Genomic DNA, 57,671 nt, shown 5'->3' with positions numbered 1-57,671 from the left:
TGCCGCGAGAACGAATGCGCAAAGACTTGAGGATATCAAAACCGACCTTGATCTCTTCAACCGGATCGGCAGCCAGTGAGACACGCAATGTATCACCGATGCCCTCGGACAGCAGCATACCCAGGCCAACCGCAGACTTCACGGCCCCGGCACGCAGGCCACCGGCTTCGGTGATCCCCAGGTGAAGCGGCTGCTTAATTTGTGCCGCCAACTTACGGTAGGATTCAACGGCCAGGAAAACATCCGAAGCCTTGACGCTGACCTTGAACTGATCAAAGTTAAGACGGTCAAGTATGTCAACATGGCGCATCGCCGACTCAACCAAGGCTTCTGGCGTTGGTTCGCCATACTTCTGCTGAATGTCTTTCTCCAGCGAGCCACCATTAATCCCGATACGGATCGGAATATTTTTATCACGAGCACAATCAACCACGGAACGAATACGGTTCTCATTACCGATATTGCCCGGGTTGATCCGGAGACAATCGACACCATATTCCGCCACTTTCAGGGCGATACGGTAGTCAAAATGGATATCGGCGACCAGCGGGATATTAACCTGCTGTTTGATCTGCTTGAATGCTTCGGCAGCATCCATCGTAGGCACCGAGACACGGACGATGTCCGCACCAACGTTTTCCAGGGATTTGATCTGCGCAACAGTGGCTTCAACATCAGTCGTACGCGTGTTGGTCATCGACTGAACAGCTATTGGGGCGCCATCACCAATTGGGACATCCCCGACATAAATCCGGGTTGACTGACGACGTTTAATTGGAGATTCGTTATGCATTACATTTACTCTGTTTACTGCGGCAGCTTCAATCGGGCTACTTTACCAACCGGGTACTTGCTTAGATCCACCGGCTCACCTTTGTAGCTTATTTTAACAGCACCCGGCGCACCTAGCACCAGTTTAAATGGCGCTGGTCCATCTAAATTCAGCACATCACCCGACTTCTTGATGCCGGTATCGAGTCGCTTGCCGTTGGCATCACGGATATCAACCCAGCAATCGGCACTGAATGTCAGGATCAAATCTGACTCAACAACCGCCACTTCAGCATCTTCTGCTGTTGTCTCGGGCGTTTGAAGTGAAGCCAGGCTATCTGCGCTGTCGGTTTCTTCAACATTGTTCGCCTCGGGTTCGTTGCTGAAGCTATCATCAAAACTGGTTATCGGCTCTACGGATTCATTCACGACAACCGTGTCAACAGGCTCTATCGTCTCGATAACTGCCCCTTCTGCCGCGACACTAATATCGGCGGAAGACAGCTCGGCATTGCTGATTGCCGATGAGTTTGCACTGGCAAGGGATTCATCCAGCGGCTGCCCCTGTTGTTCGGCAAGGTTCAGTGCCTCTGTCTCTTGCTCCATCTGTAAGCTCTGCCACCACCAGATGCCGGTCAGACCGACAAAGATAATCGCCAGCGCCCAAGTCAGGCGCATGATACGGTTATCATGGGCTTCCCGTTTGGTGCGACGGGAAAAGCTCTGCATCTCATGGTCTTGGTGCTGAGCATGGCCGTGCTGATCAAGCTTGGCCAGCACGTCGGCTTCATCCAGTCCGACAAACTTGGCGTAGGAGCGAACATAGCCACGCGTGAACGTGGCAAGCTGTGACTGTTCAAAATTATTGTCTTCGATGTCATTGATCACCGAGAGGCGAAGCCTCAACCGGTTGGCAATATCCTTCTGTGAATAGCCAAGCTGTTCACGAGCCTGACGTAGCATATCCCCCGGACGAATGACTTCTTCTGTTGATAGATCTTCGTTCTGTTCAGTATTCATTGGCTAGATATTTTTGATATTGCTGTGAGTTTGGGTAGTGCTCTTTGAGCAGACTGGCATACTTCTCGACATAAGTTAAGCGTCCGGCCTCACTTTCAAGCTGAAGCAGCAGCAACAGGCTGTCTGCATTGTACCCATACCTCTTATTAAATTTAAAAAGCATGGCGCGCGCATCATTCAAATTGTGGGAGTCTATTTCAAGCTGCGCCAGCTGTAACATTGATTTCGGTTGAAAAGGCTCATAAGCCAGAGCCTTTTCAAAGTACCCTTTGGCTTGCAGTTTATCGCCGCCTTTAAGACTGCAAAAAGCGGCATTTTCATAACTGGCCGAAGTTTGGTAGTAATTAGGTTGTTCGATGGCTTTCTCAAAGACAGCGATAGCATCATCGTAACGCTGCTGACTACACAAGAATACACCATAGTTATTCAGTACATCGCCATTTTTCGGCGAATCACGCAATGCCTGCTTATACATTTTCTCAGCGGCAGCCGGTTCATCAACTTGCTGATAATAATAGGCCATTGCATTTTGTGCCCGATAATACCGCGGCGCGTAGTCAAGCGCCAGCTCAAGGTTATCACGAGCACGCTGCCATTGCCCAGATTCCAGATAGCTAAGGCCAAGAGAGATCCTGGCCTCAGACACTTCAATTTTATCTATCTCATTTCTATTGCCGGCTTCATCGACTGTGACACAGCCTATTAACAAGCTACACAATAGAGGGGACATCGTCCACCGTACCATATTTTCCCCAAGCTAACGTCCATGTTGCACCGATACGCGAGGCGAGCGAGTCGCCACCGGGTATCGGCCTTTGCAATTAGACTGCTTTTACAGGGATTTGTTCACCATTTTGTTGCTTGACTTTTGTTCGTTTCGTGCGGTCAATCACATCACCAACCAATTGTCCGCATGCCGCGTCGATATCATCACCGCGGGTTTTACGTACGGTCACGGTAAAGTCATACTCCATCAAGGTTTTCATGAAGCGATCAATGCGCGAGTTGCTTGGTTTCTTGTATGGCGAGCCCGGGTACGGGTTGAACGGGATCAGGTTAATTTTCGCCGGGGTGTCTTTCAGTGTGTCGGCCAGCTGGCGCGCGTGGTCCATATCGTCATTGACATGATCCAACAGCACATATTCAACGGTGACACGGCCACGGTTTGCATTCGTTGAATCAACATAGCGACGCACCGACTCAAGGAACGTCTCGATGTTCCAACGATCATTAACCGGCATGATTTCCGAGCGCAGCTCATCAGTCGGGGCGTGCAGCGAAATGGCCAGTGCCACATCAATGTTACCCGTCATCTGGTCAAGACCAGAAACAACACCGGAGGTCGATACTGTTACGCGACGCTTGGACAAACCAAAACCCAGGTCATCGAGCATGATTTCCAATGCCGGGATCAAGTTCTTCATATTCAGCAGCGGCTCGCCCATCCCCATCATAACGACGTTGGTAATTGGGCGACGACCGGTTTCCTTCTCGACCCCGATCTCTTTGGCTGCACGCCAAACCTGACCAATAATTTCTGACACACGCAGGTTACGGTTAAAGCCTTGCTGCGCCGTTGAACAGAATTTACATTCCAGGGCACAGCCTACCTGAGAAGAAACGCACAGCGTTGCACGGTCTTCATCCGGGATATAAACCGTTTCGACATCCTGATCACCCACACGCATCGCCCACTTGATCGTACCGTCAGACGAATGCTGGGCCTCAGAGACATAAGGCGCACGGATTTCGGCGACACGCTTTAGTTTTTCGCGCAGCTTCTTGTTGATATTTGTCATTTGATCGAAGTCGTCACAACCGAAATGGTAGATCCACTTCATGATCTGATCAGCACGGAATGGTTTTTCACCAAGCTCGTCGGCGAAATACTTACGCAGACCCTTGCGATCGAAATCCAGCAGATTAGTTTTGACTGTTGTCATCGGTTGTTGCCTCACTAAAAAATGACTGATTCTGCGCCTTGGCAACCTAAAGTAGGGAGGTTGCATGTAACAGGACAATTCAAGGCGCGAAATTGTACAGCCTTTACTGCTCAGTTTCCACTTGTTACCTATAGGGATATCTTAGCAGCCCAGCATTCTCCCAGCCGAAAAACACAAACGGGAAGCCTAGGCTTCCCGTTAATAATCTGTTTTGATTAAAATTTAACCACGCATATTAATCGCGAGGACAAATTTCATCCTCGGCAAAGAAATAAGCAATTTCACGCGCGGCGGATTCAGGGCTGTCTGAGCCGTGGACTGAGTTATGGCGCAGGCTGAGAGCAAAGTCAGAACGGATTGTCCCGCATGCAGCTTCATCCGGGTTGGTCTTACCCATTAGCTCACGGTAACGCACAATCGCATCTTCTCCTTCCAGTACCTGTACCAGCACAGGACCTGATGTCATAAATGCGACTAAATCATCAAAGAAAGGCTTGCCTTCATGCTCGGCATAAAAACCTTGCGCTTTTTCTGCATTGAGACGCACCATCTTGGCAGCAACAATTTTCAACCCGGCATTCTCAAAGCGCTGATAAATCGCCCCAATCAAGTTACGCTTTACCGCATCAGGCTTAACGATGGAAAACGTTCTTTCAATTGTCATTATTATTCTTCCTTTTGAATCTGTTCATCAATGTGACGTGAATCTTGGGGGGAGACACGAACAACTCCCCCTTCACAATACCGCTATAGCAGCAAGGCTGCAATGTTAGCAACCCCGAGACCGGTTGCTCCGGCCGCCCAGCGACTATCTGCGCTATCCCGGAAACACGCAGCCAGATCAAAATGGATCCAGCGGCTTGAATCGGTATCAACGAAACGTGACAGGAAGGCGGCAGCATTCGATGCCCCTCCCATACCGCCGCCCTTCTGTGCCCGGCTGTTGGCCGTATCGGCATAGTAAGATGGGCAGTTTGCCTGATGCCACTTTTCCAGCGGAAGTGGCCAGGCCGGTTCGCTAACTAGCTCTGACAACTGCTGCGCATGTTGCAACAAGTCCTTATCAAGACCGAACAAGGCATTGTAATCGGTTCCGACTGCCATCATCGCCGCACCGGTAAGTGTTGCGGCATCGATAATCAGCGGCGCCTTGGTCTCGCTGGCTGCTATCAACCCGTCGGCCAATACCAAACGTCCTTCAGCATCGGTATTGACCACTTCTACGGTCAGCCCATTCTTGTACGTTAACACATCCCCCAGCTTATAGGCGTTACCCGCGACCATGTTTTCTGCGCAACACAGGATCAACCTCACACGTTGGCGCAAACCTTGCTCAATCGCGTAACCGAGTGCCGCTGTGACGGTAGCTGCACCGCCCATATCGCACTTCATGGTCACCATGCCGGCACTCGATTTCAGGCTGTAACCGCCTGAGTCGAAAGTGATCCCCTTGCCCACCAGGCACGCTGCAACCGGCGCGTCAGGATCGCTTGTCGGGTTGAAATCCAGCGTCAGCATCACCGGCGGACGGCTGCTGGCACGACCGACGCTGTGCGTGCCAACCCAACCGTGATCCAATAGCTCATCGCCGACCAGCAGCTCATGGCTGATTTTGTCTCCGGCAATGGAAGTAAGAAACTCAACTGCATCCGCAGCCAATTTTTCCGGGTACATATCTTCCGGGGTCGCATTAACCACCTGGCGCACCCAGTCGCTACATTGGCGACGAGCATTGAGCAACTCAAGCTCGTCTTCGTCAATGGATGCCCACTTCAGCTCTACAGGCTTCATCGTGGCAGCAAAACCGCAATAGAAGGCCCATTGGCGCTCGTAGCTCCAGCCATCACCTTCAAGGCTTGCCTGAATAGCTCCCTGCGATTGCAGCTGGCGAGCAGCCTGCTGAATACGACGCAGCGGGTAGTCGCCGCTAAAGTGGATCACGGCACCGTCTTCTTGATACGACAGCAGCGCTTTCTCGCCCCACGCACCTGCGCTTGGCTCTGCCAAAAGTGAAATCCTTAACATAAACTCTCTTTCCGTTATAAGTAACAAATCACCGCCACGAGCTACGTGGCGATGATTTGCCAACAAGTTAATGTAACGACGCTATGGCTTATTCTTCGTCGCTGAGGATGTTTGCCAGGGTGCGTACGCCCATACCTGTGGCACCAGCCCCCCACTTGTCATTGGCCGTTTTGCGGTATGTACCGCTGGCATCAATATGCATCCAGCCGTTTTTGTAATCTTCTACGAAATACGACAGGAATGCGGCCGCGGTGCTTGCTCCCGGCAGAAAATCCCCCATCGACACATTCGACAAATCGGCAAAGTTCGACGGCATCATGGCACGATGATGATCGGCCAGCGGCAGCGGCCATAACCCTTCCAGCTCATCACTGGCTGCCATCAAGGCACGCTGTGCCAAATCGTGGTCAAAGCTGAACAATGCATGATAGTCGTTACCCAACGCATTTTTCGCCGACCCGGTCAGGGTCGCGCAGTCGATGATCACTTCAGGGTTCTGCGAGCTGGCGTAAATCAGACCGTCGGCCAGTACCAGTCGCCCTTCGGCATCGGTATTGAGGATCTCTACCGTTTTACCGTTCTTATAGGTAATGATATCGCCTAGCTTGAAGGCTCGGCCAGATACCATGTTCTCGGCACAGCACAGAATTAGCTTAATACGTTTTTGGGTGCCGCGGGCAATCGCCAGTGCCAAACCGCCGGTTGCCATGGCAGAGCCGCCCATATCGGCCTTCATTGCCGTCATGCCGCCAGATGGTTTCAGGCTGTAGCCGCCAGAGTCAAAAGTAATCCCTTTACCCACCAGGCAAGTGTGTACCGGCGCATCGGCATCACCTGTCGGATTATAGTCGAGGCGCAGCATCGCCGAAGAGCGCTCGGAGCCGCGGCCCACGGTATGGATACCGTTCCATCCCTCGTCGAGCAAATCATTGCCCTTGATGATTTTGTAGGTCACATGCTCCGGTGCCAGCGACTTAATAAATTCACCCGCACGTGCAGCCAGCTGCGAAGGGCGAACGATTTCAGCCGGCTGGTTGATAATTTCACGTACCCAGTTCGTCGCTGTCAGGCGAGCCTGAAGTTCTGCCTCTTCTTCCTCGCCCAGTCCGCTCCATACCACTTCGTTGCCCGACTTGGCATTGCGGTGCCCCTGAATAAATGCCCAGATACTCTCCAGATCCCACTCATCCCCTGCCAACGTTACCTGCTTGATGCCCTGAGCATCTAGCTTGCGTCCCGCGCGCTGAATCGCGGCTAACGGATTCTCCGCCGCCAGGTGAACCTTTGCCCCTTCGGCCTCAAAGGTCACTAGTGCATTTTTGCCCCACTTCTCATCGGCAACTTCCTGGGATAAGAAAACGAACATATTGGCAGACATGAATTACTCCTTGGGTTCTGCTACTCACCGCAACAGCCAGCCATTGCATTGTGAATACCAATTATAGGGTATAGCCGACTCCGAAAACCGACTTAGCCCCAGCTTCTATATTGTGATCAGGCAACAATTTAATGACATCGCTGTTACCACACCTAGAGAAGTTATGGGGGCATTGTCTTGTATTGCAAGGGAGTTCTCGGCTGAAAAATAACAAAGCAGGCAGTTAAGCCCGCTAACTCTTAAATTCATGGTTAATCATTTCGTGAAAAACCAATTATTCAGAAATTTCCGTTACTCTGCCTCGGCATATCGAAATAAACAAGATATTTACATCAAGAGTAAGAGCAAGATCGTGTTGCAGATACGGCACGTTGAATAATGAGCCGAGTAAGAAACAATATTAAAAAAGGCGGGAGTTATCGAATGGTCAGTTTGCTTCTTCGATCCAGCACATCTGCACTGCTTCGAGAATACGCTCGTTACAGTGCTCAGGATCGTCATCAAAATCTTCCAGCGCTAATATCCACTCCCTGAGATCGGTAAACCTGATGGTGGCCGGGTCAATATCCGGAAACTGTTCAGCTAGCTCAATGGCCAGCTCTTGCGAGTCAATCCATTTCAAACCCATCACATTCACCTTTTATCAACCAAGAAGGAATACTATATTGTAGCCTGTCTGCCCACTGATGAAGCATCAATGAACAGACAGACTGGCCGAGGCCTTAGTGGTTTTCCGACGCCAGATTCAGGGTGTATTTCGGAATTTCCACCACCAAGTCTTCGTCAGCCACCACCGCCTGGCAACCCAGGCGTGACTCTGGCTCAAGGCCCCAGGCCTTGTCCAGCATATCGTCTTCCAGCTCTTCACTCTCTTCCAGAGAGTCAAAACCTTCACGAATAATCACATGGCAAGTAGTGCAGGCACAGGATTTCTCACATGCGTGCTCAATGCCGATACCATTTTTCAGCGCAACATCCAAAACGGTTTGGCCGCTCTCTGCTTCTAGTACTGCGCCCTCCGGGCAAAGTTCTTCGTGGGGTAGTACAACAATTTTAGGCATGCCTAAACCTCATCAATCGAATGACCGGCCAGTGCCTGACGAATAGACTTGTCCATTCGGCGAGAGGCGAACTCCTGGCTAGCTTTATCTGTTTTCTTAATACCTTGTTCAATCGCATGCGGATCGGTGCCCTGACGCAATTGAACCAGCTCCATCATGACAGCTTCTAGCTCGTCACGCTCTTCTTTTGTCAGCAGGGTATCACCGTCTGCTGCCAGCGCTGTGATCAATCCTTCGAGAACGCGGTCCGCTTCAACCTGCTGCTCGGCAAGTGTGCGGGCATCTTTGTCTTCCTGCGCATGGGTCATCGACTCACGGATCATAGTGGCGATTTCATCATCCGTCAGACCGTATGACGGCTTCACCTGAATGGATGACTGAACTTCGCTGCTCTTTTCCATTGCCGTAACCGATAGCAAGCCATCAGCGTCAACCTGATAAGTCACACGAATATGCGCCGCACCCGCTGCCATGGCAGGAATACCACGCAGTGTAAAACGAGCCAGCGATCGGCAGTCACTCACCATTTCACGTTCACCCTGAACAATGTGCACTGACATTGCCGTCTGACCATCTTTGAAGGTAGTAAACTCCTGCGCGCGGGCAACAGGGATCGTGGTATTGCGAGGAATAATCTTCTCGACCATTCCGCCCATGGTTTCGATACCCAGTGACAGCGGAATAACATCGAGCAGCAACATATCGGAGTCCGGTTTGTTGCCTGCCAGAATATCCGCCTGGATAGAGGCACCAATCGCAACCACCTGATCCGGGTCAATCGAGGTCAACGGATCTTTGCCGAAATAGCTGCCGACCATTTCACGGACCAACGGAACGCGCGTCGAACCACCGACCATGACCGTTTCAATCACTTCGTCGATTTCAATCGATGCATCCTTGATTGCACGGCGACAAGCCATTAGGGTTTTCTTCACCAACGGCTGGATGAGCGCATTGAACTGCTCGCGGCTAACTGTTCCCTGCCAGTCCAATACGTCAATCTCGGCTTCAGCTGCATCGGTCAGGGCAATCTTGGCCGCCGTCGCTGCATCATGCAGAGCACGCGACTGCTGCGCAGAAAGCTGGCCGTCAAAACCGGCCTGATCGGCAATCCACTCAGCCAGCAGGTGGTCGAAATCATCGCCGCCCAGTGCCGAATCACCGCCTGTCGCCATCACTTCGAAAACACCTTTCGACAGGCGAAGGATAGAAATGTCAAACGTACCGCCGCCAAGGTCGTAGACCGCAATGACACCTTCCTGGCCAGAGTCCAAGCCATAGGCAATCGCAGCCGCTGTCGGCTCGTTAAGCAGGCGCAGAACGTTCAGGTTCGCCAGCTTGGCTGCGTCTTTGGTACCGGCACGCTGGGCATCATCAAAATAGGCAGGAACCGTGATCACCACCCCTTCCAGATCACCGCCCAGCGTCTCCTTGGCACGCTCACTGAGCGTCTTCAGGATCTCTGCCGAGACCTGGACCGGGTTCACCAGTCCGCTGCGAGTAACAAGCTGAGGCAGGCCATTATCGGTTGCCTGGTACTGGTAAGGTAGCTGCGGATAGCGTTGCTGAATATCAGCCAGAGAACGGCCCATCATACGTTTTACGGAGAAAATCGTATTTTCAGGATCCTGCTGAGCCAACGCCCTTGCTTCCTGGCCAATCAGTACTGCGTCGTCTTCGCCGTAATGCACCACCGACGGCAAAATAGCCCGGCCCTGCGCATCCTGTAACGTTTCCGGAACGCCGCTGCGAACCGCAGCCACGAGAGAATTTGTGGTACCCAGATCAATACCCACCGCCAGTTTGTGTTGGTGCGGTGCTGCACTTTGACCTGGTTCAGCAATCTGTAACAGTGCCATTATCGTTCCTGTGGAGTTAGTGCTGGAATCGGGAAAGGATCAGTCGAACAACGTTTCTTCAAGGCGCTCAACTTCGTTACGCAGCTTATCAATAAACTTCAGCTTGCGCACGGCATCCGCTGCTTGTTCCCAGCTTTCATTATTTAATAATTGCTCTAGATCCGCCAACTGCGACTTGTACATCGCCGACGCCTGCTGTTCAAAATCGAACAGCGCCGACTCAGGATCAGTGGCATCAGGGATTTCTTCCAGAGCTTCACGCAGTTCCATCTGCTGCATCAAAAATTCTGGGTCTTGCAATGTCTTGTTCTCGCCGCGAATATCCACATGCTTCTCAGAGAGCATATATTCTGCACGAGCAATAGGACTTTTCAGTGTTTGAAAGGCATCGTTAATTTGCGCAGCTTTTTGGACCGCCATTAAACGGTCTCGCTCAGAGGCGACTGCGAAATTGTCAGGGTGGAAACGACGTTGCAGTTCCCGGAACTGAGTTGAAAGAAGGCTACCATCCAGTTCAAACTGGAAAGGTAGCCCAAATAATTCGAAATGATTCATATAGCGTCTGATATCTATAGAGACCGAACCTGATAACTAAACAGCTATCAGGTTCAGTTGAAACAGCGATTAGACGTTGAAGCTCTCACCACAACCGCACTCGCTTGAAACGTTCGGGTTGTTGAACTGGAAGCCTTCATTTAGCCCTTCTTTGGCAAAATCCAGCTCGGTTCCGTCGAGATAAACAAGGCTCTTGGCATCAATAATGATTTTAACGCCCTTCTCTTCGAATACCGTATCCTCTTCATTCAGTTCATCAACGAACTCAAGGACATAAGCCATTCCTGAACACCCTGAAGTACGGACACCTAAACGCAGGCCAATGCCTTTGCCTCGGTTCTCTAGGAAAGTAGCTACGCGACTTGCCGCCGCTTCAGTAATAGTAATGGCCATACAACAACCCTCAGGAGATTAATTTTCTTCGTGTTTCTTCTTGTAATCGCTAACTGCGGCTTTGATTGCATCTTCAGCAAGAATCGAGCAGTGAACTTTTACCGGTGGCAGTTCAAGCTCTTCTGCGATCGCCGAGTTCTTGATTGAAGCCGCTTCGTCCAGGCTCTTTCCTTTCACCCACTCGGTGATCAGAGAGCTTGACGCTATCGCCGAACCACAACCGTATGTTTTAAACTTCGCATCTTCAATGATGCCTTCTTCAGTCACTTTGATCTGAAGTTTCATCACATCGCCACACGCTGGTGCACCCACCATGCCGCTACCGATGCTCTTGTCGTTTTTGTCAAATGAGCCCACGTTACGCGGGTTCTCGTAATGATCGATGACTTTTTCGCTATATGCCATGATATATCTCCTCGAATACGTTATGACCGCAAGATTAGTGGTGTGCCCACTCGACTGTGTTCAGGTCAATGCCTTCTTTATACATATCCCACAACGGAGACATTTCACGCAATTTCTCAACCGCACCGCGGATTTGCGAAACTGCATAGTCTACTTCTTCTTCCGTCGTGAATCGACCGAAAGAGAAACGAATTGAGCTGTGTGCCAGTTCATCGTCCAGACCCAGCGCACGCAATACATACGAAGGTTCCAGACTGGCAGAAGTACACGCCGAACCAGAAGACACCGCAAGATCTTTCAGTGCCATCAGCAGGGATTCACCTTCAACGAAAGCAAAGCTGATGTTCAGGTTGTTCGGCAGACGCTGCTCCATATCACCATTGATGGTCATCGCTTCGATGTCTTTGACACCTTCAAGCAGACGATTACGCAGCGCAAGCGCGTGCTGGTAATCTTTGTCCATATCTTCTTTGGCTACACGGAAAGCTTCGCCCATACCAACGATTTGGTGGGTCGCCAGAGTACCAGAACGGAAACCACGCTCATGACCGCCACCGTGCATTTGTGCCTCAAGGCGGATACGTGGCTTACGACGCACATACAGTGCACCGATACCCTTAGGGCCGTAAATTTTGTGCGCAGACAGCGAAATCAGGTCGACTTTCATTTCCTGAACGTCAATTGGCAGTTTGCCGGCAGACTGGGCGGCATCCACGTGAAAAATGACTTTCTTCTCACGACACAGCTCGCCGATAGCCGTGATGTCCTGAATAACACCAATTTCGTTATTCACGTGCATGATAGACACTAACACCGTGTCTTCGCGCATTGCATCACGCAGCTTTGCCAGATCAATCAGGCCGTTTTCCTCTGGCTCAAGGTAAGTGACTTCATAGCCTTCACGCTCAAGCTGACGACATGGGTCCAGAACTGCTTTGTGCTCTGTCTTGCAGGTAATTACGTGTTTACCTTTTTTACCATAGAAGTGCGCAGCACCCTTAATAGCCAGGTTGTCAGATTCAGTAGCACCTGAGGTAAAGACGATTTCACGCGGATCTGCATTGAGCAAATCAGCAATATTTTCACGTGCCGTATCGACTGCTTCCTCTGCCTGCCAACCGTAACGGTGAGAACGAGAAGCCGGGTTACCGAAGTTACCATCCATAGTCAGGCATTGCATCATCTTCTCGGCAACACGGGGATCTACTGGGCAAGTAGCGGAATAATCAAAATATATTGGCAGTTTCATCTTCTTCTCCGAAAACACGGACGTCTAGTCTCTAGGAGCGAACATCGACACCTATAGTGGCGCTGTCGTGTGTATTATTATTTACAAATGATGCTTTATGTCGACCATGATCCTGGCGATCAGAGATTTCCTGTACATCATTGTCTTTCATCAACTCGCCAAGAGTGATGTTGTTCAAAAAGCCGCTGATCCGGGAGCTCAGGTCGTGCCATAGAGTATGTGTCAAGCAGCGTACACCGCCCTGACAATCCCCTTTTCCGTGGCACTTGGTGGCATCAACCGATTCATCAACAGCTGCAATGACCATCCCTACTGCAATGCTGTCCGCATCTTCACCCAAGCGGTAACCGCCACCGGGGCCACGAACACTGGCAACCAGGCCAGCCTTGCGCAGGCGAGAGAAAAGCTGTTCCAAATAAGACAGTGAAATTCCCTGACGCTCTGAAATATCAGCCAGAGGAACAGGACCATCTTGAGAATGCAGAGCCACATCTAGCATGGCTGTTACTGCGTATCTTCCTTTTGATGTCAATCTCATAACACACCGCTACCCACTTATATGTATGGGAGGAGTGTCGCATACCTGACTAAAACGGTCAAGTATTTACCTGACTGTTTTAGTCAAGCTTTTAACCATAAGGTTTATACGTCTATTTGTCGCGACTTTCTAGCGATTTTTCGACTGAGGATAAGATACCTCGCAGGATATTCAACTCCTGCTGCTCAGGGCGAGCACGGGTAAATAGACGGCGCAGCTTCGCCATCACCATTCCCGGATGTTTCTTATTAATAAACTGGGTCTGCGTAGTGACTTTTTCAAGGTGCTCATAGAACATTTCCAGCTCTTTGGCGCGCGGATATTCTTCTACCTTGCTATCACCATCGTATTTTTGCTGCTCGAGGAACGCCATGCGGATCTCGTAGCTGACCGTCTGCACGGCCATCGCCAGATTCAGCGAACTGTAGTCCGGGTTAGCCGGAATATAGACATGACAATGACACTTTTGCAGCTCTTCATTGGTCAGTCCTGTCCGTTCACGACCGAACAAAATAGCGACATTGTGGCTGCTGGCCTCGGCAATCGACTTGATCCCACACTCACGTGGGTCGAGCTGTGGCCACTCCAGGGTACGAGAACGTGCGCTCGAACCAACAACCAGGCCGCAATCAGCAATCGCTTCATCCAGGGTCGGGACAATTTTCGCATTTTCGACAATATCAGCTGCACCGGCAGCCAGCGCATACGATTTTTCATCGATTTCACAAGCCGGATCGACCAACACCAAATTGGTCAGGCCCATCACTTTCATCGCTCGGGCAGCCGAACCGATATTACCCGGATGAGAGGTACCCACTAAAACAACACTGATTTTATCTAACATGAAAAAGCTATATCCGACGAATTCTTAAAGCGGGAGGATTTTAACACACCCTCTCCAAAAATGGAGAAAACATGTAAAAACATTATATCTATGACCAGTATTTTATTCCTTTTAGTGCTAACGCAGAAAGGAAAAACCGTTCCGGGCAAAAAATAACCACTTCCTTTTTGCCCTAGCTCTGATATACTCGCCGCCGCTTTTTAGTTCTTTAACATCCGTTGGGAAGATCCTATGCATCCGATGCTTAATATCGCCATTCGCGCTGCGCGAAAGGCTGGTGACCATGTCATTAAATCTCTAGAAAAACCTCAGTCAATTGAAGTTGCCAATAAAGGTAATGATGTTGTTACCAATATCGATCAAGAAGCAGAAGCTATCATCATCGATACTATCCTTAAGTCTTACCCTGATCACTGCATCATCGGTGCAGAGACTGGTAACAAAGAAGGTAGAGACAAAGAGTGTCAGTGGATCATCGACCCAGTGGATGGCACCAAAAACTTCGTTCGCGGTTTACCTCACTTCGCAATCTCTGTAGCACTACGCATGCGTGGTCGTACAGAAGTTGCAGCTGTTTACGACCCAGCTCGTAACGAACTATTCACCGCAACTCGCGGCTCTGGCGCTCAGCTTAACAGCCAGCGCGTTCGTGCTTCCCAGCCACGAGATCTAAGCGGTACAACACTGGCAACAGGCCTTCCTTTTGCAGCCAAGCAACACGCTGAAAGCTACATGAAGATCCAAAACGCGCTGTTCATCGAATGTGACGACATGCGCCAATGTGGTTCAACAGCACTGGATCTTTGCTACCTGGCAGCTGGCCGCGTTGACGGTGTATTCAAGCTAGGCCAGAAGCCTTGGGAACTGGCAGCAGGTGAACTAATCGCACGTGAAGCAGGTGCTATCTGTACTGACTTTACCGGTAATACTAACTACCTGACGTCTGGCAACATCGTTGCTGGTAACGCTCGCGTAGTGAAGCCAATGCTTGCCAAGATCCGTGAACACGGCAGCGATGCACTGACTAAGTAATTTTTGGTTACTGACCAAAAACAAGCCCCGCCAGCGACGCTGACGGGGCTTTTTCTTTATCTGGAGCTGAATGCTTTCATTTCATACAGTTAGATATACAGTATAACGAACTCTTTATGATACTCTGCACCTATTAAGAAAACTGTATTCTATTAGGTGACATTGATGCCCGCACTCAACGCACGCCCCCTGCTAATCAGCAGCCTATTGGCCTGTTCGCTACCCTTGCTGCTAACTGGCTGTGAAAAACATTATGACACGCTCGAAGCAATTCCCTTCGCCGACCAAAACTTCCGTGCCTGCGTACTGGAAACAGGCGAGAGCTACCCCGACGATATCACCGAGCTGGATTGTGAAGGCCTTAATATCCGATCGGCAGCCGAAGTGAAGTACTTCGAGAACCTTCGTAAACTGTCACTCGATGACAACCAGATCAATTCTCTGGATCTGTCTGATAATCCCGAGCTACGCTACCTCGACCTCAGCGATAACCAGCTCAACGCCCTGGACCTGTCAGAAAACCATGCCCTGCGTGAAATACGGCTAAGCGATAATGACATTGATACCCTCGTACTGCCTCAGTCCGAGCGACTGGAAAAGCTGTTCCTGAATGACAATGAACTCGACACATTGACTGTTTCCCAGCTTCCCAAGCTACGAGCACTGCTTGTTGCTGACAACGAACTGCAAACATTGGACTTATCGAACAATCCAGCGTTGACTGAACTCAATGTCAGAAACAACGCCCTGACCGCCCTGGATCTCTCCCACAATACAAAGCTCAACCAGCTGCTAGAGCAAGGGAATCCAATGAACGGTGGCAAGCAACGTCCGGTCAGTGAGTGGCAGGCCAAATAAGGATTCGCAGAGACTGAGACTGATCCGCAGATACAAAAACGGAGCCTTGCGGCTCCGTTTTTCATTCAGTGTTTTCACACAATACCCTACGGCATCGCGTCAAACTCTTCACCTTCTTTGTCTACCTGCGGTGGCATCAGGTGCTCACGGGTAATACCCAGTTTAAGCGCCAGCGCCGAAGCAACGTAGATAGAGGAATACGTACCGACAGTGATACCGATCAGCAACGCCGCGGCAAAACCGTGGATCATGCTACCGCCTTTCAGGAACAGGGCAATAACCACGAATAGCGTTGTTGCCGAGGTGATCAGGGTACGGCTCAGCGTCTGGGTAACCGAGCTGTTCATCACCTCGATTGGCCCGCCCTTACGCATCTTACGGAAGTTCTCACGGATACGGTCAAATACAACAATGGTATCGTTGAGCGAGTAACCGACAACCGTCAGCAAGGCCGCAACAATCGTCAGATCGATTTCAATCTGGGTGAAAGAGAAGATACCAATGGTGATGATAACGTCGTGTGCCAGTGCCATTACCGCACCTGCTGCCAGACGCCACTCAAACCGCATCGAGACATACAGCAGAATACAGATCAACGAAACAAGAATCGCCAGACCACCGGCTTCGGCCAACTCATCACCGACGTTCGGGCCAACAAACTCAATACGGCGCATCTCAACGCTCTGGCCAGTGCCGACTTTCAGAGCATCGATGATCTGGTTACCCAGCTTCTCACCCTTTGCATCTTCACGCGGCTGCAGGCGAACCATGACATCACGTGCCGTACCGAAGTTTTGCACAATCGCATCACCAAAACCGGCACTTTCCAGTGAATCTCGGATTTTGGCCAGATCAGCAGGCTGTTCGAAACCCACTTCGATCAGTGTACCGCCGGTAAAGTCGAGGCCCCAGTTCAGTTTCTGAGTGGTAACCGTCGCGATTGCCGCAACAATCATAAGAATCGACAGGACAAAAGTGCCTTTCGACCAGCGCATAAAGTCGATCACTTTATCCGCTTTCATTATTTGAAACATGTCAGCGTCTCCTTAGATCGACAGTTTATCGACGCGCTTACCGCCGTAAACAAGGTTGACCATCGCACGGGTTCCGACGATCGCCGTAAACATCGACGTCAGGATACCGATAGACAGGGTCACCGCGAAGCCTTTAATTGCACCTGTGCCCACTGCAAACAGAATGATTGCAGTGATCAGGGTGGTAATGTTGGCATCGGCAATCGTACTCAGTGCATTGGCATAACCTTGCTGAATGGCATGCTGAGGACTGCGGCCCTCACGAAGCTCTTCACGGATACGCTCAAAGATCAGAACGTTGGCATCGACAGCCATACCGACGGTCAGAACAATACCGGCAATACCCGGCAAGGTCATGGTTGCCCCCGGGATCATCGACATGACACCGATAATCATGATCAGGTTCATCACGAGGGCCATATTGGCAAACAGACCGAAACGACGGTAGTACACCAGCGTAAACAGCATAACGGCAACCATACCCCAGATCATTGCCTGAATACCCATATCGATATTCTGCTGACCCATTGACGGACCGATAGTACGCTCTTCGACAATTGAAATCGGCGCAATCAAGGCACCGGCACGCAGTAGCAATGCCAGGTTATGCGCTTCGGACTGAGAGTCGATACCGGTAATACGGAAGTTACGACCCAGTGCCGTCTGAATGGTCGCCTGGTTAATCACTTCTTCGTGTTTCTCAAGAATCACTTTGCCGTTAGGATCGCGATCACCGCTGTCTTTGTACTCGGTAAACACGGTTGCCATCAGCTTGCCCACATTATTACGCGAGAAAGCTGTCATCTTGCTGCCACCTTCGCTATCGAGCGAGATGTTAACCTGAGGACGGCCATATTCATCAGCACTTGAGCTTGCGTCAGTAATATGAGAACCGGATAGAATCACACGTTTTTTCAGCACTGCCGGACGTTGGTCACGGGTGTATTTCACCTCGCTGCCAGCCGGTACACGGCCAGATACAGCAGCAGCCACATCTGCAGTACTATCCACTTCGCGGAATTCCAGTGTTGCTGTCGCACCCAAAATTTCTTTCGCGCGCGCAGTATCCTGAACACCCGGTAGCTCGACAACGATGCGGTTTGCCCCCTGACGCTGTACCAGTGGCTCGGCAACACCCAGCTCGTTTACACGGTTACGTAGAATAGTGATGTTCTGGTCAACGGCGTAGTTGCGAATTTCCTGAAGGCGCGCCTCAGTAAACTGAGCCGAAAGCACAAAACGGCCATTGCTGTCGCTATCGGTGAACAACATATCCGGATGAAGCTTGGACAGCTCGATTTTAGCCTGAGCCAGCTGCTCTGCATTACGCAGGCGAACTTCAACCGAGGTATCGGTCTTACTGATAGCACGGTAACGAATTTTCGCTTCGCGCAGCTCAGTACGGAAGGTTTCTTCCTGCTGACCCAGCAACTTGTCCATTGCTGCATCCATATCGACTTCCATCAGGAAATGCACACCGCCGCGCAAGTCCAGACCCAGTTTCATTGGGGTGGCGCCGATGGATTCAAGCCAGTCAGGAGTAGATGCTGCAAGGTTTAGTGCGACGACGAAGTCATCACCAAGCTGTTCATTGAGAATATCGCGGGCACTGATCTGAGTATCAGTATCGTTAAAGCGGACAAGTACAGTACCGTTTTCGAAAGCGACAGATTTGTAAGAGAGTTGATTTTGATTTAAATCTTCGGTGACTGCATCCAGCGTTGACATATCTGCCGAGGCGCCACGCGCCCCGGAGATTTGAATTGCCGGATCTTCACCGTAAACATTGGGAAGTGCATATAGCAGTCCGATGAGCAGTGTAAACACCACCATCAGGTTCTTCCACAAGGGATAACGGTTTAACACTGCTGTGATCCTTCAGAGCAAAAAATTACAGAGATTTCATTGTGCCTTTTGGCAGAACTGCAGAAACGAAATCTTTTTTGATTGTTACTTCAGTTGTGTCATTCAGCGCAATAACAATGTAGTCGTTCTCGTCGGAGACCTTAGTGATTTTACCCACCAGACCACCATTGGTTAGCACTTCGTCACCTTTGCCCATGGAAGACATCAGGTTCTTATGCTCCTTAACGCGCTTCGCCTGCGGACGGTAAATCATGAAGTAAAAAATAACTGCGAACAGACCCAGCATAATGAATAGCTGCATACCGCCGCCCTGTGGTGCACCTTCAGCCGCGGCATGTGCCTGAGAAATGAAAAGACTCATTTATTAACGTCCTCGTTTATTGTTAAGCGTTTTTCAACGGTGGAACTTCACGGTCTCGACGCGCGTAGAACTCTTCTACAAAGGCATCGAAACGATCTTCTTCAATCGCCTTACGGATACTTGCCATCAAACGCTGGTAGTAACGTAAGTTGTGGATTGTGTTAAGGCGCGCACCCAGAATTTCATTACACTTATCCAGGTGATACAGATACGCCTTCGAGTAGTTGCGACAAGTGTAACAGTCACAGTGCGGATCGAGAGGGGTTGTATCTGTTTTATGTTTCGCATTGCGGATCTTGATCACACCACCGGTTACAAATAGGTGGCCATTACGGGCATTTCGGGTCGGCATCACGCAATCGAACATATCGATACCGCGACGAACACCCTCGACCAGGTCTTCCGGCTTGCCAACTCCCATCAGATAGCGAGGCTTGTCTTCCGGTAGTTGAGGACACGTATGCTCAAGCACACGGTGCATATCTTCTTTCGGCTCACCAACAGCCAGGCCGCCTACGGCATAACCATCAAAACCGATGTTAGTCAGGCCTTCAACAGAAACATCACGCAAGTCTTCATATACACTACCCTGTACGATACCGAATAGCGCATTTTTGTTACCAAGTTTGTCAAAATGGTTGCGGCTACGCTGTGCCCAGCGCAGAGACATCTCCATCGACTTCTTCGCTTCGTCGTGTGTCGCCGGGTACGGCGTACACTCATCGAAGATCATCACGATGTCGGAGCCCAGATCTTTCTGGATTTCCATCGACTTCTCGGCATCCATGAAAATCTTGTCGCCGTTCACCGGATTTCGGAAGTGAACACCTTCCTCGGTAATTTTACGGATATCGCCAAGGCTGAATACCTGGAAGCCGCCTGAATCAGTCAGGATCGGGCCCTGCCACTGCATGAAGTCATGCAGATCACCGTGCATTTTCATCACTTCCTGACCCGGACGCAGCCAAAGGTGGAAAGTATTACCCAGAATAATCTGAGCACCGGTATCCTGAACTTCCTCCGGTGTCATACCTTTTACCGTGCCGTACGTGCCGACAGGCATAAATGCTGGTGTTTCAACAGTACCGCGTTCAAACTGCAGGCGACCGCGACGAGCACGCCCCTGAGTTTTATCTAATTCAAATTTCACAAAGCCTCCAAAAGCCAGAGAAACAATCTGACATCAATTCCCATAGTGGGATTCAAGCACAATGGGCCATTTGCCTAATGCGCCTCTTTTGCATTTCTCGCCACGCCATAAAGCCTAGCGGAAGAAAAAATAGTGTCATGACAAATCACATCCGGATCTGCCGCGACATCATGTCTGTGCTATAGAGCCGACAAAGGCTGCGATTTTAACAAAAGCAGCCTTAAGAGACACTGACTTAACCAATTAAGTTCAGTTATTTATTCTTACGAGTGATAAACATCGAGTCACCGTAACTAAAGAAACGGTATTTATTTTCAACAGCCTGCAGGTAGGCATTCATCGTGTGCTCGTAACCGGCAAAGGCACTGACCAGCATAATCAGCGTCGATTCCGGCAGGTGGAAATTGGTAACCAGTACATCCACCAGCTGGAATTCATAACCAGGGAAAATGAATATGTCAGTATCACCGAAAAACGGTTTCAGCTCAGTACCGTTCTTTACTGCATCCTGCGCCGCACTTTCCAGCGAGCGTACAGACGTTGTGCCGATAGCGACGACACGGCCACCGTTAGCCTTGGTTTCGTTGATCGCCGCAACAACTTCTTCGGGTACCTCGACATATTCAGCATGCATATGGTGGTCATTAATATTATCCACCCTTACCGGCTGGAAGGTGCCCGCACCGACATGCAGGGTAACAAACGCAAAGTTTGCCCCTTTGGCCTTTATGGCCTCAAGAATTTCATCGTCAAAGTGCAGTCCGGCAGTCGGTGCCGCCACCGCACCAGGTTTGGCATTATAGACAGTCTGGTAGCGCTCTTTGTCTGCATCCTCATCCGGGCGGTCGATATAAGGTGGCAACGGCATATGGCCAACCTCTTCGAGAATTTCCAGCACGGTCTTGTCGCTGTCAAAACGAATTTCAAACAGCGCATCATGGCGAGCCACCATTTCTGCCTGGTATTCATCATTCTCACCCAGCAGCAGCTCGGTACCCGGCTTCGGCGACTTGGATGCTCGCACATGAGCCAAAATACGCTTGTCATCCAGCATGCGCTCGACGAGGACTTCCAATTTGCCACCTGATGCCTTACGGCCAAACAGTCGGGCCGGGATCACCCGGGTATTGTTGAATACCAGTAAATCACCAGGCTGAACCAAATCCAGTACATCTTTAAAGCCTTTGTGCTGCACCTCACCGGTATCACCGGTCAGCTGAAGCAAACGGCTGGCAGTACGCTCAGGTTGTGGATATCGAGCAATTAGCTCATCAGGAAGGTCAAAGTGGAAATCAGATACTTGCATCATTCGGGCCCTAAATTACAGCAGGCAGCTAGTATAGGCTGCCCGACTGCAATATCAAGCAAAGATGACCGCGTTCAAGAACGCAATCGTACGCTTCGCGCCTAAGCCGTGCTGAGCCGTCGTAAATACCCGACAAGCAGTAAGAACCACAATACGGCCCAACCCACACTTCCGCCGCCCCCGCTGTCTGCAGGTGCTGGAACTGTAATACCAGAACCGGCATTTGTATAATCACTGGTAAACGGGTTGACCTCAAACACCGGAGCCGCGAGACTCCGTACCGATATCCCGGCCTCACCTTCAATCCAGCTGATATAATCGGCCACTTCGGTATAAACACCAGGTACCGGACCGGCACAACCATTACCGAAGCTGACAAGCCCGACAAGGCGTAAACCAAAGTCACTGTCACTGGCTGATTGCGGGTCCTGCCATACCAAAGGCCCGCCCGAATCACCAAAACAGCTGTCTCGAGCCAAATCCGGCGATGTAGAGCCCGCACAAAGGAAGATGGGGTAATCACTGGTATTCATGTTAGCACCCCATTGAGCGTCGCAGGTTGTATCGGGAACACCGGATAACAGCGTCTGTCTTAACCGTGTCGCACCGGAGTTTGAATCCTGCGGATCAGTTGTTCCCCAGCCGGAGACAAGCAAGTTCGCTTCCCGTACATTGTTGGCGACCCAGCCGTTATCAAAAGCCGTATCAACCCTGTCCTGAGTATTTCTGTCTGCCACCTGAATGGGAATTGCCGAGCCGGGCAGCGGGCTTGCCAATTTCAGTAGCGCAATATCATTAGTAAAACGGGAAGAGTTATAGGAAGGATGAATAACGAACCCTGTCACCGAGGTCGCATTCGAGTTACTTGCGGAAAAAACACTGACAATACCACCCCATACCTTAATATTTTCAGGGGTAACGACTGACGGCCCATTTCGAAGGCAGTGAGCTGCAGTCAGCACTAAATCAGCACTGATCACCACACCGCCACAAACAAAGGTGCTCTCGCCTCCCTCCCCGTTAGGAAACGTCAGGTTCAAATATGCCTGCCAGGGAATTTCATTATCAGCAGACTCAATTCCGCCGATAATTTTGGCTGTCACCTTATTTTCATTGTCTTCGGCTTCAATGCCGACCGCCTGAAAAGGCAGCATTACAGTCCAACATAACAACAATCTTATCAATAGCATACGCATCAATTAATACCTATGTGGAATGTTGTTTAATGATTATATGACACAATTTGGTGTTTAACCCGAGAAACACATATATGAAACATCGCTATAACTTGTAAAATATTTGACTAGCGTCATAGGTAGTCAGGCAGGGATTAGCTACATTCAAAGAGCAAGCTAAGTAAAATCGGTAAGTTGACGAAAAATGGATGAATAACTAGTCGCTACGGAGGCTTATATGTTTACTGTCGCAGATATGATGACACCGCACCCGCATACCCTAACCTCTGCCCATACGTTGGCCGATGCAAAAAAACTCATGGAAGAAAAAGGAATTCATCACGTCCCCGTTACGGACAAAGACAACCGCCTGATAGGTCTTGTCAGCCAGCGTGATATTCTTTCTGCTCAGGAGTCGAGTCTTGAGCAAATTCATCAATCAAGCTTTATCTCTGCGCTTGATATTCCTCTCGAGCAATGTATGCACAGAGATCTAAGCAATGTTGAACCGCATGCCGGGCTAAAAGAAGCCGCTGTCTATATGCAAAAACATAAAATTGGCTGTTTACCGGTTTTGCACCAAAATAAACTGGTCGGGATCATCACTGATTCTGATTTTGTTGCTATTGCAATTAATTTGCTTGAGATACAGGAAGAAGTGGAGCCGACTGAACAAGGTGACGCCAACTTCTATTAGGATGGTATGAATTTTCTTGCGCATCTCCACCTTGCCGATCGCTGCTGCAGCCATATGGCGGGCAATTTATTGGCTGATTTTGTCCGCGGCGATCCCTATCTCCAGTATCCCCTGGCGGTAGCTGACGGCATCAAGCTTCACCGTTTTGTTGACAGTTACATCGACGCCATGCCTGAAGTGCTGCAATGCCGGCAGCTCTTCACCACAGATACAAGGCGCGTTAGCGGTATTGCCCTCGATATTGCCTGGGATCACTTTCTGGCCAAACACTGGCCGCTCTATCATCCCCTTGCACTACCGGATTTCGTCTCACAGGCCCGGCAGCAGGTTGAACAGTATCAGGATAACCTGCCCGATAGCTATCGACTGACCATGTCGCGTATGTGGCAGCAACAATGGTTGCTGCAGTACCGGGAGCAAGACACAATCACCACAGCGCTGGAACGAATGGCTCTCCGGCGCCCCAAACTACACCAGTTGGCGAATTGCCCAGTGCTGATAGACAGGCATTACAGCAGTCTTGAGCAGCAATTCCATGCCATTTACCCGCAAGTGATCCGGGCGACACACACTTACCGTTCGCAGCAATAGCCCCCACCAGATAAAAAAAAGGAGCGCCAAAGCGCTCCCGAGGTCATAACATAAGAAGAGGTCTTTCTATTGTTATGTGTCACATCAATCTCTGTAGCAGACGCTACGGATAACCCCAAAATAACAACGAGTTGCTAGGATAAAGCTAATTTAGAACTGATCTTCCTCTGTCGACCCTGTCAGAGCCGTCACGGAAGACTGGCCTCCCTGAATGGTATTGGTCATCTTATCGAAATAACCAGTACCAACCTCCTGCTGGTGAGCAACGAAGGTGTAGCCCTTCTCGGCCGCCTCGAACTCAGGACGCTGTACTTTCTCGACATAGTGGCGCATGCCTTCACCCTGGGCATAGTCGTGAGCCAGTTCGAACATGTTGAACCACATGTTATGGATGCCTGCCAGCGTAATAAACTGGTACTTGTAGCCCATATCAGCCAGTTCCTGCTGGAACTTAGCGATAGTTTCAGCGTCCAGGTTTTTCTCCCAGTTAAACGATGGCGAGCAGTTGTAGGCAAGCAACTGATCAGGGTATTGCTCATGAATCGCTTCGGCGAACTTGCGCGCCTCTTCGAGACAAGGCGTTGCCGTTTCACACCAGATCAAATCTGCATACGGTGCATAGGCCAGGCCACGGGCAATCGCCTGGTCAATACCGGCGCGAACCCGGTAAAAACCTTCAGCGGTACGCTCGCCTTCAATAAAGTCCTTGTCATACGGGTCGCAGTCAGAGGTCAGCAAGTCAGCCGCATTGGCATCAGTTCGGGCAATAACCAGCGTGGTCGTGCCTGCCACATCCGCCGCCAAGCGGGCAGCAACGAGTTTCTGTACCGCCTCCTGGGTAGGTACCAGCACCTTGCCACCCATATGACCACATTTCTTCACCGATGCCAGCTGGTCTTCGAAGTGCACCCCTGCGGCACCAGCATCAATCATATTGCGCATCAGCTCGTAGGCATTGAGAACGCCACCAAAACCGGCCTCGGCATCGGCAACAATCGGCAGGAAATAATCAATACCGTCTTCCGGGCTACCACCGTTCGACCACTGGATCTGGTCAGCACGGCGGAAGGAGTTGTTGATGCGTTTCACCACTGCTGGCACCGAGTCAACCGGATATAAAGACTGATCAGGGTACATAGTCGATGCGGTATTATTATCGGCAGCGACCTGCCACCCTGACAGATAAATGGCCTCTATACCGGCTTTCGCCTGCTGGACGGCCTGACCGCCGGTCAGCGCCCCCAGGCAATTTACATATCCTTTCTTCGCCGAGCCATTGACCAGATCCCAAAGCTTGTCAGCGCCGCGCTGAGCGATTGTGTTGGCCGGTGCAAAAGAACCACGCAGGTTAATCACCTCTTCGGCCGTATAGGTACGCTTGACGTTTTTCCAACGTGGATTCTCAGCCCAATCTTTTTCAATAGCTTCAATTTGTTGCTGGCGAGTCAATGTCATAATGATGTCCCTCGTTTCATTTGGCGATAATCCGTTTAACGTTTTCGTTATCGGTAGACTTCTTTTCTCAGGCTTATTCAGGCACTGCCAACAACACAACAAGCAGTTGCCCGTTTTTTACTGTCATTCTGCTACTTCAGATACTCATAACCTGGCAAGGTCAGGAAGTTCACGAGCTCGTCACTGGTCGTTAGCTGCGACATCAACATCGCCGCTTCCTGGTATTGCCCCTGATTGAACATGTCAGTGCCCAACTCCTGTTCGAGCACGACCATTTCTTCGCTTAGCATCTGTTCAAATAAGGAGTTGGTAACCACTTCCCCATTGCTCAATGCCTTGCCGTGCTTGATCCACTGCCAGATCGACGCCCGGGAGATTTCCGCTGTAGCAGCATCTTCCATCAGACCATAAATTGGCACGCAGCCGTTGCCGGAAATCCAGGCTTCAATGTATTGCACCGCAACTCGAATGTTATGACGCATGCCCTCGTCGGTCCGGTCCCCGTCACACGGTGCCAATAATTCCTCAGCAGTAATCGGCGCGTCATCTTCGCGACTGACATCCAGCTGGTTTTGCCTTGTGCCCAATGTGTCATCGAAAATGGCACGGGCCGTATCCGCCAGGCCGGGATGGGCAACCCAGGTGCCGTCATGGCCGTTGTTGGCTTCCAGTGCCTTGTCGGTCTGGATCTTGTTGAGCACCCATTCATTGCGCTCCGGATCTTTCGACGGGATAAAGGCGGCCATTCCTCCCATTGCAAACGCGCCTCGGCGGTGACAGGTACGGACCAGCAACCGGGAATATGCGTTCAGAAACGGTTTCTCCATCGTCACCACCTGGCGGTCCGGCAAAATCCGATCCGGGTGGTTTCGCAGTGTTTTGATGTAGCTAAAGATATAGTCCCAGCGCCCGCAGTTCAGACCGACAATATGATCTTTCAGGCTGTATAGGATCTCATCCATCTCAAATACCGCCGGCAGCGTTTCTATCAACACCGTGGCTTTTATCGTCCCTCGCGGCAAACCAAACTCATCTTCGGTAAAGCTAAATACATCGCTCCACCACGCTGCCTCCTGGTAGGCCTGCAGCTTGGGAAGATAAAAGTAAGGACCGCTGCCTTTTGCCAATAACTGCTTGTAGTTATGGTAAAAGTACAAGGCAAAATCAAATAAAGATCCGGGAATTGGCTCGCCCTGCCACAACAGGTGCTTCTCCGGCAGGTGCAGACCCCGGACCCGGCAAATCAAAACAGCCGGATCATCACGGAGCTGATACTCCTTCCCTGTTTTCGGATTGGTATAGGCAATCGTGCCGTTGACGGCATCGCGCAGGTTTCGCTGGCCTTCCAATACTTCATCCCAAGCCGGTGCAAACGAGTCTTCAAAGTCAGCCATGAACACTTTGACGTTGGCATTGAGAGCATTGATCACCATCTTGCGATCAACCGGCCCGGTAATTTCAACCCGGCGATCCTGGAGATCGTCCGGGATATTACGGATGGTCCAATTCCCAGCGCGAATATCAGCGGTATCTTCAAGAAAGTCCGGTAAGCCGCCGGCATCTATAGCCAGCTGACGACGCTCTCGGGCAGCCATCAGCTCCGGGATACGTGACGCAAAGCGCTGCACCAATCGCTCCACGAACTGAAAGGCATCTTCACTTAAAATCTCTTTCTGCTGCTCAGTTAATAGCGTTTGCAGAGATAGCTTTACTTCATGGTTAGGTGGCGTTTGTGTATCCGTCATTTTTCGCTCCCTTGCAGCTGTAACTTAATCACCACTTTTATCAGCAGTCAGTATCAGGGTTATTCTGACACCCGTTGTCTTAACGCTTTATTTACGTTGCCGCAACAAATTGGCAATTGCAAATAATCCTGTTTATGAGGCTAAAGAACATTGACCATCTAACCCATTAAAATCAACAACTTAATCAAAATAGAGCAATAACTCAAAACACTGAATTAAAACAATTTTCAGGGAAATACTCGGTTTTTATCAGGAAAGGCAAATCAGTAGCAAAATGTAACCAGTTACGTAATTTAATTACAAAACAGACCAATTCAAACCTCTGTGTAAAAAGGCGTTTCAAACATGGCAATGAGCTAAACGCAGGCTACTATCGATTAAATAACAACCAGTTATTCGACAGTGTGAAACCATTTTTATACATTGGTGGAATAGTTGCGTAATCAATCAATTTCATTTATTCGCAAAACGAAACAGAATAAACCTACAAAACGCCTTGTTTACAAAGGAAAAAAAGGGATTTAAATATATCGCTGGAAGTGCGGGATTTAGAACAAAGTGCTGACAGAACGAAAAATCTGCCAGCACATTGTCGGTAAGGCTACAAAAGCCCCTCAACAATCTCGGCAAGTCGATGGAAGGTACGACTGCGGCTCGAGGTAGGACGCCAGACAAGGCCGATTTCTCGGTAAGCCTCCTGGCCAGGCGGTTCAATGATCACCAGGTTCTGATTATCCAAAATCCCATGATCGATGGCCATCTGTGGAATGAAGGTCGTCCCCAATCCATTCGCAACCATTTGAACTAAGGTATGTAGGCTAGTGGCTGTAAACGGATTTATCTTCTCCTTACTGGTCAGCTTACAGGCAGAAACTGCGTGCTCAGTCAGGCAGTGCTCTTTCTCTAGCAAAAAGACCGACTCATCCGGTAAGTCCGCATAGCGTAACGGCACATTGACCTGCTCCGCCTGATTCTTGCTGATAACCATCTTGAAGGCATCACGCCCCACTGTCTGACTGTGCATTCCGTTGATTTCAACTGGCAGTGCCAATATCAGTACGTCCATCTCGCCATTGCGGAGGGCAGCCAGCAGGTTGGTGGTCGTATCTTCACGCAATAACAGGTTAAGGCTTGGGTGCAGGCGGTTCACTTCCTGGACAAGGTCACACAATAAGAAAGGAGCAATGGTGGGAATACAGCCGACCCGCAGCTGACCGTCCATACCGTCACCGGTACAATTTGACAGTTCCATCAAGTCCTGACTGCGGGCAAGCAGTTCCCGGCTTCGGATCACTACGTCTTCACCCATAGAGGTAAACACCAGAGACTTATTATCACGCTCGATAAGCTGGCAACCGATGAGTTCCTCGAGGTTCTGCACTCCCGAGCTCAATGTCGACTGACTGACAAAGCACTTCTTGGCAGCTTCGCCAAAGTGACGAGTTTCAAATAAAGTGACTAAGTAATGTAGCTGCTTGAGAGAAGGAAATTTATTCATCGTATTTTTCGATTACATCAATCTATTTATTCCGCTTTTTCCAATCTAACAGTTTCGTTATAGTTTGTCTCGTCCAAACACGGAGCCAACCAAGAAGGTCGGCAACAACCGAATATTTCAGGAGCACCATAATGGTACTAGTAGGTCGTCAAGCACCAGATTTTACTGCTGCAGCTGTTCTAGGTAACGGCGAAATCGTTGATAACTTCAACTTTGCAGAGTTTACTAAAGGTAAGAAAGCGGTAGTTTTCTTCTACCCACTAGACTTCACTTTCGTTTGCCCATCTGAGCTAATCGCTTTCGACAAGCGTTTCGAAGATTTCCAGGCAAAAGGCGTTGAAGTAATCGGTGTTTCTATCGATTCTCAGTTCTCTCACAATGCATGGCGTAACACTGCTGTTGAAGACGGCGGTATCGGTCAGGTTAAGTACCCTCTAATCGCTGATGTTAAGCACGAAATCTGCAAAGCGTACGATGTAGAGCACCCAGAAGCAGGCGTTGCTTTCCGCGGTTCTTTCCTAATCGACGAAGACGGTCTTGTACGTCACCAAGTAGTTAACGACCTACCACTAGGCCGTAACATCGATGAAATGCTACGCATGGTTGACGCACTAAACTTCCACCAGAAGAACGGTGAAGTTTGCCCTGCACAGTGGGAAGAAGGCAAAGCTGGTATGGATGCATCGCCAAAAGGCGTTGCTGACTACCTATCTGAGCACACTGCAGACCTAGGTAAGTAATTACCCATTAACACCATGCTCACGGTGTTAATTAGGCAACAAACGCAATAGCGTAAAGCCAAAGTCAGCCAATAGGCAAAAATAGAATGAGGCCCGGACACACCGGGCCCTTTTTATTTCTCTTATCTCTTATCTCTTATCTCTTATCTCTTATCTCTTATCTCTTATCTCTTATCTCTTCATATTGTTGATCTGATTAATCCTCCGGCAAGCAAATATCCACTACACTGCTTCCATCATCTACAGCCCTGATTAACCGTCATGAAAATTCAACACCTAGAAGTTTGTATCGATAATATCGAATCGCTGCATTACGCCCAGCAAGGCGGCGCAACACGTATCGAGCTCTGCTCGTCTCTTGCACTTGGTGGTCTAACTCCAAGTATCGGCTTTATGAAACAAGCAGCCAGGCACGCCTCTATTCCCGTCTATGCCATGATTCGGCCACGCCAGGGGGATTTTTTATTTTCGAGTGATGATATAGAAATCATGCTGGCTGATATTCATGCCGCCAAGCAAGCGGGTTTGCAAGGTGTCGTCGTCGGTGTGCTCGATGCCCACAGCCTGGTGGACGAAGACTGCTTGTGCAGTTTGATAAAAGAAGCCGGCGGGTTGGGAGTGACCTTCCACCGTGCTATTGACCAGTGCATTGACCCGATGACCGCCCTCGATAGCATCATGAGCGCAGGCTGCGAGCGAGTACTTACCTCCGGTTTACAAGCCAATGCCAGAGACGGCGCTGACATGATGGCTCAGATGGTCAACTACTGTGGCTCCAATCTCAGTATTATGGCGGGGGCCGGTATCACGTCAGGCAATGTTGCCGAGATTGTTCGAAAAAGTGGGGTAAAGGAAATACACCTATCAGGGAAAAATACCCGTCCAAGCCAGATGCTTCAATATGTGAATCAGGCACATATGGGCAGCAGCAGTGTCGATGACTTTACAATCCCCGTTACCTCCGCAGAAAAAATTGCGGCAGTCATTCGCTCTCTAAAAAAATAACTGCAATGTAAACAGCCTGCGCTAGGGCAGGCTGTTTGACTAACTTGTTATCCGCTTTAATTACCAACCAATAACATCTTTGGCAGGATGCGAAGTGTCAGGAGCAATCATAAATGACTTATTCTGTGAAAGTGCGCTTGCATCACATGTCTCATCTGCAATCTTGGTATCCGGGTCCAGTAGATATGCTGTCGTCTTTTGGTCAACACAGCTAATATTGCTGTAACTGAAACCATGGTCGACATAATTATCAACGGTTATCTTTGAGGCCGAAGCCCCAAAGCTCGCAACCATCTCCTCAGTCCAGGTGTATGGTGTTGCGGGATCATACAGGCCACCAATAATCAAAATCTGCTTTCCGCCCAGAGCTGGGGCCATGTCAGTAACTTGCGCAATAGGATCGCGCGGTGCCGACCAACCATTACAAAGTTTAGCCGTCTCAGTATAGGTCTTCCCCCCAAAGAGAGCAGACGCATTTTGATAGTCTACCTCGGATGCCAGCATTTCGTTTTCTGATAACGGCAGCCTTTCATCAGTACAGACCACGGCCTTAAACAAAGCGCCACCACGTAATGCATCGTTCCAATTTGAATAACCTGACTTTTTCGCATTGGCACGAACAACCGAAAGCTCCCCTTTTAGCTGAGCTAGATTGTCATTATCCAATAACTCTTTAAGCCCATTACGAATACCTGGCCATTCTTTCTTACGAGATGAATCACGAGCAACTGTATAATCCATCACATAAGCGCCATCACTCTTACTCAATGCTTTGCCATCATTGGCTGTATACGACTGGGCTGAAGAATACAGTACGCTGGCAATACCTTGATAACGAGTTTCCCGGTTAGGATAGGTTGCATAGTCTAAACGGAAAGCCGCCACTTTATCATACCCGGCAGTATTACCGACTCTTAGCTCAACATTATTCTCAGCCATCGGCGACATCGGTGAATCAAGTACAATTGCACGCACTCTTTCAGGGAAAGTGTACGCATACAGTGAACCAAGCCGAGTACCGTATGAATAACCCAGGAACGTCAGCTTTTCATCACCGAGCAGGTTCCGCAGCATATCCATATCTTTCACAACAGTGTTACTACCTAAAAATGGCGCAACTTGAGAATAAGTAGCAGAACAATCGCCCTGTTTATTGCTTTGCGCAACGGCACAGTCAGTTAACTCTTTGGCAAAAGCACTCTGACCGGTACCGCGAGGATCCATGCCAACAATATCAAAACGATCCAGGATTTCCTTTGGCAATTCCTTCTCGACCATGTACCCAGCCCCACCCACCGCCTCCGCACTCGGACCTCCGAAGTTAAGCAGCAACGCACCAATTCTGTTGGCAGGATCCAATGCTTTATGCACTCCATAGTAAATATCAACCTGCTCACCATTAGGATTGTTATAGTCTTTAGGCGCTTTCATGAAGCCACAAGCCATATTCGAAGGGCAGCTCTGTGTCGGATTATTATTCCTGGCAAACTGGTTATCACCTCCACCACCGCACCCTGCCAACAAAAGACTAACCAATAACCCTAGCGTTTTCCTGTACATCTTTATTCCTTTTTTATTTTTTCTTTTTTATCAACAAATTGAACATTTATTTTTTAGATGAGCATATGAGCATGATTGGCTATAAATATCAATAAAAGACCGCCCGAATATCTCGAGAGATAATATATCAATCCAAATATTCTTTCCTTTGATCACATTTCACGGAACAAGAAGCAAGCAAGCCAGTAACCGGGAACAAGTTCACTCGTCATCTTTTTAATTCAGCATTATTCTTAAGAAGTAAAACAATAAAGTCACCAGCAAACGGAGTGCAGAATGACCTCTGACAGAACTGTAAAAAAGCTCAAGAAGAAAGACTATGAAGATGAACTAAAACGCCTACAGGTTGAACTCGTTAAACTGCAAGAATGGATAAAGCACAGCGGGTTAAAGGTGGTGGTTCTTTTTGAAGGCCGAGATGCCGCTGGGAAAGGCGGCGTGATCAAACGGATCACCGAAAAGCTTAATCCTCGGGTTTGTCGCATTGTTGCCTTGCCGGCTCCGACCGAGAAAGAGAAAACCCAATGGTACTTTCAGCGCTATGTCGCTCATCTGCCTTCGGCCGGTGAAATGGTTCTGTTTGATCGAAGCTGGTATAACCGTGCCGGAGTCGAAAAAGTCATGGGCTTTTGCACCGACAATGAATACGAAGAGTTTCTCCGTTCATGCCCGGAGTTTGAGCGCATGCTACAGCGCTCAGGGATCATTTTGCTGAAATACTGGTTCTCGGTATCAGACGAAGAACAAGAGGCCCGCTTCCTTGAGCGTATACATACGCCAATAAAACGCTGGAAGTTCAGCCCGATGGATCTTGAATCCCGCGATCGCTGGGCAGAGTATTCAGCGGCCAAGGACCGTATGTTTGCCTATACCGATACCAAACAGTGTCCATGGTGGGTCGTTGATGCCGATGATAAGAAAAAAGCGCGCATCAACTGTATTTCCCATTTGCTGTCCCACATTCCCTATGAAGAGATCCACTACCCTCATATCGATCTCCCCGAGGTCAACAAAGAAGGGTATGTCAGGGCACCGGCAGACAGCCAGACTTTTGTCCCGAACCTGTTTAGTAAAGACTAAGCCAGACAACACTAGGCAACGTTATTTCAGAATGCTCTCAATCTCTTCCTGGCTGGTATGACGGATATCCTTGCCTTTGACGAAATAGATAATGTATTCGCAGATATTCTGGCATCGATCACCGACCCGTTCGATGGATCGGGCTGACCACATCACCTGCAGTACATTCGGGATTGAACGCGGATCTTCCATCATATAAGTCATTAACTGACGAATAATGGCTTCGTATTCGCGGTCAATCCGATCATCTTCCTGATAGACTTCAATGGCCGCCTTAACATCCATCCGAGCAAAAGCGTCCAGCACCTCGTGCAGCATTCTTACGGCATGCTGTCCCAGCGCTTCCAGTGATACCAACAAGTTATATTGCTTGTTGGTGAAGTTCTCCAATGCCACCTTGGCAATACTTTCTGCAACATCACCGATCCGCTCAAGATCGGTAATGGTCTTGATGATCGCAATCACCAGGCGTAGATCACTGGCTGTCGGCTGACGCTTGGCAATGATCCGGGTGCAGGCTTCATCAATCGCCACTTCCATCGCGTTGACCTTGTGATCATCTTTGATCACCCGCTTGGCCAGCTCGGCGTCCTGCTTGTGCATCGCCTTGAGTGCATCGGCCAGTTGCTGCTCGACCAAGCCACCCATTGCCAGCACATGGGTACGGATACTTTCCAGCTCCGCATTAAACTGGCCGGAAATATGACGGCCAAGACTTAAATTATCCAACATGATTTGGTTCCTTAACCGTATCGACCAGTGATGTAGTCTTCTGTTCGTTTCTCTTTGGGCGTGGTGAAAATATCATTGGTATTGGCATATTCCACCAGCTCGCCCATATGCATAAATGCCGTGTTATCCGACACCCGCGCGGCCTGCTGCATGTTATGGGTAACAATTATCACCGTGTACTTAGTCTTAAGCTCATTGATCAGCTCTTCGATGGTCAGGGTCGAGATCGGATCCAGAGCCGAGGTCGGCTCATCCAGCAACAAGACTTCCGGTTCAATCGCTATCGCCCGGGCTATCACCAGGCGCTGCTGCTGTCCTCCCGAGAGCCCAAAGGCATTCTCATGGAGGCGGTCTTTGACCTCATCCCACAATGCCGCACCACGCAGCGAGTTTTCGACAGCATCATCAAGCACACGGCGCTCTTTGATCCCCTGAAGGCGCAAGCCATAAATCACATTCTCATAGATGGATTTAGGAAACGGGTTCGGCCGCTGGAATACCATACCGACCCGACGGCGCAAAGATGCCACATCCACCTTGCTGTCATAGATGTTCTGCCCATGGAGCATGATTTTACCTTCGACGGTGCAGCCCTCGACCAGCTCGTTCATCCGGTTGATACAACGCAACAAGGTCGACTTACCGCAACCGGACGGACCGATAAACGAAGTAACCTGCCCCTTGGCTATCCGCATATTGATATTATACAGAGCCTGTTGCTTGCCATAATGCAGATCGAGCCCCTCAATCGACATGGCCGTTTTCTCTTCGGGTAACTTGGTTAAATCTTGAGGCTGAAACAGTCCCATGGTCGAGTTAATTGAAAACATGTAAGTTACTGTATCCCCATTATTGTTCCAAAGAGCGGTACTTTTCCCGTAAGTGGTTTCGAATACCAATCGCCGTCAGGTTTAGCCCTACAATCACCGTCACCAGTAAAAACGAAGTGGCATACACCAAGGGCCGGGCAGCTTCAACATTGGGACTTTGAAAGCCGACATCATAAATATGATAGCCAAGGTGCATAAACTTGCGATCCAGATGCAAATAGGGAAAAAGGTTATCAACCGGTAACGTCGGTGCCATTTTGACTACCCCGACCAACATCAAAGGGGCCACTTCACCCGCGGCTCTGGCGACCGCCAGAATCAGTCCTGTCATTATAGCCGGGCTCGCCATCGGTAACACGATTCGCCATAAGGTCTCAGCCTGGGTTGCGCCCAGCGCCAGCGAACCGTGACGCACCGAACTCGGGATCCTGGCCAGACCTTCCTCGGTCGAGACAATCACAACAGGCAGCGTCAGAATAGCCAGTGTTAAGGCCGACCATAAAATACCCGGTGTACCGAAAGTGGGAGCCGGCAGTTGATCAGAGAAAAAGATTTCGTCAATCGTTCCGCCGATCATATAAACAAAAAAGCCCAGACCAAATACGCCGTAGACAATAGACGGCACACCAGCCAGGTTGATAACGGCAACCCTGATTAGCTTGGTAAACCGGTTTTTCCCTGCGTACTCATGCAAATAGATGGCAGCCATTACTCCTAGCGGGGTGACGATGACACTCATCAACAGCACCATAAACACAGTGCCGAAAATTGCCGGGAACACCCCGCCCTCGGTATTGGCCTCTCGGGGATCCTCGCTGACAAATTTGCCAATCTGGCGCCCCCAGTGAGCCACTTTTTCTATTGTCGTTAAATTGTTCGGGTACCAGATATCCAGCACCTGTTCCAGGGGCAGTTTCACCATGGTACCGGCCATATCGCGCACCAGCAGCGCATCTTGGTCCAGCAGCTTGCGTAGTGCCAGCATGCGCTGCTCTATATCAGCATAGCGCTGTTCCAGCTGAAGCCGCTGATCCGTAATAACTGGCTGCTTACCCTGTCGACGCTCTTGCTGACGCAGCTGATCAAGCTGGTGGTTAATGGCCGCAACATCCGTTTTCAGTAGCGAGTCAATTTCACCACGAACCCGATCGGCATCCTTCAGCCCTTGCTCCAGTTCTGCAAGCGACTTGCTCTGGCCATCATCGATAAAACTAATCGGATAGCCATAAAACTTACCGTTTTTGATCCGGTCGATAACGGCAATATCATCGGCCAGCATCTTGCTAGTGATCTGCGTCTCAAGCAGGGTAATAAAATCGAGTTCAACCCTTTCACGGTTCCCGGTTTTGATCAGGTAGCGAAAGACCCGCTCCCCCTCGATTGCCGACACATCCACACCGGCTTCTGCCAGTTGGCGTACCGAGACCGACTTAGTCTCATAGATTTCACCGATAATGGCCTGCCTGTTGCCATTGATATCAACATCAAACTGGTACACAGGTGCCGGCCAGAAGTAGCTCAGCCCCTTCCAGCCTATCAATAGCAACAATCCCAGCACGGCAACCAGGCTCAGGCTAACTGCGCCAGCCGTCAGCCATATCCATGGAGAGCCCGATTTAAACCAATTACCCATCACTTTGCATTTTCATTTTATCTATCGGTTAGTTTTATCTGTCAGTTAGTGTGTGCTCACATTACAGCGAGCTGTACTTTTCTCTTAGTCGCTGACGAACCAGTTCTGCTATCGTATTGAAAATAAAGGTAAACACAAACAGCACAAACGCAGCCAGGAACAATACCCGGTAGTGCGAACTGCCTACCTCGGTCTCCGGCATCTCAATCGCAATGGTTGCCGACAACGTCCGCAAACCTTCCAGTATGTTCCAGTCCATGATCGGAGTATTGCCCGTTGCCATCAGGACAATCATGGTTTCACCAACCGCTCGACCAAGGCCCATCATAATGGCGGAAAAGATCCCCGGACTGGCCGTTAGTAACACAACACGGGTCAATGTCTGCCAATGTGTCGCGCCCAGCGCCAAGGAACCGCTGGTTAAATGCCCCGGTACTGAAAAAATCGCATCTTCGGCAATCGTAAAGATTGTCGGGATCACCGCAAAGCCCATCGCGATCCCGACGACAAGCGTATTGCGCTGGTCATAACCTATACCCCACTCGTTAGTCAGGTACATACGCATATCACCATCAAACAGCCATTGCTCGACATACGGGCTGACTTCCAGGCAGGCATAAACCAGCAGCACAATCACCGGCATCAGCAATATGATATGCAGTCCGTTTGGCAAGCGGTGACGCCACGGTCCCGGAAGCAGGGACCAGCCGATCCCGACCAGCATCATCATCAAGGGAAAGGCCACAATGATCATTGCAATGCCGGGCAGGTACTCTTCAACGATAGGGGCCAGCCAAATGCCGGCCAGAAAGCCCAGGATCACCGTCGGCAATGCCTCCATAATCTCGACCGTCGGCTTGATCACCCGGCGCATTTTGGAAGACATGAAATAAGCGGTATAAATTGCCCCGGCCAAAGCCATCGGAATGGCGAAAAACATCGCATAGACGGCGGCTTTAAGGGTACCGAATACGACTGGCACCAAACTGAGTTTCGGCTCGAACTCATCACTGGCGGATGTCGATTGCCAGACGTATTCAGGCTCGGGATAGCCTTCATACCAAATTTTCTCCCACAGGGATGAAAAACCGATTTCAGGGTGGCGGTTATCCACCTTGTATAGCTGCCAGCTATCACCGTTCACGGTCAGCAAACGGTCTGCCCGAGGAGAGATAGCAACCCAGTCGGGTACCTCAGCCAGCAACGGCTCGTTGTAGATATGCCCTTTGATTGTCGTGTAGTAAGCCGAGAGTTCGCCGCTTTGGTGTACCGCAAAAAAGCCTTTGCGGGCATACTCGGGAACAAGCTGCACCACCGGGCTCACAGGCAGTGCAAAATGCCGCGCCTTCACCAGTGTTCGCTTGCCCTCGCGAAGCACTTCGAACCACTGCGACACTGCATTGTCACTGGTTGTGATTAACAAGGAGTTCGCGCCCGACAATAGCGTCAGCTGCTGCGGTTTACCCTGAGCCGAACTGACATCGACGATATCGCGGATCGCCGAGTTGTCCCCGTCCAGCGCCACCACATACAAATTATTACCGCTCAGCGCATACAGCGTGCGGGCATCCGGTGTTACGGCCAGCGCACTGATGGTGTCAGGCAATCCATCAATCCCGAACGATATCACCTGCCAATCCGATGCCTGACCGGGCAGCGCATCCTGGTGGCTGAAAGTCATCACCCTGACCCGGTGATCAGCCGTTACTCCAGCCACGACGGCCTGCTCGGCGCGCACCGATACCGCCAGTTGGCTAATTGCGCGACCGTCAGGGTCCAGTTGCAGCGGACTCACTCCCAACGGGTAGGCAATATCCGGTGTCGTCTGCTTCATCTCCCCTGTAAACGAAATCCTGAAAGTGGGTTTAAATACCACCACTTCGCCAGAGCGGCCGCCATAGGCAAATACTTCTTCACTCGGCAGGGTACGGGCAAAGCTGACAGGGCTTGCCAAAAGCTGATGCTCACCCATAAGTTCACCGACATTCTTCGGAGCAAGGTTTATGAAGGTCAAATTGCCCTGCAGGGACATCCTATAGGCAATGTTGTTCTGCTCGTTGAGATAAATAGCGGCAGGGTTGTCTGAAAAATCTATGGAGAATGCCTGCTTCGATGTGACGTTGACCGAGGCAAATATCGGCATGATCACATACAGCAGGTAGAAGAAAATCAGGACTAGCGTAATAAGAACAGAAATACCACCAGCGGTTACCCCATAGCGTGCGAGCTTGTCTTTAACTCGGCGGCCAGGGCTGTCCCCACTCAAAAATGCGCTGGCGTCTGCCATTATTACCTCATAGGATTTATACGTTTATCAATAATATTTCTTTTAGATGACAATTATATGACAGCCAGTACGAGTGAGGCCAACACTCCTTTCGATTCCTTGGGCTAATCTATTAGAGTGACATAAAATTGCAATAAAAGGTCATTAGTCTTAATGATTTATGACTATTAACTGATTTCATTGGCCGTTCTCCCGTTGCTTCTGGACAGATATTGCACATGCTCACATAATGAACAAGCCTACTGCGAATAAGGAAGTCGTTATGAAGCACCTCGTTATTACTGTAATTGGTAAAGACCGACCAGGCCTGGTTGAGACCCTCTCAGACACGGTATACCAGAACCACGGTAACTGGCTGGCCAGCAGCCTTAGTAAACTTGCCGGGCAGTTTGCCGGTATTTTGCAGATTGAAGTCGCCGACCAATATATCCCTGTATTGAGTCAGAGCCTGTCGAAGCTGGATGGGTTGCAAATCCATATTGTCGAAGATGACAGCAAGGCCGTTCCGGTCACCACGCTGCACAATCTCACCGTCACCGGTAACGATCGTCTCGGCATCGTCAAAGAAGTCACCGCCAAGCTCAACCAGCTTGGGATCAATATCAATAAGCTCAAAACTGATACCCAAAGCGCACCTAACTGGGGTTACCCGATTTTCTCGGCAAATTTTCAGCTTGAGCTACCATCTGAGCTGGCCCTGGAGACTGTTCAGGATGAGCTGGAACAGCTGTCTGATGATCTCAATATTGATGTCGACGACAACTAAATCGGTAACAACTAACAAGAGGCATAACTTTTAGCCCATAGCTTATCTAATAGGAATACAATGAGTACGGAATCTCTCTATATCGAAAAAGAATTAAGCTGGCTATCATTTAACGAACGTGTACTTCAAGAGGCGGCAGACAAATCCGTGCCGCTGATTGAACGCGTCCGTTTTCTTGGAATCTTCTCCAGTAATACCGATGAATTTTATTCAGTTCGCTTTGCCGATGTAAAACGCCAGATACTGATCAGCCAGGAACAAGGCGGCGATGACAGTGCCAAACAGCTACTCAGCAAAATCCAGAGCCGTGTCCTGAAACTCAACCAGGACTTCGACAGCCTCTATAACGAGATTTTGCTGGAAATGGCACGGCGCCATATTTTCCTGGTCAATGAGCAACAGCTCGACGAGCATCAGCAGAACTGGCTTCGAAAATATTTCCGCAATGCAATTCTGCCCCATATCACGCCCATCCTTCTCACACCGGATATCGATCTGCTTGAATTTCTCAAAGACGAATATTCTTACCTGACCGTCGAAATGCAGCAGGGAGAAAAGAAGGGCCATGCCCTGATCGAGATTCCGACTGATCAGCTACCGCGCTTTATCCAGTTGCCCGAGGCGAAAGGGAAAAGACGCAAAACCCTTATCCTGCTTGATAACATTATTCGTTTTTGTCTCGACGATATCTTCAGCGGCTTCTTCGAATACGACAGCCTGGCCGCCTACTCGATGAAGATGACCCGGGACGCCGAATACGATCTCAGTCTGGAAGTGGAACACAGCTTGCTGGAACAGATGTCTGAAGGTCTGAACCAGCGCCTCACGGCCATGCCGGTTCGCTTCGTCTACCAGCGCGATATGCCAGGCGATATGATTGATGTCCTCTGCGGGCTGCTGAAAGTCTCCAGCTATGACAGTATTATTCCCGGCGGGCGGTACCATAACTTCAAGGACTTTATTGGCTTTCCCAATGTCGGTCGCAACTATCTGGAAAACAAGCCCCTGCCGCCGATCCAAAGCTACCACTTCTCCTCTGCCCGCAATGCCTTTGACGCCATCAAGGCACAGGACATTCTGCTGTACTATCCGTACCATACCTTTAACCACATGACCGAGCTGGTTCGCCAGGCAGCCTACGACCCCAAGGTCCGTGGTATTAAAATCAATATCTACCGGGTGGCCAAAAACTCCCGCATCATAGAGTCGATGATAGATGCCGCCAATAACGGCAAACGGATAACCGTCGTGGTCGAGCTGCAGGCCCGCTTTGACGAAGAAGCCAACATCATCTGGGCCCGCCGCCTGACCGAAGCCGGGGTCCACGTTGTCTTTGGTGTCCCGGGGCTGAAAATTCACTCCAAACTGTGCCTGATCACCCGGCGCGAAGGTGACAAGCTGGTTCGCTACGCCCATATCGGCACCGGTAACTTCCATGAAAATACAGCACGACTCTATACCGACTTCTCGCTGATGACCTGTGACGACGAAATTACCAATGAGGTGCGGCAGGTCTTCGGGTACATCGAAAACCCTTATCGCCCGGTTAAATTCCATCATTTAATCGTCTCGCCGCGTAACTCCCGCTCGCGACTGTATGATTTGATAGACAGGGAGATTGCCCATGCCAAGCAAAACTTGCCATCGGGTATTACACTTAAGGTGAACAATCTGGTCGATAAAGGTTTGATTAACATGCTTTATCAGGCCAGTAGTGCCGGTGTGAGCATTAAACTGATCATTCGCGGGATGTGCTCCCTGATCCCCGGCATCAAGGGGATCAGTGAAAATATTACGGCCATCAGTATTGTCGACCGTTTCCTCGAACACCCGCGTGTGGTGGTATTTGAGAACAACGGCGATCCGGACGTGATGATTTCATCGGCCGACTGGATGACCCGTAACATCGATAATCGAATAGAAGTCGGCTGTCCGATCCGGGATCCGGCACTGAAAATGAGAATCATCGATATCCTGAATATCCAGCTAACCGATACGGTCAAGGCACGGGTTATCGATAAAGAAATGAGCAACCAATATGTGCCCCGGGGTAACCGTCGCAAGATCCGTTCACAAATTGCGATCTATGATTACCTGAAGCACTCCGAAAAACAGCTCAGAAAAAAAGCTGAGAAAGCGATGGTTAATAATGATTGATAATCCACGTCCACGCGAGATAGCGGCTATCGATATTGGCTCTAACAGCTTCCACATGGTTGTTGCCCGAGTGATCGGGCAAAGCCTGCAAATTATCAGCCGCCATAAGCAGCGAGTTCAGCTAGCCTCCGGACTCGACGAACACCACAACCTCAACCAGGCCGCGATCCAACGCGGCCTCAACTGCCTGGCCATGTTTGCCGAGCGCCTGCAGGGTTTCGAGCCGGAAAATGTCCGTATTGCTGCCACCTATACCTTACGCCAGGCCCAAAATGTCCATGTGTTCCTCAAGCGAGCCGAAAGCATCATCCCCTATCCCATCGAGATCATCCCGGGTACCGAAGAGGCCCGCCTGATTTATCTCGGCGTCGCCCATACCCAGCCGGAAAAAGGCCGCAAGCTGGTGATTGATATCGGCGGCGGTAGTACCGAACTGGTGATCGGCGAAGATTTCGATACCCACCTGCTCTATAGCAAACATATGGGATGTGTCAGCTACAACCAGCACTACTTTGCCAAAGGGAAAATCAGTGCCAAGAACATGGCAACAGCGAAGCTGGCTGCCCAGCAGAAAATGGAAAGCATTGCCAACCAGTACCGCAACAAAGGCTGGCAGTACGCCGTTGGTTCATCCGGCACCATCAAGGCGATCCGGGAAGTCCTGATCGGTCAGGGCTACAATGACGGCATTATCACCGGCAAACGTCTCGGTCAGCTGACTGACAAAATACTCAGCGTCAAAAATGCCGACGAGTTAGATTTACCGGGGCTGAGCGATGATCGCAAACCGGTTTTTGCCGCCGGTGTTGCCATCCTTGATGCGGTTTTCAGTTCATTGAAAATAGACGAGATGCGTTTTTCCGATGGTGCGCTTCGTGAAGGGCTGCTGTATGAGATGGAAGACCGGTTTCGCCACAGCGATATCCGCACCCGTACTGCCGATGCGATGGCAGCCCAATATAACGTCGATATGGCTCAGGCCAAGCGGGTCAAGGACACCGCCGAATATCTCTATAACCAAATCGAGCCACAGCCAGGGCTGACCAAATCTGAGCTGCTGACACTGCTGGGCTGGGGTGCCTTGCTCCATGAGGCCGGGCTTAGCATCAGTTATCCCGGGTTCCATCGCCATTCCGCCTACCTGCTGCGCTTTAGTACCATGCCGGGATTTAACCTCGAGCAACAGACAGTGCTGGCGACCCTGGTTCGCTTTCAGCGCAAATCTCTCAAACTGGAAGAGATGCCTGAGCTCAGTATCTACAAACGTAAGCACCTCTACCCGCTGATCCGTACCTTGCGCCTTGCTGTGGCGCTTAACGGCCAGCGTAATGAGGAGCCGCTACCGGACATCATGGTCGAAGCCAACAAGGAAAGCTGGCAACTTACGCTACCAGAAGACTGGGAAGCCAGTAACAAGCTACTGGCTGCTGATTTACGGCAGGAACAAGAGTATTGGAGCAAAGCCGGCTGGCAGTTGGCCATTAGCTCTTAAGCTCTGGAACCCTTAAGCTTGGGTTAGTCTGGCTGAGCGCTGTCGCTCAACCCAAGCTGCGCCAAATCAGCCGAAACGATGGCAGCTGAAAGCGGGACATAGCCGTCTTTTTCAACCATATCCTGGCCAAAGCGCGAAAGGATGAACTTAATGAACTCGGCCTCCAATTGCGGCATTGGCTTGTTCGGGTGCTTGTTGACATAAATGTACAGGTAGCGCGCCAGCGGATAACTGCCGTTAAGCGAGTTTTCAATCGAGGCTTCAACGTAGTCTCCGCCCTCTTCCCTGGCAACAGGAATAGCCCGGATCCCCGTGGTTTTATACCCTATGCCCGAATAGCCAATAGAGTTCAGGGAGCTCGATACCGACTGCACAACTGATGCAGAGCCCGGCTGCTCGTTAACATTATTACGAAAATCCCCCTGGCACAGGGCACGCTGTTTAAAATAGCCATAGGTGCCCGATACCGAGTTGCGGCCAAATAGCTGAATATCACGATGAGACCAGTTTCCTGTCAGGCCCAACTGTCCCCAGCGGGTGATCGGCTCAGTGCCACCACAACGCAGCGTTCGTGAATAGATAGCGTCAAGCTGGTTAAAGCTGATCCCCTGCAACGGGTTATCTTCATGAACAAAAACAGCCAGCGCATCTATCGCCACCCTGACAGCCGTCGGCTTATAGCCGTACTCATGCTCAAACGCCTCGATTTCCTTGGCCTTCATCATCCGGCTCATCGGCCCGAGCTGAGCGGTCGCCTCGGTCAGTGCCGTCGGGGCCGTTGACGAACCTGCCGCCTGTACCTGTACATTCACATTCGGATACAGCCGCTTGAACTCTTCTGACCAATAGGTCATCAGGTTGGCAAACGTATCCGAGCCAACCGATGACAAAGTGCCGGAAACACCGCGGATCTTATGGTACTCAGCCAGTTCGTCATCGGCCGCAGTAACCGCCAGACTACCGACCAGGGCCAGCAGATATCCAAGTTTACGGTACAGGCTTGTCATAAGTTCAGGTATTCCCTCTCAAGGTAGTGACAACGTTAGAAACAGCAACGACAAAAGCGGCCCGAGGGCCGCTATCTTCAATACATTTTGCTCGCAGGGCTAGGCCGCTTCTGCCACTAACCTTTGCGGAAGTGTAAAGGAGAAGGTACTGCCTTCACCGACAACACTTTCAATTTCCAGCTGCGAATCATGATGGCTCAGGGCATGTTTGACAATTGCCAGCCCCAGGCCGCTACCGCCCGTCTCCCGCGAGCGGGCCTTGTCCACCCGGTAAAAACGCTCTGTCAGGCGGTGAATATGCTGCGGCTCAATACCCTCACCGCTATCAGTCACTTCCAGACGGGGTCCGGCAGAGGATAAATACCAACGCACCGATACTTTGGCATTTTTCGGAGTGTGTTTCACGGCGTTATAGACAAGATTAGAAATCGCGCTGCGCAGCTGGTCTTCATCGCCCAATACTTTCAATGATTTATCAATATCAAAACTAAACAGATGCTCATCGCCCCCGCTCAGGGAGATGGCTTCTTTTTCAAGAATATCAAGCATAGACGGCACATCGATGGTCTCTTCCAACTCAATATTCGGCGCCGCCTCGATTTTGGACAGGGTCAATAGCTGCTCGACAAGCGAGTTCATCCGAAGCAGTTGCTCTGTCATGACGCCGTGCGCCTTATCCCACATTGGGCCAGCCAACATTTCCGGATCTTTCGACATCTCGAGGTAACCCTGCAGCACCGTCATCGGTGTTCGCAGCTCATGGGAAACATTGGCGAAGAAGTTGCGGCGCATGCCCTCAAGCTGCTTGACCTGCGAAACATCCCGCACCACCATCAGGTACTCACCCTCGGTGTAATGCATGATCCTCAGCTCCAGCGTGCGGTCATAATTGAGCGGCGAGGTGATTTCCAGCGGGGTATCAAAAGACTGTTTCGCCAGGTAGCGAACAAAGTCCGGACTGCGTAGCAGGTTACTGATAGGCTGTCCGGCATCGTCCGGCCAGCGGAACCCCAACAGGTGCTGGGCCAGCTTGTTACACCAGACGATATTGCCTTCACTGCGAAAGACAACGACCGCATCGGGAAGCGACTCCGCCCCGTTGCGGAAGCGGCGGATCAGTGTTGCCAGCTCTTTACGACGGCGACGGTTACGTTGCTGCAGGCGGTAAATACCGTTGAACAAAGGCTCCCAGCTACCCGAGCCGGAAGGGGGGGTCAGGCTACGCTCTTTCCACAGCCAGTCGGACATTTTCAGCTGATTATGAAAATGCCAGATCAACTGGATCCAGGTCGCCACCAGCAAAAACCAGGGCATGTATCCAAAAACCAGACCCAAACCTACCCAGGGCAAGTAGAAAAACGCCAGTTCCCAGACCAGCTTTTTCCACGACAGCCGTTCAACCATCTACCACTCCATCTTAACGGAAGCTTTCGCTCGCTCCCGTGTATGTTTCAAGCTCAGTACTTATTGATTAACCACGACTTACAGACGGGTGGAGAACCGGTATCCCGCGCCACGCACCGTCTGTACCATTTTATCGTGTCCACCGGTTTCAAGGGCTTTTCGCAGACGACGAATGTGGACATCGACTGTACGGTCTTCAACGTACACATTGGTTCCCCACACATTGTTCAGCAACTGTTCGCGGCTGTAGACACGTTCCTGATGGGTCATAAAGAAATGCAGCATCTTAAACTCAGTCGGCCCCATATCCAGCGGCTCTTCGTTAGACGTCACGCGGTGAGAAACCGGATCCAGCTTCAGGCCATGTACATCAATCACATCATCCAGCGAAGTGGGGGAGACGCGGCGCATGACGGCCTTCAGGCGAGCCATCAGCTCTTTGGGTGAAAACGGCTTGGTGATATAGTCATCGGCGCCGACTTCAAGGCCACGGACCTTGTCTTCTTCTTCACCACGGGCCGTTAGCATGACCACCGGGATCTGACGTGTCATTTCATCACGCTTAAGGTGTTTGATCAGGTTGATTCCCGAGCCACCAGGCAACATCCAGTCCAGCAGCACTAGCTCTGGATAAGGTTCACAGATTTTTTCCAGCGCCGTATCATAGTCCTCGGCCTCGATGGCCTCATATCCCTTTTGTTCGAGAACGAAACACAACATCTCGCGGATTGGTGCTTCGTCTTCTACTACAAGAATCCGTCTTACCATAGTGATCTATACCTAGTCGTTGTTGTCTGTCGAGCGTCATTATGTGTTCTTATTATGACACTTTTGTGACCCGACACGATAAAAGCGTCGCCCTGTGTTTAACATTTATGAATGCAACGACTCTCTTATCGTGCCATATCGACACTTTCTATATCAGTGCCTTATCAATCTTCCGCCTAACCTCTGATAGCAATCTTGCTTCTGCCGCCCCCCTGTGCCTCGACGGCAACCTGCACCCCGATTCGTTCAACCAGGGTGCCGACATGAGAGATCACCCCAATTTGACGGCCATCCGCCTGAAGGGCATCAAGGCAGGCCAACGCCATTTCGAGGCTATCCGGATCCAGTGTACCGAAGCCCTCATCAATAAACAGCGATCCCAGTTGGCGGGTATCGGCAGCCAGTGATGCCAGCGCCAGTGCGAGGGCCAGAGATACCAGGAAGCTTTCACCGCCCGATAACGATTCTACGCTCCGGATCTCATCCCCCATATCATGGTCAATCACCTGCAGTGCCAGCGGGCTGCTCGGCACAGGCTGCAGCGCATAACGCGGGGCGAGATCCTGCAAATGCTCGTTTGCCAGGATCACCAACTGCTGCAGAGTCAGCCCTTGGGCCAAGGTACGGAATTTATTGCCGGTGGCCGAACCGATGAGCTCGCTCATCTGTAGCCACAGCTCGGTTTGCGCCTGTTGGGTCACCAACTGCCGGGTTAGCTCACCCGACTGCTGTTCGGCTCTTAGGCTTTGATCCAAACGCTGACGTTGCTGGTAGTACTGTTCATCGAGTTCAGTTTTTTGTTGGTTCCAGCCAGCAACCAACTGCGCTTGCTGTGCCATCCCCTCCGCCGAACCATACACCTCTACACCAAGTTCATTGAACCATTGATGTGAAAGTCCAGCCAGTTCCTGATGCTCAACAACCGCCAGCTCACGCTCCGCCAACACCGTTTGCGCCGATGCCAGTGCCTGTTCAATCTGTTTTAATGCTTCACGCTCACGTGTTAACCACGCTTCATCTTTGCTCAGATAATCTGTCAGCTGCTGTTCACTCAGCTCAAGCTTTTGCTGCCAATCCAACCAGCGCTGAACCAAGACTTTGTGTTCACCTTCAGCATCGACCTGCTGCTTCCTCACACTATCGAGCGCCGCCTCTGCTGCAGCCTTAGCCTCCGCGGATTTACGCTGGACCACATGTACTTCGTCCAGAGCCTCTTGCTGGGCAACCAAAGCCTGTTTTTGTTGCTGCTCTAACTGCTGTAAATTTTGCTCACCGACCAAGGCTACCCGACGCAGCCAGATCTGCTGAACCTCGCCTTTCAGCTGCTCGACTTTCCCAGTGAGTTCCGAACATTGCTTCTGGACGTTTTGCAATGTGGTTTCCAGTTCGGCGATTTGAGGTGCCAGCTCAGCTAACTGCCGCTCAGTATCCACCAGCGCCTGCTGATTTGCCGTAAACTGCCGAACCTCAATATCCAACTGCTGGAAAAACTGCTCTGAGCCAAGTTGCTTCAGCTGATCTAGCCATATTTCACTGCCATATTGCTCGCTTAAAGCACTCGCACGCGCCGTAAGAATGCCCTGCTGTACCTTGGCTTGGTCATCCAATGACTGCAACCGCTCCAGCCATTGGGCCGAGTTTTTGGCCAAGGCATGTTGCTGCTCTTTCAGTCCGGCTTCCTGCTGCTGAAGGTGTTGCAACTGCGTCAGTAACTGTCGGCCTTGCAGGATCTGTTGCTGACGCTGTTCACCGCTTTGCTGCAAGGCAGTTAACTCATGCATTGCCTGCTCGACATCCTGCTGCCATTGCACGAGCTGCCGGTTCAGGGTTTCGGCATCACTTTCCAGAGGCAGGCGATCAGACACATCCAGTGAACTCAGTACCGCTTCGTACTGGCGGTAAAGGTGTTCAACTTGGGTATCAAGCCGCTGTCGTTCATTTTTCATACCATCAATTCGCTGCTGATCTTTCAGGGCGACTTGTTGCAAATGGCCTCGCTCGGCTTGGCCATCCTGAAGCTGCTTGGCCAAGGCATCAAGACGCTGTTGCTGGACCTGCAATAACCCATCAACAACAGGGTTATCAGTGGCATACGGGTGGTCATGAGAACCGCACAACGGACAGGCATCGTTCGGTTGTAGCTCATTACGGTAATCTTCCAGGTTCATCACCGCACGACTTTGCTGCAGCGTGCGCTCAACTTCTTGGTGCTGTATCGTCAGTGTATCCAACTCAGGCGTGAGAACAGCCAAGCGTTGCTCCGCCAGCTTGATCCCCGTCTGTAGCTCATGCTGCTCTACATGTATCTTGTCAGCCTGCTGTAGCAATGATACCCACTCTTTGGTACCCGAGATGGCCTGTCGCAGTACATCCCGTCGCTGCTGCGTTTCCGCATACTGGCTACGTCCTTGGGTTTGCAATTGCTCAAGCGCAACCAAGTCAAATTGCTGGCTTTGCACCTCACAATCAGCCTTCTTGACTAGCAGGCTTGATAATTGTTCTTCGATATCAGCTTGTTGGCGCCCATGATCTTGCTGGGTAGCTTCAATATGTTGTTTTTCTTTGTTTAGTTTTGAGCGTTCACGGTGAGCTGAAAGGTACTGTTCAAGGTTATCTTTTACCGATGCATATTGCTCTGCTACCGCTTTGAATGCCTGGTTCTGTTCAAGAGTAATCGACAGCTGTTGCTGACGCTGCTGATGCATTAGCTGTTGTTGCTGAATCTGCTGAAGTTGCTGCTGCTGAGCCGAAGCAGACTCATTGCGATGCTGTAGCTCTTTTTCGTGCTCACTTAACTGCGCGCGCAAACCGTCAGCTTGCTGATCCCACTTCGCTGCCTCTTTTAATTTGGGCTCTAGCTGCTCCCACTGCTGCCGGATCTGGCTCAACGAACCCTGAACCGTTGTCGCTTGCAAATCAGCTTTGGCTAACTGCTGTTTCTCAGTCGATAACACCGTCTCGGCCTGAGTCAACGCCTGTGCCAGCTTGTCCAACTGTGATGTCATCTGTAGCAGCAACGAAAAGTCACGGTGCGCTGGCTGCACTTTTTCAATCAATGCTAATTGTTCATAGCGAGGGTGAGCGTCGGCTTCCTGCTGCTTGGCTTGTGACCATTTCACTTGTGCTTCCGCAACCCGCTCTGCAATCACTTTTTCTGTTTTCAGCGTTTGCTGATGCAGCTTGAATTCATTTAGCTGTGCCTCTAGCTGCTGCACCTGCTGTTTTTGTTGTTCGATTTGCGCAATCAGCTGTTGCTTGTCTTCATCCGACAACACGGCTATCTCACCCAGTTTTTCCTGTAACTGAGTCAATTTTTGTTTTTCATCTCTTGCCCGCTCATAGGCAGCAACAGATAGTCGACCATATACTTCGCCTCCCGTCATTCGCTCAAGTAAAGCGGCACGCTCATCGGCACCGGCTTTTAGGAACGCGGCAAATTCCCCCTGTGGCAGCATCACAGCACGACGGAACTGCTCAAAGGTCAAGCCGACCAGACGTTCAATTTCCGCTTGTAGCTCTTGCTTCTTGCCTGCAAACCGCTGGCCGGTTTCCAGGTTTTCCAGCCACTGTTCCGATGCCTGGATCCGCCCCTCGGCACGGCCCCGGGCACGGCGAACATGCCAGTGTGCGCGCCAGTGGCTACCGTCATTGGCGACGAAATCAACCTCGGCAAAGCCTTCAGCCTTACCGCGTGACAGAATACTGCGGACATCATTAGCCTTAATGCGGCTGGCATCGTCATCACGGCCAATCTCGGCATCATTTTTCTTGTTCGACTGCAATCGGGGAATGCGATCAAAGAGAGCCAGACATATGGCATCAAGCAAAGTGGACTTGCCGGCTCCCGTCTTGCCGGTGATGGCAAATAGCCCGGCGTCACCAAGACGCCCATGGGCAAAATCTATCTCGAATTTATGTTGTAAGCTGGCAAGGTTCTCGCCGCGTAGCGCTAGAATTTTCATCGTTATTATTATCCCACAACTCTATTCAGTTACCGTCTCGCTGTCTTCCAGCTGGCCAAGCAGGCTCTCAAAAGCTGCGGCCATCGCTTCATCCGGCTCGCCGTCATACTTTTTCCCCCAGCTCAAGGCAAACACCTGCTGCGGCGAAACATCTGACAGGCGGCGGTGGCGCAGATCATCCTGTCGCTCCTGCTGCTGGTAGTGCGGGGTGATTTTGGCCAGCCTAATCGCTTTTCCATCTAGTGCGGCGAGCACTTTTTCGCGCAATAATGCCCGAGGCTTATCAAGACGGACATGTACCTCGAGAAACGGCTGCTGCTCGCGAGGGAGATCATCGACCTCCAGAGCCTCAAGCTCTTCCAGCACCTGTTCCAGCGGTGCCGGAGAACGCGGTACCTTGAGCATGTCCACTGTGCGCGGAATCGTGATCGGCTCAATCCCGGCCACTTGGTCGCCATCTAGTTCTACGACCACGACCTGATGCTTGTAGTCCCGCTCAGACATCGACAAAGGCAATGGTGAGCCGCTATAGCGAACATGCTCTTGCTTGGCGACCTTCTGCGGTAAATGCAGATGTCCAAGGGCAACATAGCTAATATCATCGGCAAAAATCGACGCCGGCAGGGCATGCTGGTTTCCCCCCAGTACACGGCGCTCCGACATCTCGGATAACTTGCCGGAAGCCATAAAGGCATGACCCATTCCTATCAACGCCTGATTGGTACTTTTCAGCTCCCGGGCGGCCTGGGTCATTTCGGCATACAGGGTTTCAACGCCCTTGATCAGACGGTCATCCTCTTCGCTGAGATCATCCGACCTCAAATCCGCACTGCGCAAAAACGGCACCGCCAATACCCAGGCAGTCTGCTCTCCCGATTTATTGCTGATCGGCACCAACATCCGCTGGTGATCCAACTGACCGTCTTCACCACGGTGAATCCCACCCACCATGTGCAAGTCAAACGCTTTCAGCAGCTCATGCGGCGCATCAAGCTTGCTCGGCGAGTCATGGTTACCACCTATCATTACGACATTCAGCTGGGGCATAGTTTTTGCCAGTCGGGCCATAAAGCGATAGAGCATTCGCCAGGCACTTGCCGGCGGGTTTGCGGTATCAAAAATATCGCCCGCAACCAACAGCGCATCGATCTGCTGTTGCTCTAGCGTTTCAGCCAGCCAGTCCAGAAAAGCCTGATGTTCATAGTCACGGCTATAGCCATGTAGCTGATGGCCAAGGTGCCAGTCGGAGGTGTGGAGGATCTTCATTATTGGTGTATATGCCAGTCAGGAAAACTGGATTGATTGTATCGCAATTTTCACCTTGCCCCACCCAATCGCTGATAGAAAAATTGCGACAAAGACAGTGCAATGCAATAAGATTGTCAGCCAAATGCACAACCGAGGATTTGTAACTACCATGATGTGGTTTAAAAACATACTGACCTACCGTTTTACCCGAGAGATCGACCTCAACCCTGATCAGATTGAAAAACAACTGGAAGAGTTCCGCTTTACCCCTTGTGGTAGCCAAGATGTCCAAAAGTTTGGTTGGGTACACGCGCTGGGTAAGCATGGTGATATGTTTACACACGTAGTAGGCGACAACATCCTTGTCTGCGTACGTAAAGAAGAAAAAATGCTGCCTGCATCAGTCATCAAGGAATCCCTTAATGCCAAGGTTGAAATGCAGGAACAAGAGCAGGGTCGCAAGCTGAAGAAAAGCGAAAAAGACACCATCAAAGATGAAATCGTGATGGACTTACTGCCACGCGCATTCAGCCGTCACTCGCAAACCTATGCGTTGATCATGCCGAAAGAAGGCTTCATCATCGTTGACGCGGGTAGCTACAAAAAAGCGGAAGACTTATTGGCCCTACTACGTAAATCAATTGGTTCTCTGCCAGTTGTCCCTGTCACGCCAGAAAAGCCTGCTGAACTGACCATGACAGAATGGGTACGTTCAAACACCTCACCAGACGGCTTTACCATGGGTGAAGAAGCTGAACTTAAAGCCATTTTGGAAGACGGTGGCGTGATCCGCTGCAAACAGCAAGACTTAAGCTGTGATGAAATTCTGGCGCACATCGAAGCCGATAAGCTGGTCACTAAACTGGCCCTGAACTGGCAAGATCGTATCGACTTCGTCCTGGAAGCGGATCTTGGTATCAAGCGCCTGAAATTCTCTGATGAAATTAAAGATCAGAATGAAGATATTGACCGCGAAGAAGTCGCAGCACGTATCGATGCCGATTTATCATTGATGTGTGGTGAATTCTCGGCCTTCCTACCGAATGTTTTCGATGTACTGGGCGGACTGGAAGCAAAAGATTAAAAAACGAGATGGTATAGGCGAGTTCCGAGGGCCATTCTCTCGAAACTCGCCACTTCTTACTCGCTTCTCGATATTCATTCTCGCCTCTCGACACTTTAAACTCGCCTCTTTAATCCGTTTTCGTTGCCTTTGTGGTAGTGATCACAGTAAAATCCCGCCTCACATCCGTATCCCCTACTGATACGGCCTGATTTGGAATCAGACACTGGAATATAAGAGCTATGTTTAAACCTGAATTGTTATCGCCTGCCGGCAGCCTGAAAAACATGCGTTATGCATTCGCATATGGCGCAGATGCTGTCTATGCTGGCCAGCCTCGTTACAGCCTTCGTGTACGTAACAACGAGTTCAACCACGAAAACCTGAAAATCGGTATCGATGAAGCCCACGCACAAGGCAAAAAGCTTTACGTGGTCTGTAACATTCAGCCGCATAACTCTAAGCTTAAAACCTTCATTCGTGACCTGAAACCTATCGTCGACATGGGCCCTGATGCCCTGATCATGTCAGACCCAGGTCTTATCATGATGGTGCGCGAAAACTTCCCGGAAATGCCAATTCACCTGTCTGTACAGGCTAATGCCGTTAACTGGGCAACCGTAAAATTCTGGTCAACCCAAGGTGTTGAGCGCGTTATTCTGTCTCGTGAGCTTTCTCTGGAAGAAATCGAAGAAATCCGTGAGCATTGCCCGGAAACTGAGCTTGAAATCTTTGTTCACGGCGCGCTATGCATGGCTTACTCCGGCCGTTGCCTGCTATCTGGTTACATCAACAAGCGTGACCCGAACCAGGGTACTTGTACTAACGCTTGCCGCTGGGAGTACAAAACCGAAAAAGCGACCGAAAACGATGCGGGCCAGATTGTTGAAGTTCAAGATGCTGCTGCGGTACAGGTTCAGGAAGTTGATGAGCGTCCTGACAATACGCTTGGTCTGGGTAAACCGACAGACGAAGTCGTATTGCTGAGCGAAGCTCACCGCCCAGAAGAAAAAATGGCGGCTTTCGAAGACGAGCACGGCACTTACATCATGAACTCAAAAGATCTTCGCGCGGTGCAGCACGTTGAGCGTTTGACTAAGATGGGTGTTCACTCCCTGAAAATCGAAGGCCGTACCAAGTCGTTCTACTACTGTGCCCGTACGGCACAGGTGTACCGTAAAGCGATCGACGATGCCGTTGCTGGCAAAGAGTTTGACGAGAGCCTGTTGGGTACGCTGGAAAGCCTGGCGCACCGTGGTTACACCGAAGGCTTCCTACGTCGCCACACTCATGATACTTACCAAAACTATGACTACGGTTATTCTATCTCTGACTCCCAGCAGTTTGTTGGTGAGTTCACCGGTAAACGTCGCGGCGATCTGGCCGAAGTCGAAGTGAAGAACAAGTTCGTTGTCGGTGACAGTCTTGAAGTCATGACACCGAAAGGCAACGTGATCTTCAACCTTGAGATGATGGAAAACCGCAAGTCTGAGTCGATTGATGATGCGAAAGGCAACGGTCACTTCGTCTTTATCCCGGTACCTCAGGATATGGTTCTGGATTACGGTCTGCTAATGCGCAACCTCAATACCGGTGAGAATACCCGTAACCCTCACGCACCAAAAGACAGTAAGTAATCGTTATGGCACTACTTATTACCAGTAAGTGCATTAACTGCGATATGTGTGATCCCGAGTGCCCTAACGAGGCGATCACCATGGGCGCAGAGATCTACGAGATCGACCCAGATCGATGCACTGAATGTAAAGGGCACTACGACAAACCGACTTGCCAGTCAGTTTGCCCGATCACCAATTGCATTATTACCGATCCGGAGCATGTCGAGACAGATGACGAACTACTCGAAAAGTTTGTCACTCTACAAGGTCTTGCTTAATCACTCAGGTAAGCAATATAGAAAAAGCGCCATACGGCGCTTTTTTGTTTTCCAGAACCAACAATTATCTCAGAGCAGCTACTTTCGCAGCAGGGCCAGACATTGATCAGGTGGTTTAGGTGGCTGTTTTTTCTTCTTGGCTACCTTCTTCTTTTTTGCCTTGTCTGACTCTGGTTTAGGTTTCCAAGAAGCCAGCTCTGCACCACAACCATCACCGGCAGGTGGCGCTTTTTGCGGCTTACAGTTCGTGTCACCATCCGGGCAATGTAGCCGGACATGAAAATGGTAGTAATGTCCCCACCAGGGGCGCACTTTTCGCAACCAGCCTCGATCAGTCCATTCTCGTTTACAAAGTTGCTCCTTGATAACAGGATGGACGAATATTCGCGCAACCCGTTCATCGACGGCGGCCAGTTGCACCAGCATGGCCTGCTCTTGCCCCCAGTTTTTCTGGTTAATTTTATAATCCTTGATATGGACCATTGGCAGCGGCTGAACATCAATGAGCTGCTCTTCAGATAAAGGTCCGTCACTCAGCTTGAGCCAGATATCTGCATCCAGACCCGTTTGATGGCTCGCGTGACCAGAGGAAAAACGCCCACCACGTGGCATGGCGATATCACCCACCAGTAACTGGCCGAGTTCAAGCTGACGTGTTTTTTCCGAAAGATCATGAAGAAACTGAATCATGTCCTGATGGCCATAATAACGCCCGCGATGAGATCGCATGACCTGATAGCCATCTCCCTGCAACGGCAAGTTCTCACCACCTGCCAGGCAACCGTTATTATAGGTACCAATAGATTCCGACTTACCCGTACTAGGGGAGCTGATACTCTCCCACGGGCTAGCCACAACAGACTGAAGTGGCAACAACCACAGCAACAATAACCATGCAATTCTCAACGCGATACCCTTGAACTAGAAAAGGTGGAAAAAGTTAGCCTCATGCCATTAGAAAAGCATAGCAACCAATTTTCAGCCACGCCTAAACAACAAAGGCTGCAATAATGCAGCCTTTGGCAAAACAGCGTTTTACTCTGAAATTACTTCATCTGCTGATCAAGGTTCAGAATTGTTAGCGCGTTACTTACACTGGTTGCCAGTACATCCACAACCCCGGAACGCAGTGCGCCCAGCAAGGCCAACGCCTTACTGTTTTCAGCGGCAGTAACGACGACCGTCGGAATATGGCGCAGCTCTTCCATACTCAAGCCAATCACACGATCACTCATCATAGTGTCAGCTTTCTGCCCCTGACTATCAAAGAAGTCATAACCTGCAATATCGCCGACAACGCCCCGGCGAATACGGGCCTCAACAATCTCCTGTGGTGTAAACCAGCCCAGCTTAACCATATGACTGTTCTCGTTCATATCCCCCACCCCGACCAAAGCAACATCCGCCCGGCGGGCACGGTCTAGTGTTTCCTTAACCGTACCGTTTTTCATGAAAGCTTCTTTTACCTTGATGTCTTCAACATACGCTGGCGCATACAAGGTTTCACTGATGCCATCATACTTCTTGGCGAGTTGACGACAGATATGGTCGGCATTAATGGCATTTCCCGAGCGGTGAGTACCACCAATCCCACACACAAAACGACATTTGCGATGCGGTACAACCCCAACATGGTTAGCAATCGTGGCAATGTTTCTGCCCTGCCCCACCGTCACAACCATGTCATCAGTCAGGGTTGAAGCTAGATAACTAGAGACTAAACTCGCGACTTGCTGGCGCTGAGTTTCATCGTCCGGCTGATCCAAAGCAATCAGAGCACGCTTCAGGTTGAATCTTTCTATCAGCTGTTGCTCAAGCTTTTCGCTGAAAACCGGATGGTACTTAACGGTGATCTCAACCACCCCTTCATCACGGGCCCTTCGCAGTAAACGTCCGACCTTAGCACGAGACATCCCGAACTTTTTCGAGATCTCCTCCTGCGTCGCTCCGTCCTGATAGTAAGCAATGGCAATCTCCGTCAGCAGATCGCTATCAACATGTGTATTGTCATTGGTGGTTACTGTCATCACCTTTCCCTTCATGCTCTGCATGCTTTAACCATACAGGGATCTTACCCTGAACCCTTTCCCGGTGCGAGCTGCAACATGCTTTTTACCGTACAACTTTAAGTAACATAGCAAGCTAAAAGCTGATCATTTTTTATCGTCAACTTCCCAGCCAAAATAAAAGAGCTTAAGTCATTGATAAATATCACATAAAATCATGTACAGCTTTTAACCTATTATGCTCCATAAGCTCTATAACCTGTACAGCGTTATAGGGGATATCGTCTTGAAGGCTTGCTAGCACTTTTTAACCATCAAACATGACATGCAAACCAAGTGCTATGGCAACAGATATTGAAAGCATGGTAGGAAACTAGAATGATCTCGTAGAGTATTCTTGAGTGGCAGGCGCCTAGGAGTCTTGCGCACAAGCGGGGCTCATTCGCCCGCAGGGCGAACATATCTTAAAGACGTAAAAAAGCCCAAGCATTTCTGCTTGGGCTTAGTATAAGTGGCGGAACGGCCGGGCTTGCGCACAAGCGGGACTCATTCGACCGCAGGGCGAACATATTCGACAGATGTAAAAAAGCCCCGTCTTTCGACGAGGCTTCTTAATAAGTGGCGGAGCGGACGGGACTCGAACCCGCGACCCCCGGCGTGACAGGCCGGTATTCTAACCAACTGAACTACCGCTCCACACTATTCTGTGTGCCAAACAAAGTCTTACTCTTAAATGCTTTGTTTAGAATATCTTGTGTTATGCGATGCAGATTTTGAACTGAGAAGCGCAGTGTGCGTTAGCACATGAGCATCGCAAGTATCAAAAGATGCAAGCAATAACCAAGATAGGCAAATAAAGCCTGGCGATGTCCTACTCTCACATGGGGAGACCCCACACTACCATCGGCGCTATTACGTTTCACTGCTGAGTTCGGCATGGGATCAGGTGGGTCCATAATGCTATGGTCGCCAAGCAAATTCGTTTATCTTACGTCGCTGACGGAAGATACAATCTTGGAAAGTTAACTAGTTGTTCTCGCGCCTACATTCAAGCGTCTGTGGAGTCCGTAAAAACCCCTTGGGTGTTGTATGGTTAAGCCTCACGGGCAATTAGTACAGGTTAGCTCAACGCCTCACAGCGCTTACACACCCTGCCTATCTACGTCGTAGTCTCCAACAACCCTTCAGGATACTTAAAGTATCAGGGATGACTCATCTCAGGGCT

General features: G+C 50.4%; 50 protein-coding genes, 1 tRNA gene and 2 rRNA genes (1 of these 53 running past the window's edge). 13 read left to right on the top strand and 40 right to left on the bottom strand.

All coding sequences use genetic code 11. The features are described from left to right. The 16 genes from ispG to trmJ form a co-directional block, all read right to left on the bottom strand. Window positions 1–793 carry the 5' portion of a flavodoxin-dependent (E)-4-hydroxy-3-methylbut-2-enyl-diphosphate synthase gene (gene ispG, locus L4D19_RS12085; RefSeq protein WP_428452683.1) on the bottom strand. 323 nt of this gene lie to the left of the window's left edge, so the window shows 793 of its 1,116 coding nt (coding positions 1–793); its start codon is at window positions 791–793; its stop codon lies beyond the left edge, outside the window. Window positions 794–807: 14 nt separating this feature from the next. After that, on the bottom strand, window positions 808–1,791 hold the full coding sequence (gene rodZ / locus L4D19_RS12080; RefSeq protein WP_075763653.1) for a cytoskeleton protein RodZ: 984 nt from the start codon (window positions 1,789–1,791) through the stop codon (window positions 808–810). Beyond that, window positions 1,781–2,536 (bottom strand): type IV pilus biogenesis/stability protein PilW, encoded by a 756-nt coding sequence (gene pilW, locus L4D19_RS12075; RefSeq protein ID WP_075763652.1) that lies wholly within the window; start codon window positions 2,534–2,536, stop codon window positions 1,781–1,783. Before pilW ends, rodZ begins: the two co-directional genes overlap by 11 nt. Window positions 2,537–2,612: 76 nt before the next feature. Next, window positions 2,613–3,734: a dual-specificity RNA methyltransferase RlmN gene (gene rlmN / locus L4D19_RS12070; RefSeq protein WP_428452682.1), complete on the bottom strand. Its 1,122-nt coding sequence runs from the start codon at window positions 3,732–3,734 to the stop codon at window positions 2,613–2,615. Window positions 3,735–3,969: 235 nt separating this feature from the next. Then, entirely contained in the window at window positions 3,970–4,398 is a 429-nt protein-coding gene (ndk, locus tag L4D19_RS12065) for a nucleoside-diphosphate kinase (RefSeq protein ID WP_075763650.1), read from the bottom strand. 83 nt (window positions 4,399–4,481) lie between these two features. After that, the gene (gene pepB, locus L4D19_RS12060; protein ID WP_428452681.1) at window positions 4,482–5,759 is read right to left on the bottom strand and encodes an aminopeptidase PepB; all 1,278 of its coding nucleotides are present in this window, start codon (window positions 5,757–5,759) and stop codon (window positions 4,482–4,484) included. Window positions 5,760–5,847: 88 nt separating this feature from the next. Beyond that, window positions 5,848–7,137, bottom strand: a complete 1,290-nt coding sequence (gene pepB / locus L4D19_RS12055; RefSeq protein WP_428452680.1) for an aminopeptidase PepB — start codon at window positions 7,135–7,137, stop codon at window positions 5,848–5,850. Window positions 7,138–7,564: 427 nt separating this feature from the next. Then, window positions 7,565–7,765, bottom strand: coding sequence for a Fe-S cluster assembly protein IscX (gene iscX, locus L4D19_RS12050; RefSeq protein WP_075763647.1), 201 nt, complete (start codon window positions 7,763–7,765; stop codon window positions 7,565–7,567). 94 nt (window positions 7,766–7,859) lie between these two features. Further along, window positions 7,860–8,198: an ISC system 2Fe-2S type ferredoxin gene (gene fdx / locus L4D19_RS12045; protein WP_075763646.1), complete on the bottom strand. Its 339-nt coding sequence runs from the start codon at window positions 8,196–8,198 to the stop codon at window positions 7,860–7,862. Window positions 8,199–8,200: 2 nt separating this feature from the next. Continuing rightward, window positions 8,201–10,057, bottom strand: a complete 1,857-nt coding sequence (hscA, locus tag L4D19_RS12040; RefSeq protein ID WP_428452679.1) for a Fe-S protein assembly chaperone HscA — start codon at window positions 10,055–10,057, stop codon at window positions 8,201–8,203. A gap of 39 nt (window positions 10,058–10,096) precedes the next feature. Next, window positions 10,097–10,612 (bottom strand): co-chaperone HscB, encoded by a 516-nt coding sequence (hscB, locus tag L4D19_RS12035; RefSeq protein ID WP_075763644.1) that lies wholly within the window; start codon window positions 10,610–10,612, stop codon window positions 10,097–10,099. Between the two features lie 69 nt (window positions 10,613–10,681). Further along, on the bottom strand, window positions 10,682–11,005 hold the full coding sequence (gene iscA / locus L4D19_RS12030) for an iron-sulfur cluster assembly protein IscA (RefSeq protein ID WP_075763643.1): 324 nt from the start codon (window positions 11,003–11,005) through the stop codon (window positions 10,682–10,684). Window positions 11,006–11,023: 18 nt separating this feature from the next. After that, window positions 11,024–11,410: a Fe-S cluster assembly scaffold IscU gene (iscU, locus tag L4D19_RS12025; protein WP_075763642.1), complete on the bottom strand. Its 387-nt coding sequence runs from the start codon at window positions 11,408–11,410 to the stop codon at window positions 11,024–11,026. Between the two features lie 34 nt (window positions 11,411–11,444). Further along, window positions 11,445–12,659 carry an IscS subfamily cysteine desulfurase gene (locus L4D19_RS12020; RefSeq protein WP_428452678.1) on the bottom strand — a complete coding sequence of 405 codons (1,215 nt, stop codon included), beginning with the start codon at window positions 12,657–12,659 and terminating at the stop codon, window positions 11,445–11,447. A 31-nt stretch (window positions 12,660–12,690) separates the two neighbouring features. Further along, on the bottom strand, window positions 12,691–13,197 hold the full coding sequence (iscR, locus tag L4D19_RS12015) for a Fe-S cluster assembly transcriptional regulator IscR (RefSeq protein ID WP_075763640.1): 507 nt from the start codon (window positions 13,195–13,197) through the stop codon (window positions 12,691–12,693). Window positions 13,198–13,309: 112 nt separating this feature from the next. Further along, window positions 13,310–14,041 carry a tRNA (cytosine(32)/uridine(32)-2'-O)-methyltransferase TrmJ gene (gene trmJ / locus L4D19_RS12010; protein ID WP_428452677.1) on the bottom strand — a complete coding sequence of 244 codons (732 nt, stop codon included), beginning with the start codon at window positions 14,039–14,041 and terminating at the stop codon, window positions 13,310–13,312. Window positions 14,042–14,272: 231 nt separating this feature from the next. Here trmJ and suhB point away from each other — a divergent pair, with 231 nt between their 5' ends. Together suhB and L4D19_RS12000 are read left to right on the top strand one after the other, a co-directional pair. Continuing rightward, a complete protein-coding gene (suhB, locus tag L4D19_RS12005) occupies window positions 14,273–15,073 on the top strand; it encodes an inositol-1-monophosphatase (protein WP_428452676.1) in 801 nt (266 codons plus the stop codon). A gap of 165 nt (window positions 15,074–15,238) precedes the next feature. Continuing rightward, window positions 15,239–15,931: a leucine-rich repeat domain-containing protein gene (locus L4D19_RS12000; protein ID WP_428452675.1), complete on the top strand. Its 693-nt coding sequence runs from the start codon at window positions 15,239–15,241 to the stop codon at window positions 15,929–15,931. Window positions 15,932–16,017: 86 nt separating this feature from the next. Here the strand turns inward: L4D19_RS12000 and secF are convergent, their stop codons facing one another. The 6 genes from secF to L4D19_RS11970 form a co-directional block, all read right to left on the bottom strand. After that, window positions 16,018–16,965, bottom strand: a complete 948-nt coding sequence (gene secF / locus L4D19_RS11995; protein WP_428452674.1) for a protein translocase subunit SecF — start codon at window positions 16,963–16,965, stop codon at window positions 16,018–16,020. A gap of 12 nt (window positions 16,966–16,977) precedes the next feature. Continuing rightward, entirely contained in the window at window positions 16,978–18,831 is a 1,854-nt protein-coding gene (gene secD / locus L4D19_RS11990; protein WP_428452673.1) for a protein translocase subunit SecD, read from the bottom strand. A 25-nt stretch (window positions 18,832–18,856) separates the two neighbouring features. Further along, window positions 18,857–19,192 carry a preprotein translocase subunit YajC gene (gene yajC / locus L4D19_RS11985; RefSeq protein WP_075763634.1) on the bottom strand — a complete coding sequence of 112 codons (336 nt, stop codon included), beginning with the start codon at window positions 19,190–19,192 and terminating at the stop codon, window positions 18,857–18,859. 22 nt (window positions 19,193–19,214) lie between these two features. Beyond that, window positions 19,215–20,342 carry a tRNA guanosine(34) transglycosylase Tgt gene (tgt, locus tag L4D19_RS11980; protein ID WP_075763633.1) on the bottom strand — a complete coding sequence of 376 codons (1,128 nt, stop codon included), beginning with the start codon at window positions 20,340–20,342 and terminating at the stop codon, window positions 19,215–19,217. Window positions 20,343–20,595: 253 nt separating this feature from the next. Next, complete coding sequence (queA, locus tag L4D19_RS11975; protein WP_428452877.1) at window positions 20,596–21,648, bottom strand: tRNA preQ1(34) S-adenosylmethionine ribosyltransferase-isomerase QueA; 1,053 nt, start codon at window positions 21,646–21,648, stop codon at window positions 20,596–20,598. Between the two features lie 101 nt (window positions 21,649–21,749). Next, window positions 21,750–22,802, bottom strand: coding sequence for a trypsin-like serine protease (locus L4D19_RS11970; protein WP_428452672.1), 1,053 nt, complete (start codon window positions 22,800–22,802; stop codon window positions 21,750–21,752). Between the two features lie 259 nt (window positions 22,803–23,061). On the opposite strand from L4D19_RS11970, the gene L4D19_RS11965 reads away from it, so the two are divergent. Beyond that, window positions 23,062–23,520 (top strand): CBS domain-containing protein, encoded by a 459-nt coding sequence (locus tag L4D19_RS11965; protein ID WP_428452671.1) that lies wholly within the window; start codon window positions 23,062–23,064, stop codon window positions 23,518–23,520. A gap of 6 nt (window positions 23,521–23,526) precedes the next feature. Then, window positions 23,527–24,111, top strand: a complete 585-nt coding sequence (locus tag L4D19_RS11960) for an acyl carrier protein phosphodiesterase (protein WP_428452670.1) — start codon at window positions 23,527–23,529, stop codon at window positions 24,109–24,111. Window positions 24,112–24,261: 150 nt separating this feature from the next. On the opposite strand, the gene aceA is transcribed toward L4D19_RS11960, so the two are convergent. From aceA to L4D19_RS11945, 3 genes are all read right to left on the bottom strand, one after another. Beyond that, window positions 24,262–25,566 (bottom strand): isocitrate lyase, encoded by a 1,305-nt coding sequence (gene aceA, locus L4D19_RS11955; RefSeq protein WP_075763628.1) that lies wholly within the window; start codon window positions 25,564–25,566, stop codon window positions 24,262–24,264. Window positions 25,567–25,697: 131 nt separating this feature from the next. Continuing rightward, on the bottom strand, window positions 25,698–27,311 hold the full coding sequence (gene aceB / locus L4D19_RS11950) for a malate synthase A (protein ID WP_428452669.1): 1,614 nt from the start codon (window positions 27,309–27,311) through the stop codon (window positions 25,698–25,700). Window positions 27,312–27,912: 601 nt separating this feature from the next. Beyond that, on the bottom strand, window positions 27,913–28,809 hold the full coding sequence (locus tag L4D19_RS11945) for a hydrogen peroxide-inducible genes activator (RefSeq protein WP_075763626.1): 897 nt from the start codon (window positions 28,807–28,809) through the stop codon (window positions 27,913–27,915). Between the two features lie 131 nt (window positions 28,810–28,940). Here L4D19_RS11945 and L4D19_RS11940 point away from each other — a divergent pair, with 131 nt between their 5' ends. Beyond that, window positions 28,941–29,549 (top strand): peroxiredoxin C, encoded by a 609-nt coding sequence (locus L4D19_RS11940; RefSeq protein ID WP_075763625.1) that lies wholly within the window; start codon window positions 28,941–28,943, stop codon window positions 29,547–29,549. 261 nt (window positions 29,550–29,810) lie between these two features. After that, window positions 29,811–30,554, top strand: coding sequence for a copper homeostasis protein CutC (locus L4D19_RS11935; protein WP_428452668.1), 744 nt, complete (start codon window positions 29,811–29,813; stop codon window positions 30,552–30,554). Window positions 30,555–30,614: 60 nt separating this feature from the next. Here the strand turns inward: L4D19_RS11935 and L4D19_RS11930 are convergent, their stop codons facing one another. Next, the gene (locus L4D19_RS11930) at window positions 30,615–32,114 is read right to left on the bottom strand and encodes an alpha/beta hydrolase (RefSeq protein ID WP_428452667.1); all 1,500 of its coding nucleotides are present in this window, start codon (window positions 32,112–32,114) and stop codon (window positions 30,615–30,617) included. A gap of 276 nt (window positions 32,115–32,390) precedes the next feature. On the opposite strand from L4D19_RS11930, the gene ppk2 reads away from it, so the two are divergent. Continuing rightward, window positions 32,391–33,194 carry a polyphosphate kinase 2 gene (gene ppk2 / locus L4D19_RS11925; RefSeq protein WP_428452666.1) on the top strand — a complete coding sequence of 268 codons (804 nt, stop codon included), beginning with the start codon at window positions 32,391–32,393 and terminating at the stop codon, window positions 33,192–33,194. Window positions 33,195–33,215: 21 nt separating this feature from the next. Here ppk2 and phoU read toward each other — a convergent pair whose 3' ends face one another. The 4 genes from phoU to L4D19_RS11905 form a co-directional block, all read right to left on the bottom strand. Further along, the gene (gene phoU, locus L4D19_RS11920; protein ID WP_075763621.1) at window positions 33,216–33,926 is read right to left on the bottom strand and encodes a phosphate signaling complex protein PhoU; all 711 of its coding nucleotides are present in this window, start codon (window positions 33,924–33,926) and stop codon (window positions 33,216–33,218) included. Window positions 33,927–33,937: 11 nt separating this feature from the next. Continuing rightward, the gene (gene pstB, locus L4D19_RS11915; protein WP_075763620.1) at window positions 33,938–34,756 is read right to left on the bottom strand and encodes a phosphate ABC transporter ATP-binding protein PstB; all 819 of its coding nucleotides are present in this window, start codon (window positions 34,754–34,756) and stop codon (window positions 33,938–33,940) included. A 19-nt stretch (window positions 34,757–34,775) separates the two neighbouring features. Then, a complete protein-coding gene (gene pstA, locus L4D19_RS11910) occupies window positions 34,776–36,389 on the bottom strand; it encodes a phosphate ABC transporter permease PstA (RefSeq protein WP_428452665.1) in 1,614 nt (537 codons plus the stop codon). Between the two features lie 61 nt (window positions 36,390–36,450). Next, window positions 36,451–38,676: an ABC transporter permease subunit gene (locus L4D19_RS11905; RefSeq protein ID WP_428452664.1), complete on the bottom strand. Its 2,226-nt coding sequence runs from the start codon at window positions 38,674–38,676 to the stop codon at window positions 36,451–36,453. A gap of 262 nt (window positions 38,677–38,938) precedes the next feature. Here L4D19_RS11905 and L4D19_RS11900 point away from each other — a divergent pair, with 262 nt between their 5' ends. Genes L4D19_RS11900 through ppx form a run of 3 tightly spaced genes read left to right on the top strand, consistent with a single transcriptional unit; the run spans window position 38,939 to window position 43,091 of the window. After that, window positions 38,939–39,442: a glycine cleavage system transcriptional repressor gene (locus tag L4D19_RS11900; RefSeq protein ID WP_428452663.1), complete on the top strand. Its 504-nt coding sequence runs from the start codon at window positions 38,939–38,941 to the stop codon at window positions 39,440–39,442. A 60-nt stretch (window positions 39,443–39,502) separates the two neighbouring features. Next, window positions 39,503–41,599, top strand: coding sequence for a polyphosphate kinase 1 (gene ppk1, locus L4D19_RS11895; RefSeq protein ID WP_428452662.1), 2,097 nt, complete (start codon window positions 39,503–39,505; stop codon window positions 41,597–41,599). Next, complete coding sequence (gene ppx / locus L4D19_RS11890; protein ID WP_428452661.1) at window positions 41,592–43,091, top strand: exopolyphosphatase; 1,500 nt, start codon at window positions 41,592–41,594, stop codon at window positions 43,089–43,091. The genes ppk1 and ppx overlap by 8 nt, the downstream gene beginning before the upstream one ends. A 23-nt stretch (window positions 43,092–43,114) precedes the next feature. On the opposite strand, the gene L4D19_RS11885 is transcribed toward ppx, so the two are convergent. The 5 genes from L4D19_RS11885 to L4D19_RS11865 all read right to left on the bottom strand — a co-directional run bounded on the left by L4D19_RS11885 (window position 43,115) and on the right by L4D19_RS11865 (window position 51,498). Further along, entirely contained in the window at window positions 43,115–44,098 is a 984-nt protein-coding gene (locus L4D19_RS11885) for a PstS family phosphate ABC transporter substrate-binding protein (RefSeq protein ID WP_428452660.1), read from the bottom strand. Window positions 44,099–44,197: 99 nt separating this feature from the next. Then, entirely contained in the window at window positions 44,198–45,502 is a 1,305-nt protein-coding gene (phoR, locus tag L4D19_RS11880) for a phosphate regulon sensor histidine kinase PhoR (RefSeq protein ID WP_428452659.1), read from the bottom strand. Window positions 45,503–45,580: 78 nt separating this feature from the next. Beyond that, window positions 45,581–46,270 (bottom strand): phosphate regulon transcriptional regulator PhoB, encoded by a 690-nt coding sequence (phoB, locus tag L4D19_RS11875; protein ID WP_075763612.1) that lies wholly within the window; start codon window positions 46,268–46,270, stop codon window positions 45,581–45,583. A gap of 176 nt (window positions 46,271–46,446) precedes the next feature. After that, window positions 46,447–50,232, bottom strand: coding sequence for an AAA family ATPase (locus L4D19_RS11870; RefSeq protein WP_428452658.1), 3,786 nt, complete (start codon window positions 50,230–50,232; stop codon window positions 46,447–46,449). 21 nt (window positions 50,233–50,253) lie between these two features. Beyond that, complete coding sequence (locus L4D19_RS11865; protein WP_428452657.1) at window positions 50,254–51,498, bottom strand: exonuclease SbcCD subunit D C-terminal domain-containing protein; 1,245 nt, start codon at window positions 51,496–51,498, stop codon at window positions 50,254–50,256. A 154-nt stretch (window positions 51,499–51,652) separates the two neighbouring features. Here L4D19_RS11865 and rdgC point away from each other — a divergent pair, with 154 nt between their 5' ends. From rdgC to L4D19_RS11850, 3 genes are all read left to right on the top strand, one after another. Next, complete coding sequence (gene rdgC / locus L4D19_RS11860; RefSeq protein ID WP_175577522.1) at window positions 51,653–52,564, top strand: recombination-associated protein RdgC; 912 nt, start codon at window positions 51,653–51,655, stop codon at window positions 52,562–52,564. A gap of 221 nt (window positions 52,565–52,785) precedes the next feature. Beyond that, window positions 52,786–54,180: a prephenate-dependent tRNA uridine(34) hydroxylase TrhP gene (gene trhP / locus L4D19_RS11855; protein ID WP_428452656.1), complete on the top strand. Its 1,395-nt coding sequence runs from the start codon at window positions 52,786–52,788 to the stop codon at window positions 54,178–54,180. A 5-nt stretch (window positions 54,181–54,185) separates the two neighbouring features. After that, a complete protein-coding gene (locus L4D19_RS11850) occupies window positions 54,186–54,440 on the top strand; it encodes a YfhL family 4Fe-4S dicluster ferredoxin (RefSeq protein ID WP_075763607.1) in 255 nt (84 codons plus the stop codon). Between the two features lie 78 nt (window positions 54,441–54,518). On the opposite strand, the gene mepA is transcribed toward L4D19_RS11850, so the two are convergent. From mepA to L4D19_RS11825, 5 genes are all read right to left on the bottom strand, one after another. Next, a complete protein-coding gene (gene mepA / locus L4D19_RS11845) occupies window positions 54,519–55,346 on the bottom strand; it encodes a penicillin-insensitive murein endopeptidase (protein WP_428452655.1) in 828 nt (275 codons plus the stop codon). Window positions 55,347–55,486: 140 nt separating this feature from the next. After that, the gene (locus tag L4D19_RS11840; RefSeq protein ID WP_075763606.1) at window positions 55,487–56,467 is read right to left on the bottom strand and encodes a sugar-binding transcriptional regulator; all 981 of its coding nucleotides are present in this window, start codon (window positions 56,465–56,467) and stop codon (window positions 55,487–55,489) included. A gap of 598 nt (window positions 56,468–57,065) precedes the next feature. Continuing rightward, a tRNA-Asp gene (locus L4D19_RS11835) sits at window positions 57,066–57,142 on the bottom strand. A 162-nt stretch (window positions 57,143–57,304) separates the two neighbouring features. Then, a 5S ribosomal RNA gene (rrf, locus tag L4D19_RS11830) occupies window positions 57,305–57,420 on the bottom strand. A 115-nt stretch (window positions 57,421–57,535) separates the two neighbouring features. Further along, a 23S ribosomal RNA gene (locus L4D19_RS11825) occupies window positions 57,536–57,671 on the bottom strand; the annotation flags it as partial.

The organism is Photobacterium kasasachensis (assembly GCF_050336885.1).
GTDB classification, from domain to species: Bacteria; Pseudomonadota; Gammaproteobacteria; order Enterobacterales; family Vibrionaceae; genus Photobacterium; species Photobacterium kasasachensis.
The sequence above is the reverse complement of the archived record's forward strand: the minus strand, read 5'-3'. Positions and strand labels throughout refer to the sequence as shown.

Coding starts and splice junctions, on each gene's coding strand:
- L4D19_RS12020 (WP_428452678.1), bottom strand. CDS start 12,659: ATGAAACTGCCAATATATTTTGATTATTCCGCTACTTGCCCAGTAGAT.
- L4D19_RS11965 (WP_428452671.1), top strand. CDS start 23,062: ATGTTTACTGTCGCAGATATGATGACACCGCACCCGCATACCCTAACC.
- phoR (WP_428452659.1), bottom strand. CDS start 45,502: ATGGTTGAACGGCTGTCGTGGAAAAAGCTGGTCTGGGAACTGGCGTTT.
- phoU (WP_075763621.1), bottom strand. CDS start 33,926: ATGTTGGATAATTTAAGTCTTGGCCGTCATATTTCCGGCCAGTTTAAT.
- iscA (WP_075763643.1), bottom strand. CDS start 11,005: ATGGCCATTACTATTACTGAAGCGGCGGCAAGTCGCGTAGCTACTTTC.
- L4D19_RS11865 (WP_428452657.1), bottom strand. CDS start 51,498: ATGAAGATCCTCCACACCTCCGACTGGCACCTTGGCCATCAGCTACAT.
- L4D19_RS11930 (WP_428452667.1), bottom strand. CDS start 32,114: ATGTACAGGAAAACGCTAGGGTTATTGGTTAGTCTTTTGTTGGCAGGG.
- L4D19_RS11940 (WP_075763625.1), top strand. CDS start 28,941: ATGGTACTAGTAGGTCGTCAAGCACCAGATTTTACTGCTGCAGCTGTT.
- pstB (WP_075763620.1), bottom strand. CDS start 34,756: ATGTTTTCAATTAACTCGACCATGGGACTGTTTCAGCCTCAAGATTTA.
- L4D19_RS12000 (WP_428452675.1), top strand. CDS start 15,239: ATGCCCGCACTCAACGCACGCCCCCTGCTAATCAGCAGCCTATTGGCC.
- ndk (WP_075763650.1), bottom strand. CDS start 4,398: ATGACAATTGAAAGAACGTTTTCCATCGTTAAGCCTGATGCGGTAAAG.
- L4D19_RS11935 (WP_428452668.1), top strand. CDS start 29,811: ATGAAAATTCAACACCTAGAAGTTTGTATCGATAATATCGAATCGCTG.
- rdgC (WP_175577522.1), top strand. CDS start 51,653: ATGTGGTTTAAAAACATACTGACCTACCGTTTTACCCGAGAGATCGAC.
- pepB (WP_428452680.1), bottom strand. CDS start 7,137: ATGTCTGCCAATATGTTCGTTTTCTTATCCCAGGAAGTTGCCGATGAG.
- aceB (WP_428452669.1), bottom strand. CDS start 27,311: ATGACGGATACACAAACGCCACCTAACCATGAAGTAAAGCTATCTCTG.
- iscX (WP_075763647.1), bottom strand. CDS start 7,765: ATGGGTTTGAAATGGATTGACTCGCAAGAGCTGGCCATTGAGCTAGCT.
- L4D19_RS11885 (WP_428452660.1), bottom strand. CDS start 44,098: ATGACAAGCCTGTACCGTAAACTTGGATATCTGCTGGCCCTGGTCGGT.
- L4D19_RS11905 (WP_428452664.1), bottom strand. CDS start 38,676: ATGGCAGACGCCAGCGCATTTTTGAGTGGGGACAGCCCTGGCCGCCGA.
- hscA (WP_428452679.1), bottom strand. CDS start 10,057: ATGGCACTGTTACAGATTGCTGAACCAGGTCAAAGTGCAGCACCGCAC.
- queA (WP_428452877.1), bottom strand. CDS start 21,648: ATGCAAGTATCTGATTTCCACTTTGACCTTCCTGATGAGCTAATTGCT.
- yajC (WP_075763634.1), bottom strand. CDS start 19,192: ATGAGTCTTTTCATTTCTCAGGCACATGCCGCGGCTGAAGGTGCACCA.
- pepB (WP_428452681.1), bottom strand. CDS start 5,759: ATGTTAAGGATTTCACTTTTGGCAGAGCCAAGCGCAGGTGCGTGGGGC.
- pstA (WP_428452665.1), bottom strand. CDS start 36,389: ATGGGTAATTGGTTTAAATCGGGCTCTCCATGGATATGGCTGACGGCT.
- rlmN (WP_428452682.1), bottom strand. CDS start 3,734: ATGACAACAGTCAAAACTAATCTGCTGGATTTCGATCGCAAGGGTCTG.
- L4D19_RS11945 (WP_075763626.1), bottom strand. CDS start 28,809: ATGAATAAATTTCCTTCTCTCAAGCAGCTACATTACTTAGTCACTTTA.
- fdx (WP_075763646.1), bottom strand. CDS start 8,198: ATGCCTAAAATTGTTGTACTACCCCACGAAGAACTTTGCCCGGAGGGC.
- L4D19_RS11850 (WP_075763607.1), top strand. CDS start 54,186: ATGGCACTACTTATTACCAGTAAGTGCATTAACTGCGATATGTGTGAT.
- ppk2 (WP_428452666.1), top strand. CDS start 32,391: ATGACCTCTGACAGAACTGTAAAAAAGCTCAAGAAGAAAGACTATGAA.
- trhP (WP_428452656.1), top strand. CDS start 52,786: ATGTTTAAACCTGAATTGTTATCGCCTGCCGGCAGCCTGAAAAACATG.
- L4D19_RS11870 (WP_428452658.1), bottom strand. CDS start 50,232: ATGAAAATTCTAGCGCTACGCGGCGAGAACCTTGCCAGCTTACAACAT.
- trmJ (WP_428452677.1), bottom strand. CDS start 14,041: ATGTTAGATAAAATCAGTGTTGTTTTAGTGGGTACCTCTCATCCGGGT.
- iscU (WP_075763642.1), bottom strand. CDS start 11,410: ATGGCATATAGCGAAAAAGTCATCGATCATTACGAGAACCCGCGTAAC.
- L4D19_RS11840 (WP_075763606.1), bottom strand. CDS start 56,467: ATGACAGTAACCACCAATGACAATACACATGTTGATAGCGATCTGCTG.
- L4D19_RS11900 (WP_428452663.1), top strand. CDS start 38,939: ATGAAGCACCTCGTTATTACTGTAATTGGTAAAGACCGACCAGGCCTG.
- pilW (WP_075763652.1), bottom strand. CDS start 2,536: ATGGTACGGTGGACGATGTCCCCTCTATTGTGTAGCTTGTTAATAGGC.
- ppx (WP_428452661.1), top strand. CDS start 41,592: ATGATTGATAATCCACGTCCACGCGAGATAGCGGCTATCGATATTGGC.
- ppk1 (WP_428452662.1), top strand. CDS start 39,503: ATGAGTACGGAATCTCTCTATATCGAAAAAGAATTAAGCTGGCTATCA.
- secF (WP_428452674.1), bottom strand. CDS start 16,965: ATGTTTCAAATAATGAAAGCGGATAAAGTGATCGACTTTATGCGCTGG.
- iscR (WP_075763640.1), bottom strand. CDS start 13,197: ATGAGATTGACATCAAAAGGAAGATACGCAGTAACAGCCATGCTAGAT.
- L4D19_RS11970 (WP_428452672.1), bottom strand. CDS start 22,802: ATGCTGCCTTTTCAGGCGGTCGGCATTGAAGCCGAAGACAATGAAAAT.
- hscB (WP_075763644.1), bottom strand. CDS start 10,612: ATGAATCATTTCGAATTATTTGGGCTACCTTTCCAGTTTGAACTGGAT.
- L4D19_RS11960 (WP_428452670.1), top strand. CDS start 23,527: ATGAATTTTCTTGCGCATCTCCACCTTGCCGATCGCTGCTGCAGCCAT.
- suhB (WP_428452676.1), top strand. CDS start 14,273: ATGCATCCGATGCTTAATATCGCCATTCGCGCTGCGCGAAAGGCTGGT.
- rodZ (WP_075763653.1), bottom strand. CDS start 1,791: ATGAATACTGAACAGAACGAAGATCTATCAACAGAAGAAGTCATTCGT.
- phoB (WP_075763612.1), bottom strand. CDS start 46,270: ATGGTAAGACGGATTCTTGTAGTAGAAGACGAAGCACCAATCCGCGAG.
- aceA (WP_075763628.1), bottom strand. CDS start 25,566: ATGACATTGACTCGCCAGCAACAAATTGAAGCTATTGAAAAAGATTGG.